We start from the raw sequence: 57,671 nt of genomic DNA, 5'->3' as shown, positions 1-57,671 counted from the left end.
AACGCCGGCAGCAGTTGATCGGCGTCGCCCTCGAACTGTTCAGCCGCCGCTCGCCCGACGAGGTCTCCATCGATGAGATCGCGTCGGCCGCGGGCATCTCGCGCCCACTGGTCTACCACTACTTCCCCGGCAAACTCAGCTTGTACGAGGCCGCGTTGAAGCGGGCGTCGGACGACCTGGCAGGCCGGTTCACGGAGCCGCACGAGGGTCCGCTGGGGTCGCGGCTGCTGCGTGTGATGCGCCGGTTCTTCGACTTCGTCGACGAACACGGGCCCGGCTTCGCGGCGTTGATGCGCGGTGGTCCGGCGGTGTCCGCGGACGAGGTGCGTTCGAGCAGCGCCTCGACGACGAACGCGCTCATCGACGCCGTACGACAGGTCGCGTACGTCCAGATCCTGTCGCATCTGGAACTGAGCGTCGAAGAGGCGCCCGCCCGGCTGGAGTTGGTCATCCGGACATGGATATCGCTCGTCGAGTCGACCGCGTTGATCTGGCTGGACGGGCGGCGGGTGCCGCGCGGTGAGCTGGAGGCGCAGCTCGTGCACGACTTCGCGGCGCTGGCCGCCGTGAGCGCCGCCTATGACGAGGAGATGGCCGCGCTGCTGCGCCGGATACTCAAACAGGAGCCCACCGACGGCCCGTTCAGCGACCTGGTCGCACGACTCATCTCGCTCGCGTCCTGATCGGCAACCGGCTCAGTTGTCGAACTTGCGGTAGGAGTCGTCGAGTTCGCGGACCTCGACCGAGGCGTGCAGGGCGAGTCCCTCGACGGGCTTCACATGGGCGCGTACCAACTCCAGTACGGCTTCCGTCAGTTGGGCCTTCGTCGCCACCGTGCGCCCGGTGAGCATGCCGATCCAGACATGCACGATCGCGTGGCCGTCGCTGTCCGCGCCGACCGTGGCGTCCTCGGTGCGGCGGAACTGCGTCTTGCACGCCTCGGGCTTCGCCTTCGCCGTGGCGACGACCTCCTCGTGCAGCGCGAGCGCGAACGCGCGCCGGTCGAAGGCCTCGGTCAGCGAACCCGAGTAGTCGACGGTGATCTGCGGCATGGGTCAAACCCCTGTTCTACGACGGCACGGCCATCACACCCTAGCCGTTGGCTCCGATCGTCAGCCCTGACCGTCGGCCCTAGTCAGCGAGCCGCAGCGCCAGCATCGCGATGTCGTCCTCCCGGTCGTGGCCGAAGGAGACCAGCAGTGTGTCGCAGAGGGCGTCCAGGCCGGGCAGCGCGCCGGAGGCCGCCGCGCGCAGGTGCTCCATGGAGTCCGCGAGGTCGGTGCCCCGGGTCTCGATCAGACCGTCGGTGATCATGAGGAGCCGGTCGGTGGGTTCGAGGAACAGTTCGGTGGGCGGCGGATGGGCGAGGCCCACACCGAGCAGCGGGCCCGCGGCCTTGGCGTAGTCGGCACTGCCGGTGTCGCGGATGATCAGCGGCGGGATGTGGCCCGCGTTGGCGATACGGGTGCGCCCGGTGCCCGGGTCGACGTGGACCAGGCAGACGGTGGCCGTGACCTCGGGGTGGTAGCGCTGGAGCATCCGGTCGAGGCGTTCGGCGAGCACGGCCGGGTCGCTCTCGTCGACGCAGTAGGCGCGCAGCGCGTGCCGGATCTCGACCATGACGGTGGCCGCGTCCAGCGAGTGCCCGACGACGTCACCGACCGCGGTGAGCATGCCGTCGTCGGTGCGCAGGGCGGCGTAGAAGTCGCCGCCGATCTCGGCGTCCCGGGACGCGGGCACGTACCGGACCACGACGTCGATGCCCGGCAGGTCGGGCAGCCGGTCGGGGCGGGGCAGGAAGCTGTGCTGGAGGGTGAGGGCGACATGCCGCTCGACCTGGTACATGAGCAGCGGCTCGGCGGCGAGCACGGTGGCCTGGGCGAGCCGGGCGACCAGGGACTCGTTCTCGGGGCTCACCCTGCGCGTCCCGCGGGTGGGCGTGGCCAGGCACACCGAGGCCCTGCCGTCCTCGGTGGGGATCAGCACCAGGCGGGCGTCGTGCTCCATGCCCGGCCGGAAGAACCCGGCGGGCCACAGCGGCGAGGGCACCGTGGTGATCTGCACCCCGCTCTGCCCGCGGGTGAGACGCCGCAGCAGACCCGCGACGAGGCGGTGGGCGTTCTCGTCCGGCATGGCGAGCGTGGTGCGGTCGCGCGAGGTGGCGCGGTACAGCTCGTCGTCCGGGCCGAGGAAGAACACGGCGGCGGGTGAGCCGGTGAGCCGCGCGGTGCCCTCGGCGGCGGCGTCGGCGAGTTCCTGCAGGGAGCGCGCCGACTGGATGGTGAAGATCGTCTCCGACAGCCGGGTCAGCCGCCGTGCCAGTGCCTGGTCGTCGGCCCGCAGCCGCGAGGCGCGTACCGCGGCCCGCAGCACCGCGTCGATCTCCCCGGGCTCGGCGGGCACCGTCAGATACGCCTCCCCGCCCGCCTCCAGCCCGTCGCGACGCTCGCCCGGGGACATGGCGGAGGCCGAGAAGTGGACGACGGGCAGGCCTGCCATGTGCGGCCTGGTCTTGATCCGGCGGCACAGTTCGACCCCGCTCACGCCAGGCAGGTTCACGTTGATGAGGGCCACGTCGGGCAGGATGCCCTTGCGCAGCCGTACGTCGAGTTCGGCGAGCGCCTCGTGAGCGCCGGCGACCGGGACGACCTGGTAACCGGCGCGGCGGAGCAGGGCACTCATCGCGTAGCGGCCGGCCGCTGTGCCGTCCACGACGAGCACGGTGGTGTCGGTCCGCTTGCCGTTGCCGTCCATCTGACCGCCCTTGGACACACCGGTGGGGCAGACCGAGGTCCATGGTCTGCCCCACCAGGGTAATCCCCTTGTCAGGAGGTGCGCGAGAACACCGCGACGGTTCTTGCCGGAACGGCGAACGTGCCCGAACCCCGGTCGTACGTGGCCGACTTGACGACGGGGTCCGCTCCCGCCCGCTGTACGGGATGCAGCGCGTACGAGGTCCCGGCGAGCGGGCCGACCCGCTGCTCACCGCGCTGGGGCGTCGCGTTGAACACGATGACGAGATCGCCGAGTTCCATGGTGATCACGCCGGGCCGACGAACATCGGCGAGAGCGATAACCCGCTTCACAACAAGGCCGCTTGACGGCCTAGTGCAAAGAGTAAGATCAGCCAAAAGGCGACCCCGGGAGCGTTTCTCAGGCCCTCCCGGGGTCGGTTTGGCCAGTCTCGAAGGAACTGACATGACGCAGCTTACCGCTGGTTTCACCATGCCTGGAATCGAGTCCATGGTGAAGCGCGTGGCCCTCTACGCCCGAGTTTCCACCAAGGAGCAAACACTCGGCCACAGCATGGACAGCCAGGAGGAAGACGGCCTCGCGCACATCGACGCGAACCCCTTCCTCACCCTCTTCAAGATCTACCGTGACCCCGGAATCTCCGGCACCAAATTCAGCCGCCCCAGCCTCGACCGTCTACGCGAGGACATCAAAGACGGCTTCGTGGACGTCGTCCTCGTCAAGGCTATCGACCGGATCGGCCGCTCCGAGCGCGTCCTCATCCCCTGGTTCTGGATGCTGGAAGAAGCTGGCGTCGCCGCCATCTCCCTTACCCAGAGCATCGACACCACCACCTCGAACGGCAAGCTCGCCCTCTCCACCTTCATCGCCCAGACCCAGGCAGAGTGGAACGCCGTCCGTGAACGCACCATCGACGGCCTCAACGCCAAGGCAAAGGCTGGTGGTTGGGTATGCGGCGTGCCTCCTTACGGCTACAAAATCGAAGGCCGAGGCCAACGCGGCGGCTCCAAGGCGGTCCCGCACCACAAGGAAGTCGAGGTCCTGAAGAGGGCCGCCCACTGCCTCCTCGAACAGGGATACAGCCTCGACCGCGCGGCAGAAGCCCTCAACGCCGACAACTACCGCACCCGCAGTGGCGTCGCTTGGACCGGCCCCAACCTCCGCCTGCGCCTCCAAGGCCCCATCCTCGACGGATACACCGAATACCGCAGCCTCAAGAACAAGGGCACCAAGACCGCCCTCGGCCCAGACGGTCAGCCGAAGTGGGGCCCGACCGAACGCATCAGCCTCCCGAAGCTTCTCGACGACGGCCTCGTCAAAAAGCTACGCACCTACTTCGATACCCGCTACGTCCCCCGGGGGAGCCGGGAACACCTCTATCACCTCTCCGGCCGCATCACCGGAACATGCGGAGGCTACTTCGTCGGCCGTCGCGTCGCGCAGACAAGGCGACACATGTACTTCTGCTTTGAGCACTCCAAGGACAGGGACGTGCGGGGGTGCAAGTACTACCGCGCGGACCTGATCGAAGAAGCCGTGTGGAAATCCGTCGTCGGCGTTTTCGGTGACCGCCAGTTCCTCGAAAGGGCTGCCGACGACTGGATTGGGGCCCTCCCCGTCACTGGGAACGAATACAGCTCGCGCATCACCGACCTCGATGCGCAGATCGACAAGCTCGAAACCATCCGAACCACGAAGCTCGTCGAATACACCGCCGCAGGTATCGCCCCCCTGGTGGTCAAGGCTGCCCAGGACAAGTTCGAGCAGAACATCAAGGAACTGAAATCCCAGCGCGCCATCGCTCAGACGCTGCTGTCGGAACTCGACGCGGCACTCGACCGCAAGAGCCAGATCCTCTCCCTCTCGGACCTTTCCTCGGAAAATCTACTGGAGGCTCCGCCACACGTTCGGTCTATGGTCGTCGAGATGCTGGACCTGAAGATCGAGTTCGTAAGGGACCCCAAGAACTCTGCGGCCGGCAGCCCCTGCAATGTCCAGGCATTTTTCCGCGAGAACGGGAAGCTGGTCCCGGACACCCTGACTGACGAGCAGTGGGGCATGCTCGTCAGCAAAGTCCCGGCGCTCACTCCGAAGGGCCGGAAGATCTCCTTGCGCACCGTCCTCGAAGCGGGCTTCTACAAAGTCCGCAACGACATCCGGTGGCGGGAGCTTCCGCAGCACTTCGGCAAGGAGGTGAGCTTGCGGGCCATCTGGCGAAAGTGGCTCACGGCAGGTGTCCTGGACGCCATCGTCGAGGCTCTGGGCGACTACGAGGGCACCGAGATCGACGAGTCCCGCTGGCTGCCGGAGATGAGGATTCGCGGTGTCCTGGAAAGTCACGTGGACGCAGGTCCACGACGAGGCTGAGCTCGGAGTTCGCGGTGAGGACGACCGAACAGGGGTCGGTGGCAGACCACACCCCCGTGGTGTCGTCACGCTGCATCTTCGCGAGAGAGCCGTCCATTCCGAGTTCACCGATTGCGCTGTGGAAGCCCGAACGGTCAGCATGGGACGGCCGTTACGGAAGGCCCGACCCGAGGCCGGCGTTCGACGCGGCGGCGTAGAGATCGTCGAGTACGCCGGCGATCTGGACACCCGTCGCCGCCAGCACAGCCCCGTTCGCGGCCCGTTGGGAGGCCACGAGCTGGCCGCGCAGGGCCTCGCGGACCCGGTCGCTGTCGCGCGGGTCGATCGTCCAGGCGGTGTACGAGGCGAGGTGCGGGAACCTGGCCTTCTGGGCGTCGGTGAGGGCCGACTTGGTGAGGCGGAGCCAGCGCTCGTCGGTGCTGGTAAGCGCGCCGTCCTTCGCCGTGATCGAGCCGGTGCGGGAGTACAGCAACTGGGTCGAGGCGGCGGTGTCGTTGCCGTTCCAGGCGACGGTGTTCCGGTCGATCCAGACCGCCTTGGAGGTGGTCGGGTCCAGGGCGGCCGAGCTGCCCGCGGGCTGCGGGAGCAGGTACTTCTCCTGGCCGTTCAGGAGCCAGACCTCGTGGCCGTTGGTCTTGAGGTCGAGGGCCTGGTCGGTCGAGAGGTCCTTCTCGTCACCCTTGTGGAGGATGTAACTGAGGCTGGTGACACCGGCGTTGAGTGGTACTTCGTAGACCGCGCCGTACGCGTCGGTCCGCACCGGCTCCAGGGGCTTCGACCAGTCCGTGGGGTTCGCGGCGCCGGACCAGACGTGCAAGCCCCAGCCGTCGTAGTCGCCGTCGGCGCGGTGGTAGTGGAGGACCGCCTTGGACGTGTCCTGGTCGGGATAGTCGGCGGTGGGCCTCTCCGTCAGTACGGCTTCCTTGCCCTGCTCGGCCCAGATCTCGCCGGTCTTCGTGACGTCGATCGAGCGGTCGGCGGAGACGTCCTTGGTGCCGTCCTTGTCGATGACCAGGTAACTGACATTGCTGGCACCGGGCTTGAGCTTGACGTAGGCGAAGGCGCCGTACGCGTCCCGCCCGACGAAGTCGTGGCCCGCCGGCCAGGTCGTGCCCTCGCCGTCGGCGATGTCGCCCCAGGCGTACAGACGCCAGCCGGTGTAGTCGCCGTCCGCGCGCTTGTAGTGGACGACCGCGTAGTCGCGCGAGGAGGCCGTGGGGACCTCGGGGGCGGGCGGGGTGCCCGTGGTGGAGGCCGCCATGGCGCTTGCCGTGCGTCCGGTGCTGTCGATCACAACTGCCTTGTAGCGCAGGGGTGTTCCGGGGGCAACGTCCTTGGCGATGGTCTGGGTGACCCGGTAGGGCGCGTGGTCGGCGGAGCCGAGGGTCTGCCACGTGCCGTTGCCTACCTGGGCGGCGAAGACGACGCGGTCGAGCCGGCCGCCGTCGACGTCGGCGGTGATGTTCACGGTGCCGGTGGCGCCGGTGGGCGGGGCTGTGAGGGTGACGGACGGCTTGGTGGCGGGGGTGGGGAGCTTGCCGGCGGCCTTGAGGACGATCGCGGCGCCGGGCGGGACGGAGACGGTGATCTTCCTGTCTGCGCCGCCGCTCGTCACCTTGGCGTCGGTGCCGTAGATCCCCTTGAAGGTCATGTCGGCCGAACCGGTCGCGAAGGTCGCCGTCTTCGCCTCGGCCGCGTTGTTGAAGGCGACGACGTACTCGGTGCCGTCCTTGGCGTCGGTGCGGGAGAAGGCGTAGACGCCGGGGCCGTCAGCCGCGTAACGCTCGGTCTGGACGCCGTCCGTGAGGGCCGGGTTGGCCTTGCGGAGCTTGGCGAGAGCACTGATCTGCCGGTAGAGCGGTGCTCTCGTGTCGTAGGCGTCGCTCGCGTGCGTGCGGTCGGTGCCGAGTTCGTCGTCGTCGAGGTAGTCGGTGACCTTCGAGGCGAACATGGTCTGACGGGCGTCCTTGTCACCGCCCGCGCCGGTGAAGCCCTGCTCGTCGCCGTAGTAGACGACCGGGTTGCCGCGGCCGAGGAACATCAGCTCGTTGGCGAGCCTGTCCTTGGCGAGCAGTTCGGCGTCGGTGGCCCGGGGGTTGTCCTGTCGCAGGAAGGACCCGATGCGGCCCATGTCGTGGTTGCCGAGGAAGGTGACCTGCTCGTACGCGTTGGCCTTGTCGGTCGTGTACTTGTAGTCGTCGCCGAAGACCGAGGCGAGCTTCTGGGCACTGCCGCCCTGGGAGGCGTACGAGCGGGCCGCGTCCTGGAAGGGGAAGTCGAGGGTGGAGTCCAGGCGGCCCTGGGTGACGTACGGGGAGGTCACGGACGTGTCGGCGGAGTAGACCTCGCCGAACATGAAGAAGTCGTCGCGCCCATGCCGGGCCGCGTACGTGTCGAGCGCCGTGGCCCACTGGGTCCAGAACTCCATGTTGACGTGCTTCACGGTGTCGATCCGGAAACCGTCGATCCGGAAGTCCCGTACCCAGCGCTCGTAGACCTTCTCCATCCCGCTGACGACCTCGGGACGCTCGGTCCACAGGTCGTCGAGCCCGACGAAGTCGCCGTACGTGGCGGACTCGCCGGCCCAGGTGGAGTCGCCCCGGTTGTGGTACATCGTCGGGTCGTTGAGCCAGGACGGGACCTTGGCGTTCCTCTTCGCGGCGGGCACTACGGGCGTGCGCGGGAAGGAGTCGGCGTCGACCTTCGGGAAGGCCTCGGTGCCGTCCGCGTAGTCGGCGTCGTCGAAGGGCTCGCCGTCCTTGGTGAGATAGGGGAAGGCACCCTTGGAGAGGTAGTCGTAGGACTTCTGCTCGTAGTCGACGACGTCGGCGGTGTGGTTGGTGATGACGTCGAAGAAGACCTTCAGGCCCTTGGCGTGTGCCTTGGCGATGAGGGTTTCGAGGTCCTGGTTGGTGCCGAAGTGCGGGTCGACCTGGGTGAAGTCGGTGATCCAGTACCCGTGATATCCGGCTGAGGCGTCCGCCCCGGTCCCCTGCACCGGCTCGTTCTTGAAGATCGGGGCCATCCAGATGGCGGTGGTGCCGAGGCCCTTGATGTAGTCGAGCTTGCTCGTGAGGCCCTTGAGGTCGCCGCCCTGGTAGAAGCCCTTGTCGGTGGGGTCGTAGCCGGTGGCGAGGCGTGAACCGGTGAGTCCGCCACGGTCGTTGGCGGTGCTGCCGTTGGCGAAACGGTCTGGCAGGACGAAGTAGAACTGCTCGCGGGTCAGGTCGTTGCGGGCGGCGGTCTTCGCCAGCTTCGCGTCGGAGGGGGGCGGGGGCGGGGTGGCGGCCCCCGCGGACCCGGCAGCCAGGGGCTGGACAAGGGCCGCTATCAGCGCGGTCACGGTGAGCGCGGCGACTCGTCCGGCGTGGGCGGTACGGGTGGTACCGGCGCCACGGGTGGTACTGGCAACGCGGGTGGTACTGGCTGCACGGCGCCTTGTCGGCGACGGCCATCTCGGTATCACGGATGGACTCCTTGCGATCACGGCTCTTCGGGTCCGACCCCGCGCGACCGTACCGCCGCCGAAAGGTTTACAGCAAGGGTCTTGAAAGCAACGGAAAGAACTTTCAGCAGGTGGACTTGCCCGCGTAGATCGCGAGGGCCGCGTTGGAGCCGAGGGTCGCGGTGAACTGACCCGAACCGTTCACGGTGACCGGAGTGTTGCTCTGCACGTTGCAGTACGTACCGGCGGGCAGCGAGGTCTGGTACGTGCGACTCAGGCTGCTCGACTCGTGGTTGATGGCCACGTACCCCTTACCGCCCCGCCCGAAGGCGATGGCGTCGCCCCCGTTGTCCCACCAGTTGGTGACGGACTCGCCGCGCACGGTGTTGCGGAAGGCGACCATGCGCAGGATCTCCGGCCAGGCGTGCTGGCACTTCCAGCCGTCCTGCCAACAGGCGTTGACGGTACCGCCGTTGGGCGGGCCGGCGTCCGTGTCGGAGAACTCGTACCCGGAGTTGATGTCCGGGGCGCCGTACGGGTGGGCGAGCATGAAGACGTTGGCGAGGGTGTAGTTGGCGTTGTCCTTGTAGCTGAGCGTGGAGCCGTTGCGCTCGGTGTCGTGGTTGTCGACGAAGACACCGGCGACCGAGCTGCTCATGTAGCCCCAGCCCTCGCCGTAGTTCTTCAGGTAGGCGAGGTTCTCGTTGTTGAAGACGCGCTTGAGGTCGTACGCGTAACGGAACTCCTGGACGTCGCCGTTGCCCGTGTACTCGGTGGGCTGGACGGCCTCGCCGCTGCCGTAGATGACCTCCTGCTTCCAGTACGCCGACGCGTTGCTCAGCCGGGACTTGATGTTGGCCAGATCGGCCGCCGGAATGTGCTTGGCCGCGTCGATGCGGAAGCCGTCGACACCGTAGCCGAGCAGGGAGTTCAGGTACCCGGCGATGGCCGAACGGACGTACTCCTCACCGGTGTCGAGGTCGGCGAGCTGCACGAGCTCGCAGTTCTGGACGTTGGCGCGGTTGGTGTAGTCGCTGACGGTGGCCGTGCAGTCGTCGAAGTCGTAGGAGGAGTACAGGCCGGGGTAGTTGTACTTCGTGTACGACGAACCGCCGGTGCCGGTGCCGCTGCCCGCGGACATGTGGTTGACGACGGTGTCGACGACGACCTTCACACCTGCGGCATGACACGTGTCGATCATGCTCTTGAAGGCGGTGGCGTCACCGAGGCGGCCCGCGATCCTGTAGCTCACCGGCTGGTACGACGTCCACCACTGCGAGCCCTGTATGTGCTCGGCGGGCGGGGAGACCTGGACGTATCCGTAGCCGGCGGGGCCGAGGGTGTTGGTGCACTCCTTCGCCACCGAGGCGAACTTCCACTCGAAGAGGACGGCGGTGACGTCCTTGGTGCCGGGCGGGGAGGCGTGGGCGGCGCCGGCCGGGACGGCGAGCGCGATCGACGCGCCGGCCACGAGGGCGAGCGCGCCGGAAAGGGTTCTACTGGCCATGTGGGGGTCCTTCTCCATTGAAGGTCCAGGCAAGATCACTTGCCGGTTCTTGCTGCAAGATGACTGAAAACTTTCAACGGACCAGAAGGTACGAGCCCACTTGTGGGACGGTCAACCCTTGGGACGCTCCCTCTTCACCGGACGCGATCCCGCGCGGGTCGCAGGGCTCGGTCGAGGCTGGAGATCTCTGCATCGGGGCGGCCCGGACCGTATCGCGGCAGAGGGCAGGCCGCATGTATCCCCACTGGTATCAAGTCACGCCGGCCGCGCAGGGGCATACCGAAGTGGTTCCTCGCTGCCGTGCGGGAATCGTCATCCGGTTGCCGTGATGACGTTCGGTCATCCAGTCATCCAGTCGTCCAGGTCTGGTTGTCCCTGCCGTTGCATTCCCAGAGGACCGCCCCCGTTCCGCTCGCTCCCCCGAAAATGTCGACGCATTTCTGTGACTGCTCAGCGAGCAGTCCGTACCGGAGAGGTGGAACTGCCGGCTGGCGTCGCCGCTGCATCCGGTCAGTCGGATCTCGGTCCGGTCAGCCGCCGGTCGCGGGAGCAGAACCTGCAGTACCACCCCCGGCCTGGGCTCGACCGGCGGATGTCCTTGACACAGTTGCCGGATTCTTGAGAGAACCTGGGCCTTTTGGAGCTGTGCCCGGTGAATCGGGTACCGGTACAACTGACGGGTGACAGAACCTCTTGGCCCCGGCAGGATCGTCGGCCGCACCGGCCCGAAGCCGGGACAGTGGACCAAGCAGTCGGCGGGCGCGATGTTCGCCGGCGTCGCCGCGTTTGCGATCACTCGCGACATCGCGTTCGAGCGTTTCCGGCATACGCTGCCCGGCCATGCGTACACGGCTACGGTGCTGGTGGGATTCGTTGTCGCCGCCGTCGCCTCCCGCGTTGCTCTGTTGTGGCTCAGGCGACTGCCGTAGCCGGACCCACGGGATCCTGGGTTGCCTCCCTCACGCAGGGCCCGCCACCCCGAACCGGGCGGCGGGCCCTGCGAGTTCGACCTCAGCCGGTCGTCCACCACACCGTCGTGTCCGCCGGCAGCTTCGCCTCGGCCTCCGCCACGGTCACCTCGCCGCTGGCGACCAGGACCTCCCCGTACGCCGGGATCGTGACCGACTCGCCGCTGGCGTTCGCGACGCACACGAACTCGCCGCGCCGGAAGGCGAGGACGCCCTGCGGGGACTTCAGCCACTCGACGGAGTCGCCCGCGCCGAGGCCGGGGTGTTCGCGTCGGGCGCTGAGGGCGGCGCGGTACAGCTCCAGGGTGGAGCCGGGCGTACCCGTCTGCGCCTCGATGCTCAGCTCGGCCCACTCCGCGGGCTGCGGAAGCCAGGAGCCGCCGTCACCGAAGCCGTACGACGAGCCCGCGCGGGTCCACGGGATCGGCACCCGGCAGCCGTCACGGAAGCCGTCCTGGCCCTCGCCCCGGAAGTACGCGGGGTCCTGGCGGACCTCGTCCGTGAGGTCGACGACGTCCGGCAGGCCCAACTCCTCGCCCTGGTAGACATACGCCGAGCCGGGCAGCGCCAGCATGAGGAGGGTGGCCGCGCGGGCCCTGCGCAGGCCCAGCGCGCGGTCTCCAGCCAGGCGGATCTGCGTGCCGAGGCCGGGCTCGTTGGCGAAGCGGGTGGCGTGGCGGGTCACGTCGTGGTTGGACAGGACCCAGGTCGCGGGGGCGCCGACCGGGCGCATCGCGTCCAGGGTGCGGTCGATGACGGCCTTCAGCTCCGCCGCGTCCCAATAGGTGGCCAGGTACTGGAAGTTGAACGCCTGGTGGAGTTCGTCGGGGCGGACGTAGTTCGCCGTGCGCTCGATGGTCGGGGTCCAGGCTTCGGCAACGAAGATGCGCTCGCCCGCGTACTCGTCGAGGACCAGGCGCCATTCGCGGTAGATGGCGTGTACGCCGTCCTGGTCGAAGAACGGCATGACATCGTTGCCCAGCAGCTTGAGCTGGTCGTGGGATCCGAGGTCCGGGAGGCCTTCCGCCTTCACCAGTCCGTGTGCGACGTCGATACGGAAGCCGTCGACTCCCATGTCGAGCCAGAACCGCAGGACGGAGCGGAACTCGTCCCCGACGGCCGGGTGTTCCCAGTTGAAGTCGGGCTGCTCGGGCGCGAAGAGGTGCAGGTACCACTCGCCGGGGGTGCCGTCCGGCTCGGTGATCCTCGTCCAGGCCGGGCCGCCGAAGATGGACTCCCAGTCGTTGGGCGGGAGTTCGCCGTTCTCGCCCTTGCCGGGGCGGAAGTGGTAGCGGTCCCGCAGCGACGAGCCGGGGCCCTCGCGAAGCGCCTGCTTGAACCACTCGTGCTGGTCGGAGGAGTGGTTGGGGACCAGGTCGACGATGATCCGCAGGCCCAGTTCATGGGCGTCGCGGATCAGGGCGTCGGCGTCCAGGAGGTTGCCGAACATCGGGTCCACGGCCCGGTAGTCGGCGACGTCGTAGCCGGCGTCGGCCTGCGGGGAGGCGTAGAAGGGGCTGAGCCAGACCGCGTCGACGCCCAGGTCGCGCAGATACGGCAGCCGGGTGCGTACGCCCTCCAGGTCGCCCATGCCGTCGCCGTTGCTGTCGGCGAAGCTGCGGGGGTAGACCTGGTAGATCACCGCGTCGCGCCACCAGTCGCCGTGGGCGGTGAAGGTGTTCGTGGCGGCGGAGGTCGGGGCCGGAGCGGCGGGGTGCTGGCTCATAACATCCTTGATATGTAACGGAGTTCGGGTCACAGGGCGTTGTGAAGCTGCGGGTTCGGTGTAGCTGGTCGCGCAGTTCCCCGCGCCCCTGAAAGGGGCGCTGCGGACTTGGGCGGCCCGCGGTGACAGCGAGGTCGGATGGACACCGCGGGCCGCCGACCCGTACGACAGAGCCGTACGGGAGTTTTACGCAGGACGGGGCGTCAGCCCTTTGTGCCGCCCGCCGTCAGGCCCGCCACGAGGTTCTTCTGGACCAGGTAGAAGAAGGCCGAGACAGGTATCGCGACCAGTACCGCGGTGGCGGCCATCAGGTTGCGCTGTGCGTCGTGCTCGCTGACGAAGCTCTGCAGGCCGACCGCGAAGGTGTACTTCGTGTCCGACAGCATGAACGTCGAGGCGAAGGCGACCTCGCCGAACGCGGTGATGAAGCTGTAGAACGCGGCGACCGCCAGGCCCGGTTTGGCCAGCGGCAGGATCAGCCGCGCGAAGGTGCCGAAGGGGGTCAGCCCGTCGACGCGTCCCGCCTCGTCGATCTCGAAGGGGATCGTGTCGAAGTATCCCTTGAGCAGCCAGGCGCAGTAGGGCACGGCCGTGGAGCAGTAGACAAGGACCAGGCCGAGGTAGTTGTCGATGAGCTGGAGGTCCGAGAGGATCTGGTACATCGGCACGATGAGTACAGCGATCGGGAACATCTGGGTGACCAGCAGTACCCACATGAACTTGCGGTAGCCGGGGAAGCGCATCCGCGAGACCGCGTACCCGGTGGTCGCCGCGACCATCACCCCGATGACCGTCGTACCGAGCGAGACGATCAGCGAACTCCTCATCCAGTCGAAGAAGTTGGTGTGCTGGAGGACGAACGAGTAGTTGTCGAACGTCATCTTGTCCCAGATGCCTCCGGGGTGGAGGTAGTCGTCCTTGTCCGGGCCGAGGGACAGATAGAGCAGCCAGGCGATCGGGAAGAGCGCGATCAGGCTCGCGACGGTGAGGATGCCGTGGGAGGCGAGGGTGGTGGCGAGGCGGCGTCGGCCGGGTCGCCCGGGCTGCGGGGCGGCGGCCGGGTCCGACTGCGCGGGCTTCTGAACGGTCATGGCACTCATGGGGGTGGGGACTCCTGCCTCAGATCGCGAGCTGCTGGTCATTGCGGTTCAGCCAGCGGCGGTAGAAGGAGGTGAAGACGATCAGGATGGCCAGCAGCAGCATGCCGTAGGCCGCCGACTGCGCGAAGTCGCGCGGCTGTTGGCCGAAGCCGAGGTAGTAGGCCCAGGTGACGAGGATCTGCGCGTCCGGGGCGGTGTTGCCGAACAGCAGGAAGATCACGGCGAACTGGTTGAACGTCCAGATGATGCCGAGGAGTACGACGGTCGAGCTGACGGAGCGCAGGCCCGGCAGGGTGACGTACCGGAACCGCTGCCAGGCGTTCGCGCCGTCCATGTCGGCGGCCTCGTACAGCGTGGAGTCGATGGACTGGAGGCCGCCGAGCAGCGAGACCATCATGAACGGCACACCGCACCAGGTGTTCACCATGATCGCGGCGAACCGCTGCCAGAAGGTGTCCTCCAGCCACAGCGGTGACGGCAGGTGTACCGCGTCGAGCATCGAGTTGATGATGCCGCCGTCCGCGAGCATGAACCGCCAGCCGAACACCGTGACGAAGGTGGGCACGGCCCACGGCAGTACCAGGATCAGCCGGTAGAAGGTGCGCCCGCGCAGCTTCTGGTTGAGCAGCAGGGCCAGGCCGAGGCCGATGCAGTAGTGCAGGGTCACGCAGAGCGCGGTCCAGACGATCGTCCAGATGAAGTGCGACCAGAAGCGGTCGTACGCGGTGTCGCCCCACAGGATGTCGGCGTAGTTGTCGAAGCCGATGAACTTGTAGGTGGCGTCGATGTGGTTGACGCCGATCGTGCGGGCCGAGTTGAGGCTGTTGGCGTCCGTGAGCGTCAGATAGATGCCGCGCACGAGCGGGTAGAGCACGAGTCCGCCGAGCACGACGACCACGGGGGCGATCATCGCGTACGCGTACCAGTACTTCTGGTAGGCGTGCTTGAGACGATCGAGCCGTCCGGGTCGCGGCCCGGGCTCACCGCGGCGCTTGCCGGTCGCGCGGTCGATGGCGACTGTCATGGGTTCGACACCTTCTGGAAGATCAGGAAGTCCAAGGAGACCAGGGGGTACGGCAGCCAGGCCGATGACCGTCGGAACTGTCCCCGGGTCCAACCGGTCAGCTCCGACGGTCATTCGGGGTCATGTGCCGATCACTCGCGGACTACTTGCCGAAGTCCGGGACCAGTTTGGCGATCGCGGTCTCCGCGTTGCCGAGGCCCTTGTCGAGGGACTCCTTGCCGCCCGCGATCTGCGCCAGCTCGGTGTCGAGCGGACCCCACAGGGAGCTGTACTCGGGCAGCGCCGGGCGGGGCTGGGCGGCGGCGAGGACGCCCTGGTAGCCGGCGAGGCCCGGGTCGGCCTTGACCTCGGCGGTGTAGGCGTCGTCGCGGGTGGGCAGCGTCGAGTTCTTCAGGGCGATCTGTGTCTGGGACTTCGCGGACGTCATGAAGTTGACGAACTTCAGTGCCGCCTTCTGGTGCGCGGCGTCCGAGCCCGCGTACACGGAGAGGTTGTGGCCGCCCGTCGGCGCGCCCGCCTTGCCGGTGGAGCCGGCCGGGACGGTGGCGATACCGAGATTGGCCTTGTCCTTGAACGCGGCGCCCGCGTAGAAGTTGGTGATCTCCCACGGCCCCTGGACGATCGCGGCGACCTTGCCGGTGACGAAGGCGTCCTGGATGTGGGCGTAGGCGTCGGCGGTGGTGTCCGCCTTGTGCAGGCCCTTGCCGTCGAAGAGGCCGAGCCAGGTGCCGTAGGCCTTCTTGGCGGCGGCCGAGTTGACGGTGATCTTCTTGGCGGTGGCGTCGACGGTGTCGGTGCCCTCGCCGTAGAGGAACGACTGGGCGTAGTAGGCCTGGGTGGAGCCCCAGTAGCCGTCGACGCCGGTCTTGGCCTTGATGGTGGCGGCGGCCGTCTTCAGGTCGGCCCAGGTCTTCGGGGCCTCGGTGATGCCGGCCTTCGTGAAGAGTTCCTTGTTGTAGACCAGCGCGAGGGTGTCGGTGACCAGCGGTGCGCCGTACGTCTTGCCGTCGTACTTGGCCTGTTCGATCAGGCTGGGCTGGAACTTGGCCTCGTCGGTGAGGGCCTCGGTGCCGTCGAGCGGCAGCAGGAAGCCCTTCTTGGCGAAGGCGGGGGTCCAGCCGACCTCGGAACGCAGCACGTCCGGGGCGCCGGACGCACCGGCGGCGGTGTCGAACTTGTTCTGCGCCTGGTCGAAGGGGACGTTGACGTACTTGACCTTGACGCCCTTGTTGGCGGCCTCGAACTCCTTGACCAGGGCCTGGTACGTCGGCGCCTCGTTGGTGGCGTTGGAGGTGTCCCACCAGGTGATGGTGACCGGACCGTCGGCCTTGTCACTGCCGCTGTCGTCTCCGCCGCAGGCCGTCGCCGCGAGGGCGATGGACGCCACCAGCGCGGTGGCCACTATGCCACGCCGCATGAGTTCTCCTTGAGGGTGAAAGCCCGTGTACTGACGGAAACGGGCCCGTCCGCCGTTTCCGCCGACTTGCCGGCCGCTCCGTTGCCGCCGCCGGGCGACGTGAACGTAACAGCCAGGTAAGCGCGACGAAAGACCTTGCAGCAAAAAAATGCAAGAACCGACGACAGTTACCGCGCCGTGACCCTTGCCGCCTTCACCGGCGGGTTCCTCAGCCCCTGTTCTGCCGCTGCCCAGCGGGATTCGGGACACTTGTGCAAGACTCTGCAAGCTCTTGCCATGTACGCCCCATCAGACCCACGCATGACACACGTGAGACCCACGCCAGACACACGTGCCAGACACGAGGGAGCGCGATGACGCAGCAACCCGCGGCGGCGAGCGGCCGTCCCGGCCGTCCGGTGGGCCGTTCGACGGCCCGTGCCCGGCGGCCGTTCGGTGGGCAAGGCGAGGGCCGGCCGGTACAGTCCAGCCCTGTGACCACACGGCTTGCCGACATCGCCGCCCAGGCGGGGGTGAGCGAAGCGACGGTCAGCCGGGTCCTGAACGGGAAGCCGGGCGTCGCCGCCACCACCCGCCAGACCGTGCTCGCCGCCCTCGACGTACTGGGCTACGAGCGCCCGGTCCGGCTGCGGCAGCGCAGCGAGGGCCTGGTGGGCCTCATCACCCCGGAGCTGGAGAACCCGATCTTCCCCGCGCTGGCGCAGGTCATCGGGCAGGCCCTGACCCGGCAGGGTTACACGCCGGTCCTGGCCACCCAGACGCCCGGCGGCTCGACGGAGGACGAACTGACGGAGATGCTCGTCGACCGGGGCGTGGCCGGCATCATCTTCGTCTCCGGTCTGCACGCGGACACCTCCGCCGACATGCAGCGTTACGATCAACTGCGCGCCCAGGGCGTGCCGTTCGTCCTGGTGGACGGCTTCTCCCCCAAGGTGCAGGCGCCGTTCATCTCGCCCGACGACCGCGCGGCGATGACCCTCGCGGTGACGCACCTCGTCTCCCTCGGCCACACCCGTATCGGACTGGCTCTGGGGCCGAAGCGTTTCGTGCCGGTGCAGCGCAAGATCGAGGGCTTCGTGCGGACGATGCAGGATCTGCTGGGCCTGACGGCACAGGACGTCGAGACGCGGTTCGTCCAGCACTCGCTGTACACCCTGGAGGGCGGCCAGGCGGCGGCCATGGCGCTGATCGACCGTGACTGCACGGCGGTGGTGTGCGCGAGCGACATGATGGCGCTGGGCGCGATACGGGCGGCCAGGCAACGCGGTCTGGAGGTCCCCCGGGACGTCTCGGTCGTGGGCTTCGACGACTCCCCCCTGATCGCCTTCACCGACCCGCCCCTCACCACCGTGCGCAAGCCGGTCCCGGCGATGGGCCAGGCCGCCGTACGCACACTCCTCGAGGAGATCGGCGGTACACCCGCTCCGCACAGCGAGTTCGTGTTCATGCCGGAGCTGGTGGTCCGGGGTTCGACGGCCTCGGCCCCCGGGGACCGCAACCGTTCCCGGTAGCGCTCCCGGACTCCACCCCCAGTGTCGTTCTCAGGGTGGAGAATTCCCCGCTTCGGCCAGTGCCCTGGTAGTACTCCGGGCCGTCTCTCCCCACCGTAGGACGTGCGGGTCGGACAGGACCAGGGGATGATCTGGGAGGGGACCGTATCTGGCAGACTCTGTGTCCATGGGTGAGACGACCGTGACGACTAGGGAAGGCCACGACCGGGCCGCTCCACACTCCGTCACGGACGAAACGGCGGAGGGGAACGACCGCGTGGTCAAGGGACTCCTGCGCCGAGTGCGCGCTCCGCGCCGGCCACGGCTGTGGTTCGAGATCCTTCTGATCGCGATCAGTTACTGGACGTACTCACTGATCCGCAACGCCGTGCCGGAGCAGAAGACCGAGGCGCTGCGCAACGCGGACTGGCTCTGGAAGACCGAGCACACCCTGGGCATCGCCGTCGAGGAGTCGGTCAACCACACGGTCAACTCGGTGACATGGCTGATCGTGGGCATGAACTACTACTACGCGACGCTGCACTTCATCGTCACTCTCGGTGTCCTTGTGTGGCTGTACCGCAGTCACCCGGGGCGTTACGCGGCGACACGCCTGACCCTCTTCGCGACCACGGCGGTGGCCCTGGTCGGTTACTACCTGTATCCGCTCGCCCCGCCCCGGCTGATGAACGGCGGCGACTTCGTCGACACGGTGCTGATCCACCACACCTGGGGTTCGATGGCGTCCGGCGACCTCAAACACGTGTCGAACCAGTACGCGGCGATGCCGTCGATGCACATCGGTTGGTCCACGTGGTGCGGCCTGACGATCTTCGCGCTGGCCAGTGTCCCCTGGGTGCGCGTCCTCGGGCTCCTCTACCCGGTGGCCACCCTGGTGGTGATCGTCGCCACCGCCAACCACTTCTGGCTGGACGCGGTGGGCGGCCTCATGTGCCTGGCCTTCGGCTTCACGGTGGCCCGCCTCTGGTACGGCAGGCTCCCGTACGCCCTGCCGAAACTGGTCCCGGTGCGGGGGCGGGGCGGCCCACTGCTCCCGGTCAAGCCATAGGCCCGGACTTCTCCGTCTACGACGCCCCGTAGAACAGCGTCTCCACGACACCGCGGGCCCGCCGGGTGGTCCGCCGGTACGCGTCGATCATGTCGCCGACATGACCCGGCCCGTACCCCAGGTACCGCCCGACCGCGCCCAGTTCCCGCCCGTCCGAGGGGAAGGTGTCCCCGGCCCGCCCGCGCACCAGCATCACGGCGTTGCGCACCCGGGTGGCCAGCACCCACGCCTCGTCCAGTATCGCCGCGTCCTCCCCGGAGATCAGTTCGGCGGCGCAGGCGGCGGCGAGGGCCTCGCGGGTACGGGTCGTCCGCAGCCCCGGTTCGGCCCGCCCGTGCTGGAGCTGCAGCAACTGGACGGTCCACTCCACATCCGACAAACCGCCCCGCCCGAGCTTGGTGTGCAGGGTCGGATCGGCGCCGCGAGGCATCCGCTCCGACTCCATACGCGCCTTCAGGCGTCGGATCTCACGCACCGCGTCGTCGCCGAGCCCCTTCGCCGGGTAGCGCAGTGGATCGATCAGCTCGATGAAACGGCGCCCCAACTCCAGGTCCCCGGCGACGACTTCGGCCCGTAGCAGCGCCTGCGACTCCCAACCGAGGGACCAGCGGCGGTAGTACGCCTCGTACGACGGCAGGGTCCGGACCATCGGCCCCGACTTGCCCTCGGGGCGCAGATCCGCGTCGATGAGCAACGGCGGGTCGGCGCTGGGTGCTTGGAGGAGGCGCCGCATCTCGGAGACGACGGTGTTCGCGGCCTTGGCGGCCTCGTGCTCGTCGACGCCCTCCCGGGGTTCGTGCACGAACAGGACGTCGGCGTCGGAGCCGTAGCCCATCTCGTGCCCGCCGAAGCGTCCCATGCCGATGATCGCAAACCGGGTGGGCAGAGTGTCCCCCCATCCGTCCCGCACGACCGCCCGCAGGGTCCCGGCCAGGGTCGCCGCCGTGAGGTCGGAGATCGCGCCGCCGACCTGCTCCACCAGGGCGCCCTGGTCGGCCTCGGCGGGCGACTGCTCGGTGCCGTAGGAGCCGACGATGTCGGCGGCGGCCGTACGGAACAGCTCGCGCCGCCGGACACCACGCGCGGCGTACACGCCCTGTTCTCCGGACTCGGAGCGCCCGACGGCGGCCAGTATCTCCTGCTCCAGCTGGTCCCGCTCGCGCGGCTCCAGCCCGCCGGTCCCGTCACCGTCGCCGAGCAGTGCGACGGCCTCCGGGGCGCGCATCAGCAGGTCGGGGGCGAGGCGCCCGGCGGACAGGACGCGGGCCAGGTTCTCGGCGGCGGCCCCCTCGTCCCTCAACAGCCGCAGATACCAGGGGGTTCGGCCCAGCGCGTCCGACACCTTGCGGAAGTTGAGCAGCCCGGCGTCCGGGTTGGCGGAGTCGGCGAACCAGCCCAACAGGACGGGCAGCAGGGTCCGTTGGATGGCCGCCTTCCGGCTCACCCCGCTGGCCAGCGCCTCCAGGTGCCGGAGCGCGGCGGCCGGATCGGCGTACCCGAGCGCGACCAGCCGCTCCCGAGCCGCGACGGTGCTCAACCTGGTCTCGCCGGGGGCGAGTTGGGCGACAGCGTCGAGCAGCGGCCGGTAGAAGAGCTTCTCGTGCAGCCGCCGTACGACGGACGCGTGCCGCTTCCACTCCCGGTTCAGCTCGGCCACCGGATCGGTGCGCAGCCCGAGCGAGCGCCCGATGCGCCGCAGATCGGCCTCGCCCTCGGGCACGAGGTGGGTGCGCCGCAGCCGGAACAGCTGGATCCGGTGCTCCATGGACCGCAGGAACCGGTAGGCGTCGTCGAGCTGCACGGCGTCCGCGCGCCCGACGTACCCGCCGGCGGCGAGCGCGCCCAGCGCGTCCAGGGTGGTCCCGCTGCGCAGGGAGGTGTCGGCGCGCCCGTGCACCAACTGCAGCAGCTGGACGGCGAATTCGACGTCCCGCAAGCCACCCGGCCCGAGCTTCAGCTCCCGCTCCACCTCGGCGATGGGAATGTTCTCGACGACGCGGCGGCGCATCTTCTGCACGTCGACGACGAAGTTCTCTCGCTCGGCGGCATGCCAGACGAGCGGGGCGAGCGCGGCGACGTACGCCTCCCCCAGTTCGGCGTCACCGGCGACCGGGCGGGCCTTCAACAGGGCCTGGAACTCCCAGGTCTTGGCCCAGCGCTGGTAGTAGGCGAGATGGCTGCTGAGTCTGCGCACCAGCGGCCCGTTGCGGCCCTCGGGGCGCAGATTGGCGTCGACGGGCCAGATGCTCCCCTCGATGGTGGTCTCGGAGCAGATCCGCATGAGATGCGAGGCGAGCCGGGTGGCGGCCTGCAGCGCCTTGCCCTCGTCGGCCCCGTCGACGGCCTCGCCGACGAAGATGACATCGACGTCGGACACGTAGTTGAGCTCGTGGCCACCGCACTTGCCCATCGCGACGACCGCGAGCCGGCACTGTGCGGCGTCGTCGGGCGCGGCGGCTCTGGCGATGGCGAGGGCGGCGCGCAGGGTCGCGGTGGCGAGGTCGGCCAGCTCGGCGGCGGTCTCGGCGAGGTCGGTGGTGCCGCACACGTCGCGGGCGGCGATGGACAGCAGGCAGCGCCGGTAGGCGACGCGCAGCGACACGGGGTCGGTAGCCTCGGCGAGCCCCCGCTCGAACTCCTCCACCCCGGGATGGAGATCCCGGGGTTCGTACGTGGTGAGGGCCTGCCAGTCGCGGGGATGCCGGATCAGATGGTCGCCGAGGGCGGCGGAGGCGCCGAGCACCCCGAGCAACCGGTCGCGCAGCGGCTTGGCCGCTATCACCGTGTCCAGCAGCTCGTGCCGGGCGGTCCGCCCGTCCTGTGCCTCGGCGAGCCGTACGAGGCCGAGCAGCGCGAGATCCGGGTCGGCGGTCGCGCCCAGCGCGTCGAGCAGCACCGGGTCGTCCCGCATCGGGGCGAGCTCGACGCTGTCGAGAAGCCGCTCGGCGGCGGAGGGATCGGTGAAGCCGTGCCGCAGCAGCCGAGTGAAGGTACTGCTCCTGCGCCCCGGCGCCATCATCCTGGGCCTTCCCGTCGGACCATCGGATCAAGGTCGTACGCTCACGAGCGTAACCGGAGAGGCCGCGGGAAGCGCCGGCCGGACCAGCGCGATGTTCGCAGGCCGGACCGATGATTTCCGCCGCCGCTGTGCTCTTTTCGGTGGCGCCCCGCACGGATTTCGGCTTCGGTGAGGGGAGCCGTTCCGTAGAGGCGATCTGGAGGACCAGCGATGCAGTACACGCTCGAAGTCATCCCGCTGCCCGTGAGTGACATCGACCGGGCCCGGGACTTCTACCGCGACAAGGCCGGTTTCCACGTCGACATCGACCAGGAGGTCATGCCGGGGATGCGCATCGTCCAGCTCACGCCGCCGGGCTCGGGCTGTTCGATCGCCCTCGGTGACACCATCTGGGAGACGATGGACGGTCCGACGCCCGCACCGGGCTCGTACCAGGGCCTCCAGCTGTGCGTCGCCGACATCAAGGCGGCCCACGCCGAGCTGGTCGAACGCGGCCTGGAGGTGTCGGAGCCGATGCGGTTCTCGCCGGACGACGGCGCCACGTTCATGTACTTCAAGGACCCGGACGGCAACGGCTGGGCGATCCAGGAGTACCGCCAGCGCGCGGCGAAACCGCTGCACGCGCTGCTGACCGAGTCGGCGGCCGGCTCTCACTGACGGCTGTGTCCCGGGGCCGCCGCTGCGGCCCCGGGATTGTCCGGCTACCCGCTTACAGCACCGGCAGGTTCTTCCGCAGCTCGAAGGCGGTCACCTCGGAGCGGTACTCCTCCCACTCCTGGCGCTTGTTGCGCAGGAAGAAGTCGAACACGTGCTCGCCGAGCGTCTCGGCGACCAGTTCGCTGCGCTCCATGAGGGAGAGCGCCTCGCCGAGGTTCTGGGGCAGCGGCTCGATGCCCATCGCGCGGCGCTCCGCGTCCGAGAGGGCCCAGACGTCGTCGTCGGCGCCCGGCGGAAGCTCGTAGCCCTCCTCGATGCCCTTGAGGCCGGCGGCCAGCAGGACGGCGTACGCCAGGTACGGGTTCGCGCCCGAGTCCAGGGAGCGGACCTCCACGCGCGCGGAGCCCGTCTTGCCGGGCTTGTACATCGGGACGCGGACCAGGGCCGAGCGGTTGTTGTGGCCCCAGCAGATGTACGAGGGGGCCTCGCCGCCGGCGCCCGCGGTGCGCTCCGAGCCGCCCCAGATGCGCTTGTACGAGTTCACCCACTGGTTGGTGACCGCCGCGATCTCCGCCGCGTGCTTCAGCAGGCCGGCGATGAACGAGCGGCCCACCTTGGAGAGCTGGTACTCCGAGCCCGACTCGTAGAACGCGTTGCGGTCGCCCTCGAAGAGCGAGAGGTGGGTGTGCATGCCGCTGCCGGGGTGCTCGCTGAACGGCTTCGGCATGAATGTCGCGTTGACGCCCTGCTCCAGCGCCACCTGCTTCATGACCAGGCGGAACGTCATGATGTTGTCCGCCGTGGAGAGCGCGTCCGCGTACCGCAGGTCGATCTCCTGCTGGCCGGGGGCGCCCTCGTGGTGGGAGAACTCGACCGAGATGCCCATGGACTCCAGCATGGTGATCGCCTGGCGGCGGAAGTCCTGGCCGACGTGGGTCGGGGTGTGGTCGAAGTAGCCGGAGTTGTCGGCCGGGGTCGGACGGGTGCCGTCCAGCGGCTTGTCCTTCAGGAGGAAGAACTCGATCTCCGGGTGCGTGTAGAACGTGAAGCCCAGGTCGGAGCCGCGGGTGAGGGCCCGCTTGAGGACGTAGCGCGGGTCCGCGAAGGACGGCGAGCCGTCCGGCATGAGGATGTCGCAGAACATCCGGGCGGTGCCGGGGGCCTCCGCGCGCCACGGGAGGATCTGGAACGTCGACGGGTCGGGCTTGGCGATCATGTCGGACTCGTATACGCGAGCGAATCCCTCGATCGCGGAGCCGTCGAACCCGATGCCCTCGTCGAAGGCCTGCTCGAGCTCGGCCGGGGCCACGGCCACGGACTTGAGGAAGCCCAGCACGTCCGTGAACCACAGCCGGACGAACCGGATGTCACGCTCCTCCAACGTCCGGAGCACGAACTCCTGCTGCTTGTCCATCTTCCGCTTCCCCATCCTTGCTGGTCAGGCCGCCTGTCTCCCGTACCACGGAAGGCGGTCGGGCACCTGAGCATCCCACCACAACAGCATTTCATGCGCATTGCGCACCTTGATCGTCCAGCCGACCTCGGAGTGAACGCCTCGCGTACGGCAGGTGCACCGCTCTGCTCCTCATCTTGCCTGTTCGCGGCCACATCCGTAATGGGTGCCCCTGGACGGGAACCGTTGCGGGCGGTCGCGGATTACGATCAGTGGCCACCGATTACGATCAGGGACCGAACAACCGACCGGCCAACCGACCGCCCCTTTCCCCAGAAGGACCGATCCCATGGGTTCCGCCAAGAAGAGCGCCAAAGACGCCAAAGACAGTGGCAGCGCGGCGCGCAAGGCGCGCATAGAGGAGATGCGGCGCGCCGAGCGCTCGCGTGAGCGCCGGAACCGGATCCTCACGATCGGCGTGAGCGTCGTCATAGTGGCCGGCCTGGTCGTCGGTGCGACGGTCCTGGTGAAGAAGCAGTCCGACGACAGCGACACCGCGGCGACCGACTCCAAGGGCGCCGGCAAGTTCGTCACCGGCGCGGACGGCGTGAAGACCTGGGACAAGAAGCTCACCCAGAACCACGTCACCAAGACCGTGAACTACCCGATGGAGCCCCCGGTCGGCGGTGACCACAATCAGGTCTGGATGAACTGCAACGGCGACGTCTACACCAAGGCGCTCAACAACATGAACGCCGTGCACTCGCTGGAGCACGGGGCCGTATGGGTGACGTACAACAGCAAGGCGTCGAAGACCGACATCGACGCGCTCGCGGCCAAGGTGAAGAAGACGCCGTACACGCTGATGAGCCCGGACGACAAGCAGGCGGACCCGATCATGCTGTCCGCCTGGGGCAAGCAGCGCACGGTGACCAGCGCCAAGGACCCGAACGTGGACAAGTTCTTCGAGGAGTTCGTCCAGGGCAAGCAGACCCCCGAGCCGGGGGCCGCCTGCACGAACGGGCTGTCCCAGTGAGCCGGTCGGTCTGGATCGCCGGTGCCGCCGCGGCGGCGCTCGTCGCGGCCGGCGCGATCACCTACGCGGTCGCCGACGGCGACGACTCCGGGATGAAGGCACCCGCCGCCGACTCGGCGGACGCGGGCTTCGCCCGTGACATGGCCGTCCACCATCAGCAGGCCGTCGAGATGTCCTACGTCGTGCGCGACCGGACGACCGACGAGGAGATCCGGCGGCTCGCGTACGACATCTCGCAGACGCAGGCCAACCAGCGCGGCATGCTGCTGGGCTGGCTCGACCTGTGGGAGCTGCCGAAGGTGTCCTCGGACGCGCCCATGTCCTGGATGGACATGGCGGGCATGGCCGACGGCAAGGACGGCGCGCTGATGCCGGGCATGGCGACCAACACCGAGATGACGAGGCTGGGCAAGCTCAGCGGCAAGCAGGCGGAGGTCTTCTATCTCCAGCTGATGACCAAGCACCACCAGGGCGGTGTCCACATGGCCAACGGGTGTGTGGAGCGGTGCGAGGTGGGGGTGGAGAAGCGGCTCGCGCAGGGCATGGTGAACGCGCAGGAGTCGGAGATCTCCCTGATGGCGGGGATGTTGAAGGAGCGCGGCGCCAAGGCCCTTTCCTAGGGAGGGGGTTCGGCGGAGCGGTCCGGCGGAACGATTGGGACCTTAAACATCAAATCGCTTGCGTATACGTTCTCTTGGGTGCTTCTTGGCACAGCCATTCCCACCTGATTCCCCTGACATGAACGGATCATCGCGAGAGTGGCCAGCGGCGAGTGATCACTCGCCTTGCTCGCGTTGAACCGCATCAGGGGGTTCCATGAGATCCACTCGCGCCGTCAAGCGCGCCGGTGTGAGCCTGGCAGCGACACTGCCTCTGCTCGCCGGCGCGCTGGCGCTCGGCATACCCGCGGCCCATGCCGCGGACGCCCCGGGCCGGGACACGCTCGCCGGCACCAGGCCCGCGTGGGCCACCGCCAAGGCGGACAAGGGAGCCACGCCCGACAGCTCCAAGGTCACCGCCCGGGTCTACTTCGCAGGCCGGGACGCCACCGGTCTGACCGCGTACGCGAAGGCCGTCTCCGACCCGACGTCCGCCTCGTACGGCAAGTACCTCACCGCCGCGCAGGTCCAGCAGCGCTTCGGGGCCTCCCCGGCCCAGGTCGCCGCTGTCAAGGCGTGGCTGAAGGCGTCGGGCCTCACGGTCACCGGCGTCACGGCGCACTACGTCACGGTGACCGGTGACGTGGCCGCGGCCGAGAAGGCCTTCAGTACGCAGCTGCACAACTACGCCAAGGGCAAGAAGACGTACCGGGCGCCCGCGAAGGCGGCCTCCGCGCCTGAGAGCCTGCACGGTGCCGTCCTGACCGTCACGGGTCTGGACAACGCCCCGCACCACGCGACCCACGACGACACCCTGCCGGCGCCGGAGACGGTGTTCCGCAACTCGGGTCCGTTCTCCACGTACTTCGGCTCGAACACCGCCGCCTCGCTGCCGACGGCGTACGGCGCGCAGATCCCGTACGCCGTCCAGGGCTACACGGGCAAGCAGCTGCGGGCCGCGTACGGCGCGGGCAGCTGGACCGGCAAGAAGGTGCGCGTCGCCATCACCGACGCCTACGCCTCGCCGTACATCGCCGCCGACGCCGCCACCTACGCGGACGCCCACGGCGACGCCACCTACCGGAAGGGCCAGCTCAAGCAGGTCCTTCCGGCGGACTACCGGTACACCGAGGAGTGCTCCGCGGCCGGCTGGTACGGCGAGGAGACCCTCGACGTCGAGGCCGTGCACGCGGTCGCGCCGGACGCCGACATCACGTACGTCGGCTCCGCGTCCTGCACCGACGACGATCTGCTCGACTCGCTCGGCAAGATCGTCGACAAGCACCTGGCCGACATCGTCTCCAACTCGTGGGGCGACATCGAGGCCAACCAGACGCCGGACCTGGCCGCCGCCTACGACCAGGTGTTCAAGCTCGGCGCGGTCCAGGGCATCGGCTTCTACTTCTCCTCCGGCGACAACGGCGACGAGGTCGTCAACACCGGCCAGAAGCAGGTCGACACCCCGGCCAACTCGGCGTGGGTGACGGCGGTCGGCGGTACCTCGCTGGCGGTCGGCCGGGGCGACAAGTACCAGTGGGAGACCGGCTGGGGCACCCAGAAGGCCGCGCTGTCGGCCGACGGCAAGAGCTGGACGAACTTCCCGGGCGCCTTCACCTCGGGCGCGGGCGGCGGCACCAGCGCGACCGTGGCGGAGCCCTTCTACCAGAAGGGCCTCGTCCCGGACTACCTGGCCAAGGCCAACAGCTCCAAGGGCAACCGCGTCGTCCCGGACATCGCGGCGATCGCGGACCCGAACACCGGCTTCAAGGTCGGCCAGACCCAGACCCTGCCGGAGGGCGGCACCGCGTACAGCGAGTACCGCATCGGCGGTACGTCCCTGGCGGCACCGGTGATCGCGGCCGTGCAGGCCCTCGCGCAGGAGGCCCGCGGCGGCAAGGCGATCGGCTTCGCCAACCCGGCGATCTACGCGACGTACGCCTCGCACGCGAAGGTCTACCACGACGTGACCGACAACCCCACGGGGTACGGACTCGCCGTGGCACGCCTCGACTTCGCCAACGGCTACGACGCCACGGACGGGATCCTCACCTCCGTCCGCAGCCTCGGCAAGGACAGCTCGCTGCAGGCCGTACGCGGCTATGACGACGTGACCGGCGTGGGTACGCCCTCGAAGGGTTACGTGGAGTCGTACCGCCGCTGACCCGGCGACCTGCTCGACCCAAGCCCGTCCCCGGAGCGTTCACCGTCCGGGGACGGGCGCTTTTCGGGTACCCCGCTCGACCAGGAGGAAGATCACGAAACCCGCGGCGAACAGGAGCACGCCGCCGACCAGGAACGGTAGGGGGGTGTACTCCTCGGTGCACGTCTGCCCGCCCGGCGACGAACCGCAGACGTCCCCCGGGCCGCCCCGGTTCAGGTACGCGAGGTAGAAGAGCGGCAACGCCAGACCCGCGAGACCTCCGGCTACGGCGTTCCGAGGCCCCTTCCGCAGCAGGAGCCCGGCGGCCACGGCGGCCAGGACAAGGAAGACCAGCCCCACGGTCAGGAGGGCGGCGAGCCCGGCAGCCACGCACGCTCCCACCGCGAACCAGGCCAGGAACCATCCCCAGCCCGTTCTGCGGCCTTCACTGTCCACATGTGCCCCGTTGTATGTCATATCCCCTACTGAAGACGCAGCCATGACGTCCGGGCAATGCACTTCAAGATCCCATTGCCCTACCGTCAGGGAGAGATGACCCCAAGCGCCTTACCGTGAGCCCGACTTGCACCGAATAGCCGGTAAGTCGGGATCGGGTCCTCAGCCCGGCGTGGGGCGATCCACACTCCTCCACCCCCCATCGCGTCGTATTGACGATTACACTTGGCGGCGTGCCTCAACTACGCCTCGCCCTGAACCAGATCGACTCGCGCGTCGGCGACATCGCCGGAAACACGGACTCGATCCTCCGCTGGACCCGGCACTCCGCCGAGCAGGGAGCGCACCTCGTGGCGTTCCCGGAGATGATGCTGACCGGGTACCCCGTCGAGGACCTCGCCCTGCGCTCCTCCTTCGTGGAGGCGTCCCGCGCGGCCCTGCGGTCCCTCGCCACGCGCCTCGCCGACGAGGGCTTCGGCGAGCTGCCGGTGGTCCTCGGCTACCTCGACCGCTCCGAGAGCGACCTGCCGAAGTTCGGCCGCCCGGCCGGCTCCCCCCGCAACGCGGGCGCCGTGCTGCACAGGGGCGAGGTGCTCCTGACGTACGCCAAGCACCACCTCCCCAACTACGGCGTCTTCGACGAGTTCCGCTACTTCGTGCCGGGCGACACCATGCCCGTACTGCGCGTGCACGGCGTCGATGTGGCGCTCGCCATCTGCGAGGACCTCTGGCAGGACGGCGGCCGGGTCCCGGCCGCGCGCTCCGCGAAGGCGGGCCTCCTGCTCTCGATCAACGCCTCCCCGTACGAGCGTGACAAGGACGACACCCGTCTGGAGCTGGTCCGCAAGCGCGCCCAGGAGGCGGGCTGCACGACCGCCTACCTGGCGATGGTCGGCGGCCAGGACGAACTGGTATTCGACGGCGACTCGATCGTCGTGGACAGGGACGGCGAGGTGATCGCGAGGGCCCCGCAGTTCACGGAGGGCTGTGTGGTCCTGGACCTGGACCTGCCGGCGGCCCTGACAGACGCCCCGACGGGCGTGGTGGACGACGGTCTGCGTATCGACCGCGTGGTGCTGTCCGAGGAGCCGCTGCCGGCGTACGAGCCCGAGCTGACGGGCGCGTACGCGGAGCGCCTGGACGACGACGAGGAGATGTACTCGGCGCTGGTGGTGGGCCTGCGGGCGTACGTGACGAAGAACGGCTTCAGGTCGGTCCTGATCGGGCTGTCCGGCGGTATCGACTCGGCGCTGGTCGCGGCGCTCGCGTGCGACGCGGTGGGCGCGGAGAACGTGTACTGCGTGGCGATGCCGTCGAAGTACTCGTCGGACCACTCGATCGGCGACGCGGCGGAACTGGCCCGGCGGACGGGCCTCAACTTCCGTACGGTGCCGATCGCGCCGATGTTCGACGCGTACATGGACTCGCTGGGCCTGACGGACCTGGCGGAGGAGAACCTCCAGTCCCGCCTGCGGGGCACGATGCTGATGGCGATCTCCAACCAGGAGGGGCACATCGTGCTGGCGCCGGGCAACAAGAGCGAACTGGCGGTGGGTTACTCGACGCTTTACGGCGACTCGGTGGGTGCGTACGGCCCGATCAAGGACGTGTACAAGACGTCGATCTTCCGTTTGGCCGAGTGGCGCAACCGCGCGGCCGCACAACGGGGCCAGACCCCGCCGATCCCGGAGAACTCGATCACCAAGCCGCCGAGCGCGGAGTTGCGTCCGGGGCAGATCGACACGGATTCCCTGCCCGACTATCCGGTGCTCGACGCGATTCTCGAGCTGTACGTGGACCGGGACTCGGGGGCCGACGCGATCGTGGCGGCCGGGTACGACGCGGAACTGGTGACCCGGGTGCTGCGGATGGTGGACACGGCGGAGTACAAGCGGCGGCAGTATCCGCCGGGGACGAAGATCTCGGCCAAGGGGTTCGGGAAGGACCGGCGGCTGCCCATCACCAACGGGTGGCGGGAGTCGGTCTGAGGGCCCCATAACCCGCGAGGTTACCGGTTCGGAATTTCGAGCAATTCAATTTGGTTCGACATTTCGATCACACCCGTTCGGAATTTCGACCGAATTCCAACGCGACCCTGCCCTGCCTGGGAATTTGACGACTTGTTGGCCGACGCTTGACGAGTTGTTAGCGCTCGCATGCGACTCATGCCGGAAATATTGACGCAACTTCACACCGGAGCCATACTGGCGGCCATCTGACCTCCAGGTTACTCCCTCCGGTCGTTCGAAGTCCCGCACGACAACCTTTCCCACCCCCCTCCGACCCTCCCCTGAGCGCGAAAAATGTTAGCGCTCACATCGTGTACTCGCGAAGAAGTTGCACTGCATTGAGCCCGATCCAGAAAGCGGGCAACGGACAGCGGCACCTTCGGGTATTCGGCATGCCCTACAGAAACGGAGATCAACGGTGATTTCTCTTTCACGTCGTCAGCGCCTCAGAGGGATACTTCTCTCGGTCGGCGCGACCATCGCGGTGGTCGCCGGCCTCCTGGTCGGCGCCGCCGCCCCGTCGCAGGCCGCCACCTCACTCCCCTGCGACATCTACGCCGCGGCCGGAACGCCCTGCGTCGCCGCGCACAGCACCACACGCGCGCTCTACGCCGCGTACAGCGGCTCCCTCTACCAGGTGAAGCGCGCCTCGGACTCCACGACGGCCAACATCGGCACCCTCACCGCGGGCGGCTACGCCAACGCCGCGGCGCAGGACTCCTTCTGTTCCGGCACGACGTGCGTCATCACGAAGATCTACGACCAGAGCGCCAAGCACAACGACCTCACCGTCGAAGGCCCCGGCGGCAACGGCGGCCAGGACGTCGGCGCCATCGCCAACGCGCTGCCGGTGACCGTCGGCGGGCACGCGGCCTACGGGATCTTCGTGTCGGCCGGCGTCGGCTACCGCGACAACAGCACGTCGGGCGTCGCGACCGGGAGCAGCCCCGAGGGTATGTACATGGTGACCAGCGGCCACCACGTGAACAACCGGTGCTGCTTCGACTACGGCAACGCCGAGACGTCCGGCAACGACACCGGCAACGGCCACATGGACGCGCTCAACTTCGGTACGGAGTGCTGGTTCTCGTGTTCGGGTGCCGGATCGGGCCCGTGGGTCGAGGCGGACCTGGAGAACGGGCTCTTCTTCGGAGCGAACGGCTCCTACCCGAGCAACACCGGCAACAGCAGTGAGTTCGTCACGGCCCTGCTCAAGAACAACGGCACGACGACCTATGCCCTCAAGGGCGGCAACGCGCAATCGGGGTCATTGACCACTTGGTACAACGGAGCCCTGCCCAACCTGGGCGGATACACCCCGATGCAGAAAGAGGGCGCCATCGTCCTCGGCACCGGCGGTGACAACAGCAACGGCTCCGACGGCTCCTTCTTCGAAGGCGTCATGACCGCCGGCTACCCGACCGACGCCGCCGACAACGCCGTACAGGCCAACATCACCTCCGTCGGCTACACCACCCCGACCGCCACCTTCCCCGTCGCCGGCACCGCCTACCGGCTGACCAACACCAACTCGGGCAAGGTCCTGGACGCGGTGAACTGCGGTACGGCCAACGGGACCTCGGTCGATCTCTGGTCCTCGCTCGGCAACACCTGCCAGCAGTGGAAGTTCGCCAGTGCGGGCAACGGCCACTACACCATCACCAACGTCAACAGCGGCACGGTCCTGGACGACAAGAACTGCGGCCAGAGCAACGGCACGGCCGTCCAGCTGTGGGCCTCGCTCGGCAACCAGTGCCAGCAGTGGGACGTCACCCACGTCGGCAGCCACTACACGATCAGCAACGTCTACACCGGCATGACCCTGGACGTCACGAACTGCGCAACGGCCAACGGCACCGCGGTCCGCCAGTGGCAGCAGCTCGACAACACCTGCCAGCAGTGGGACATCGCGCCCTAGCCGGCACCCCCACCCCGAAGGCCTGCCGGATGCCCACACCTCCGGCAGGCCTTCGGCCTTGCGCGGGCGGGGAGGGGCCTGAGACGGGCGCCGAGATTCGTTGCTCACTACACTCCCACGATGAACAACATACGGTGCACCCAATGCGGTGCGGTGGGGCTGGAGCCGGGCTTCGTCGAGGACTCGGGACAAGGCGCTCGCGGGTTCGCGCGGTGGATCGCGGGCCCCCTTCAGCGAGGCCCGCTCGGCGGCGCCAAGAGGATGGGCCGACCGCACTGGCAGATCGATGCCTATCGTTGCCCCACCTGCGCGCACCTGGAACTGTTCGCCGCTCAGCGGGACTAGCGGCGTGGTGTGCGAGAGACAGGAACGGCCGGGCCACGGCGTGAAGAGAGCCGTACGGGTTGGGGCGATTGCGACGTCTCCCTTGACCCGTATTGCTCTCTCGCGTCGTATCTGCACCGGCATTTCGAGGCGTCGAATTGGCGGGCTCACCGCCGAGTTGGCGGGCCCATGGATGGCGCGGCTGGGCTCTCGACGGCGTGAACGTCGTGGTCACCGCAGTCCGCCCCTCGGGGCGGGCCGTCAGTGGACGACGTCGAAGACGTTCTTCTGCAGGCCGTTGGCGTACACCTCGGACTCGACGAGCTTCAGCTTCTGGGCGTCCTTGTCCGTGCCGCTGAACAGCCGCTTGCCCGCGCCGAGCAGCAACGGGAAGACCAGCAGGTGGTAGCGGTCGATGAGGCCGGCGTCGGAGAGGTCGCGGGTGAGGGTGGCGCTGCCGTGGATGATGATCGGGCCGCCCTCGGTCTCCTTCAGTGCGGCGACGTCGTCGAGCGAGCGCAGGATCGTGGTCTCGCCCCAGTTCGACACCAGGGCGTCGTCGGTGAGGGTGGTGGAGACGACGTACTTCGGCATCACCTTGTAGTCGGCGAAGTCCTCCATGTCCGGCCAGACCGGGCTGAACGCCTCGTAGCTGACACGGCCCAGCAGCATCGCGGCGGCTTCCTTCTGCTCCCGGCCCTTGATCTCGAACGCCTCCGGCAGGAACTCGACGTCCTTGAAGGTCCATCCGGCGTTCCGGTAACCGGGCTCGCCGCCCGGGGCCTCCACGACGCCGTCGAGCGAGACGAAAGCGGTGCTGATCAGGGTGCGCATCTCGGATCTCCTGGGGGACGTCTCGTGGCTGGTTCTCAGCCTTTTCTACCCTGGCTGACTCCGGTTCGCGGTGAAACTCATCGGCCGTCGTCGAGTTCGAGGGCACCCTGGAAACGCACTGGAAACGGGCGGTCGGGTGGGAAAGCACCCCCTCAGTGGTGCACCTTCTCCGCCCGCACAGGCACATGCGACGCCACCACACGCTCCCGCCCGGCCGACGGAGTCACCCCGCGACGGTCCACCACGTACGCGATCCCCGCGACGCCCAGGCCCAGCAGAGCCAAGCCCGCACCGACCAGCGCCGGAGAGGTCGCCCCGAAGCCCGCCGCCAGGGCCAGGCCGCCGATCCACGCTCCCCCGGCGTTCGCCAGGTTGAAGGCCGCCTGGTTCGCCGAGGACGCCAGCGACGGGGCCGTCGACGCCCGCTCCATCACCATCAGGTTCAGCGGCGAGCCCGTGACGAACGCCGCCACGCCGAGCAGCACGACCGCCAGGGCCGCGCTCCACGCCGTACTCATCAGCAGCGGGAACGCGCCCAGGACCGCGATCAGTGACACCAGGCCGCCGAACAGCGTGCCCCGCATCGAATGGTCCGCGAGCCGGCCGCCCACCAGGTTGCCGATCGTCGCGCCGACGCCGAACAGGGCCAGCAGCAGCGTCACGCTGGAGTCGGCGTACCCGGCGGAGTCCGTGAGCATCGGAGTGATGTAGCTGTACGCCGAGAACAGGGCGCCGAAGCCGGCCACCGTCGTGCCGAGAGCCAGCCAGACCGGCAGCGACCTCAGCGCGGCCAGTTCGCCGCGCAGCCCGGCCACCGGTGCTCCCATCCGGTCGTGCGGGATCAGCAGCGCCAGCGCAGCGATCGCCGCCACGCCGATCACGCTCACGCCGAGGAAGGTCGCCCGCCAGCCGAGCTGCTGGCCCATGGCCGTGGCCACCGGGACGCCGACCACGTTCGCGACCGTCAGGCCCAGGAACATCAGCGAGACCGAGCGGGCCTTGCGCTCCGGGGCCACCATGCTCGTGGCCACCACCGCGCCCACGCCGAAGAAGGCGCCGTGCGGCAGCCCGCTCAGGAAGCGGGCGGCCAGGAGGTAGTCGTAGGTCGGTGCGAACGCCGACAGAGCGTTGCCCGCGATGAACAGCCCCATCAGGCCCATGAGGACCTTGCGGCGCGCCATCCGGGCCGTGACCGCCGCGAGCAGCGGGGCGCCGATGACGACGCCGAGCGCGTACGCCGACACCAGGTGCCCGGCGGACGGGATCGAGACGCCCAGGTCGTCGGCGACGTCGGGCAGCAGGCCCATCATCACGAACTCGGTCGTGCCGATGCCGAAAGCACCCACAGCGAGGGCCAGCAGGGCCAGTGGCGTGGTTCTGCGGGTGGACGAGGTGGTCGGCGGCGTGGTCGGCATGGGCCGGGACATCAGAGCGCGGGGCCTTTCGAAGAGTGCGGCGGGCGTACGTCCGTACAGTTTATGTTCAAGTACGGAACAAAGCCTGTCAGGCCCAGTATTCCCCCGGGTTACGAGCCGGTTGCCGATGCCGGAATCTTCACCCGCGCCGCGATCGGCAGGTGGTCGCTCGCGGTGCGCGGCAGTGACCAGGAGCTGACCGGTTCCACGCCCTGCACCATGATCTGGTCGATCCGCGCCAGCGGGAACGACGCCGGCCAGCTGAACCCGAACCCGCTGCCCGACGCGCCCTGTGTGGAGCGCATCTGGGCGGTGACGGCGTTGAGCGCGCGGTCGTTCATCGTGCCGTTGAGGTCGCCGAGCAGGATCTTGCGCGTCAGCTTCTCGTCGTAGAGCGCCTCGCCCAGCGCGTCCGCGCTCCTGTCGCGCTGGCGGGCCGTGAACCCGGCCTCCAGCTTCACGCGTACCGACGGGAGGTGGGCGACGTACACCGCGACCGGGCCCTCCGGCGTCGCCACGGTGGCGCGCATCGCGCGGGTCCAGCCCAGCTTGATGTCCACCGGCCGGGAGGCACTGAGCGGGTACTTGCTCCACAGGCCGACGGTGCCCTGCACCGAGTGGTACTTGTACGTCGACGCGAGGGCCTTCTCGTACGTCGGGACCGCAGTCTCCGTCAGCTCCTCCAGGGCGAGGACGTCCGCGCCGGAGCCCGCCACCTCGCGGGCGGTGCCGGACGGGTCCGGGTTCTCCGCGTTGACGTTGTGGGTGGCCACCGTCAGGTCGCCGCCGGTGCCCGCGTTGCTGCCGAGCAGCCCGCCGAAGAGGTTGAACCAGACCGCCGTGGGCAGCACGACCGCGATCAGCGCCGTCGCGGAGCGCCGGATGAGCGCGACGACGAGCAGCAGCGGTACGGAGATGACGCCGAACCAGGGCAGGAACGTCTCGCTGAGGCTGCCGAGGTTGCCGATCCGGTTGGGGATCTGCGCGTGCAGCACCATCACCAGGGCGAGCAGGATCGCCAGCGCCGCGGTGATCAGGCCCCGGCGCCAGATTCTCGGATCCCCTCGCCAGCCGGCCGCCAGACGGCTCATCAGGCGCCGAAGCCGGGGTCCCCGGCGCTCGGGTCCCGAGCCTCCGTTGTCCGTCTCCGTCATGTACGCCTGCTGGGCCATACCGTCGCCTCACAACCTGCCGTGCATCCCGTCCGTCCCCCGCGCCTAAGACCCTAGGGGATGAACGGCTCCGATCTCGCCGTCTCATGACGGCCGTACGGGGACGATGACGAACAAGTCGGCACGACCAGTTCCGGTTGCCGCCACAAGATGGTCCTCTGTGACGAAACGCGCACAGTCGAGCGTCGGCCGGCCCGACAGGCGTACGAATTCCCGATTACGGGGCGGCCGGCCGCAGACCTTCCAGCAGCGTGTCCACGATCAGCTCGGCGAGACCCTCCGGCAGGTCCCCTTCGGGGCGCAGTACGGCGCGCAGGAGCATGGGGCCGAGAAAGAGGTCGTACAGGATCGCGGCGTCGACGTCCGGGCGCACCTCGCCGTTCCGCTGGCCGCGGCGCAGGAGTTCGGCGCCGAGCAGGCGGCGCGGTTCGATGACGGTGGCGTGGTACGCGGCCCAGAGTTTGGGGCTGCTCTTCATCTGCGCCTGGACGTTGTGCAGGAACGCCGAGGACCGGTTGGCCAGTCCGCGCCGGCGCAGCACCTCCAGCAGGAGGACCAGGTCGTCGCGCGTCGATGTGCCGGGCAGTTCCGGGTCGGCGGGCTCCATGACACGCATGACGTCGACGAAGAGCTCCTCCTTGCCCGGCCAGCGGCGGTAGATGGTGGCCTTGCCGACACCGGCGGTACGGGCCACCCGCTCGATGGAGATGTCCGCGAGCGGCACGCCTTCCTCCAGGAGCTGCATCACGCCCTCGATGATGGAGCGCTCCACGGCTTCGCTCCGAGGGCGGCCACGGGTGCCGCTCCGGCCGGCCAGGCCGTCCGCGAGATTCACGCGACCTGCTCCTTTCCTCGTCCTTCTGTCGTGCGTCCTGCGTTGATTCTCCCCCGCTGCTCAGGCTGCTCAGTGGTCCGCCGACGCCAACTGGGGCTTCTCCTCGCCCTCTTGGGGGGCGGCAGGGCGGCCCGGCAGGCACAGGGCGACGACCAGGGCGCCCAGGAGGGCGACGCCCGCGCCGCACAGCGCGGTGAGGTGCATCGCGTGCAGGAACGCGTCGTTGGCGGGGGCGATCAGGGCGTCGCCCTTGGGGCCGAGCTTGGCGGCGACGCCGAGGGTGGCCTCGATGGACTCGCCCGCGGTGTGCCGTACGTCGGCGGGCAGCGCGCCGAGCTTGTCCTCGATGTCACTGCGGTAGGCCGCGGAGAGGACCGAGCCGAGTACGGCGATGCCGAGAGCGCCGCCGACCTGGCGGAAGGTGTTGCTGAGCGCGGAGGCGGAGCCGGCCTTCTCGCGGGGCAGGGCCTGCATGATGACGACGCTGGTCGGGGTCATGATGTGCGCCATACCGGTGCCCATGAGGAAGAAGACGACCTCCAGCACCCAGATCGGTGTGTCGGTCTCGAACGTCGCGAACGCGGCCAGGGTCGCGGCGATCAGGAGCATCGCGGCGGTGGTCGTGGCCCGGTTGCCGAAGCGGTCGACGGCCAGCCGGGCGCGCGGCGCGAAGAGCAGCTGGGCGGCGGCCAGCGGCAGCATCAGCAGACCGGTCTGGAGGGGCGAGTAGCCGCGCACGCTCTGGGTGTAGAAGACCGAGAAGAAGGTCACACCCATCAGCGCGAAGAAGACGAGCGCGATGACGGACATCGCCGCCGAGAAGGTCTTGTTGCGGAAGTACGTCACGTCGATGGACGGGTGGTCGCTGCGCTTCTCGAACAGCACGAAGCCGACGAGTACGGCGAGACCGGCACCGATGGTCGCCAGCACCTGCGGGTCGGTGAAGTCGGCGAGCTGGCCGCCCTTGATGATGCCGTAGACGAGCAGCACCAGCCCGACGACGGACAGCACCACCCCGACGGGGTCGACACGGCCGGGCTTCGGGTCGCGGGAGTCGGGCACCAGGACCGTCATCAGGACCAGGGCGATGAGCACGATCGGCACGTTGATGAGGAAGACGGAGCCCCACCAGAAGTGGTCGAGGAGGATGCCTCCGGTGATCGGCCCGATGGCGATGGCGAGCCCGACACCGCCGGCCCAGATGCCGATGGCCTTGGGCTGCTCCTCGCGCTCGAAGACGTTCATCAGGACGGCGAGGGTGGCGGGCATCACGAAGGCGGCGCCGAGGCCCATCACGGCCCGGAACACGATGAGCTCGGTGGGCGAGCCCGCGAAGGCGGCGAAGGCGGAGCCGAGGCCGAACACCGCGAGACCGCCGAGCAGCACCTTCTTGCGGCCGAGCCGGTCGCCGAGGATCCCGGCGGTGAACAGCAGTCCGGCGAAGACGAGGGTGTAGGCGTTGATCGCCCACTCCAGCTCGCTCTGGGTGGCACCCAGGCCGGTCGGGGCGGGGGTGGAGATGGTCTTGATGGCGACGTTGAGGATGGAGTTGTCGAGCACCACGATCAGCAGGCTGAGCATGAGCACGCCGAGAATCACCCAGCGTCGCCGGTGCACGGCCTCGGGGATCCGGGGGCCGAGGGTGGATGGGCCGGCGGGAGTAGTCATGGCGGCAAGCCTAGGGCTATTTCGATACGGGACCGTCTCGTATCGAAATACTTTACCGAGACCTTACGCATGGCCGCCACTCTTCTCGCGCCGTCTCACGTCCTCTCGCGCGCGAGACGTTCAGCACACAGGCCCCACTCCACGGGCGACCACTAGCCGTTCCCGGACGGGAGGTGCCACCATGGGGGGTGATCCGGGGACGCCGTCAGGGCGCCTCGAGATGATGAAGGAGCCGTTGCCATGACGCAGCTTCAGCCTGCCCACCAGGCCTCCGCCGGCAGCACCCACGCGACGAACGCGCTGTACGGAGGCAAGGGCACACGCCGCATCACGGTCCGGGACATCACCGCCGCCAAGGAACGCGGCGAGAAGTGGCCCATGCTCACCGCGTACGACGCGATGACCGCGTCCGTCTTCGACGAGGCCGGTATCCCGGTCATGCTGGTCGGCGACTCGGCGGGCAACTGTCACCTGGGGTACGAGTCGACGGTACCCGTGACCCTCGACGAGATGACGATGCTGTCGGCGGCGGTCGTCCGGGGTACGAGCCGGGCGCTGATCGTCGGCGACCTCCCCTTCGGTTCCTACCAGGAGGGCCCGGTGCAGGCGCTGCGGTCGGCGACGCGGCTGGTGAAGGAGGCGGGGGTGGGTGCCGTCAAGCTGGAGGGCGGCGAGCGCTCGCACCGCCAGATCGAGCTGCTGGTCGAGTCCGGCATCCCCGTGATGGCCCACATCGGCCTGACCCCGCAGTCCGTGAACTCCATGGGGTACCGGGTCCAGGGGCGCGGCGAGGAGGCCGCCCAGCAGTTGCTGCGGGACGCGAAGTCCGTGCAGGACGCGGGGGCGTTCGCGGTGGTCCTGGAGCTGGTGCCGGCGGAGCTGGCCGCGGAGGTCACGCGGACGCTGCACATCCCCACGGTGGGGATCGGGGCGGGGGCGGAGACGGACGCGCAGGTGCTGGTGTGGACGGACATGCTGGGGCTGACCGGGGGGCGGATGCCGAAGTTCGTCAAGCAGTACGCGAATCTGCGTGAGGTCATGGGGAGCGCGGCGAAGGCGTTCGCGGAGGACGTGACCGGCGGGACGTTCCCGGCGGAGGAGCACTCCGTGCACTGACCGTCCGGCCGACCGACCACGGGGTTCACGGATCCCACAGAGCCACTGCGGTACGAAAGCAGCCCGCCGACTTCCCCCATCGGCGGGCTGCGGCTTTTGTTCCTCACCCTCACCCTCCCCCTCACCCTCGCCCCTACCCGTGACGCAGTCGCTCGGCTCCGGCGGTATATCGGTCAAAGCCCGAACGGGCCGCCGACGACACGGCCGGGAAACACGGCGAGGACGCCCGGCCGGGGTTCTGGCGGGGTTCTGGCACAGATCTTGGGGAGCGGTCGCGGAGCGTCACTGAAGCAGGATCATCTTGCGGAGCAGGTCGAATCCGGCACGACCGTACAGCTGTCTCTTGATCTTCTTGATGCGGTTCACAGCACCTTCGGCACCGCCGGAACTCCAGAAGGACGTCCGCCGGAGCGGACGCCCTTCTGGCTGCGCGGCGGCACCGAGGCTGACTCAGGATGAGCTGACCGGCACCTCACCCGTTTTGTCCGCGACGCCAATTCCCAGGAGTGCGCTCTTGGTTGTTCCAAGGTAGACGAGACTCGACGAGTCGAAGACCCAGGCGTAGCCCTTTGAGGAGCCCTGGAACGTAAGGCCGACGCCCTCCCGCCCCGCGGCGTCCTTGACATGACTCACGACGCGCACGTCGGGGAGCTTGGCCATGGCACGGTAGATCGCGGCGCTGAGGTCGGGCAGCAGAGTGGCGTCGTCGATGATGGCCCCGAGGTTCTCGACGACCACTTCCGTGAGGCGGCTCGCTTCCACATTCTTCGCATCGCCGGAGAGCTTCTTCAGCAGCGCGTCGGGATCGGTGGGCAGAGCCTGAAGCTGCCGGAAGGTCAGGTATCCGACGCCGCTCATGTCCATGACCATCTTCTTGGACGGGTCGTTGAGCGCGACGCCCTTCCTCAAACCGTCCCGCTTGCCGTCTACCGAATCCCATTGCTCTCGTCGGACGGACCCCTTGTACTCCTCCACCTTGAAGGTCCCCTTGCGCTTCGCGAGCTCTTCGAAATCGCGGAAGTCAACGCCCAACTCACCTGCCGACCCTTGGGACTTGGTGTAGATGTACTGGTCGCCGCGTACCGTGACCGCCGGGCGGTCGGCCGCCGCCAGGGCGATCCGGTCCAGCAACTGCGTGGCTTTCCGGTGGTCGTCCGCGGTGACACCTGCGGCAGCTGTGTCGCGCCGGCCGTCCTGTGCGCCGTCGACCGCCACTACGCCCAGGCTCACGGCGGCGGCCAGTGCCAGCGGGGCCGCGACGAGAACGAGGCGCCGCCCGGGGCGTCGGCGTGCGGGGGGCCCAGGTGATGCGCTCGGTGATGGGTTCGTCGCACCCGACTGCTCGTGGGTGGTCTCGTGAGTGATCTGCTCCATCAGGTGTTCCCTCAGTACGCGGTGGCGGTCCTGCGCGAGCACCGGACGGCCCGGCGCGGGCAGCAACTCGGCCAGATCCTGGTAGTCGACCGGCTGATCGCGTCGTCGCGGGTTGGTGTTCATCGCTTCTTCTCCTGCGTGGACCGAGCCGCCTGATGGCGGCTAACCGGTAACTGTCCGACCGTGGCGGGCCGTTGCACTCGGCTCTGCCCGGTGGCGTCTTCCGCGCCGTAATTGCCGCCTGTGCCGCCGTCGAGTTCGAGCTCAGTGAGCTTGCGCAGGCGTTTCCTCGCGCGCGAGAGCCGGGCCCGTACGGTGCCGACGGCCACGCCCAGGGCCTCGGCCGCTGTGGCGGCGTCCAGGCCCTCCCACACGCAGAGCGTGAACACCTCGCGCTCCCCGCGGCGCATCGTGCTCAATGCCTTCTGCGCGGCGGCCAGTTCCTCGGTGTCGGCCAGGCGCTGTGTCACCTCGTCGGCGAAGTCCGGCACGGGTTCGGGGGGCGGGACTCTGATGAGCGCGGCCTGGTGTCTTCGCGCCGCCCGCGCGGTGTTGCGTGTGACGTTGGTTGCGATCCCCAGCAGCCACGGGCGCAGGCTGTCGTCACCCGGAAGCACCCGCTCACGCAGCCGCCATGCCTCCAGGAAGGTCAGCGACACGATGTCGTCGGCCATGACCCAGTTGCCGGTCATCCGGACGGCGTGCCGGTGGACCACCGAAGCGTGCTCGTCGAAGAGTTGCCTGAACGCATCCGGATCCCCGGCTCGCACGCGGGCCCGCAGTGAAATCTCCACACTCCTTCCTGTCCGCCGCGAGGACCGCGCTGCGGTGATCCGCGTCACACCATGGCCGGACCAACCCCGCAGTGCACATCACCGGACCGCTGCAACCATTCCGGCTTCTCGGACCATTCGCCAGTGACGAGCCTGGGGCCCTTGCCGGGCAGACTCCGCCACGTCACTGAGGGCACGGCCGCCCTCGCCCCGGGCTGTCGACGGATGGAGGCCATGCCTGGGGGCTTGCGGTCGGAGCATGGACATGCCCTGTGGGATGAGGCTGCGATGGCGCCACATCCTGGGGAGCGGTCGCGGAAGGTCACTGAAGCAGGATCATCTTGCGGAGCAGGTCGAATCCGGCACGACCGTACAGCTGTCTCTTGATCTTCTTGATGCGGTTCACAGCACCTTCGGTGCCCCCGGAGCTCCAGTGCACGGTCAGCCCGGCGATCACGGCTTCGAGGTCGGCGATCAGTCCGCGGGCGAAGCCGGTGATCCCGGGCAGTCGCGCGTCGCGGGCGGAGCTGATCCGGTCCGGCAGGTCAGCACCCGTACGCTGGGCGAGTACCTGCGCGAAGTCGCGCACGAGTTCGTGAGTTCGCTCCAGCTCTGGGCAGGCGTCGAGCACCGCCTTGAGCTGCTTGCCTTCGTCCTCGGTGAGCGTGTCGGGGTGACGGGTGATCCAGCCGACGACGGTGCGGACGGACGGCGCCGCGGCAGCCGGCGTGGGTGCATCAGGCCACTGAAGGCGGCTGCGGGCCCAGTCGCGCAGGCTGCCGCAGGGCACCGGATGGCCGCGGTCGGCGAGCTCCTTGCGCAACTCGATGATGCTGATCTTGCCGTTCGTCTCATCGATGCGCCGTTGCAGGAAGAGCCGGTGCAGGTCGAGGCGGCTGGTGCGGGTGCGGCGTCCGGTGACCATGTCCGGCCAGCGGGCGGCGCGAGCCATGCGGCCAAGGGCGCCGCTTTGCGTCCGGGCAGGACCTCGATGGGCCGGTGGCGTTCACCGTCCGTGATCACGGTGGCGTACGAGTGCCCGCGCCGGGTGGCGAAATCGTCCGCCCCGAGCACGCGAGGCGTGGTGACCTGCGGGTCCGGCAGCGCCATGATCCGGCGCAGTAGTGTCATTCGCCCGGCGCCGAGACATAGTTGGGCAGCCAGTCGGGCGCCGGCCCGTCCGGCCAGTGCGAGCCCGATGCGCTCCAGCGTGTGGTTGAGCCTGGTAGTGAACCGCGCGTATGGGGTGGTCAGCTGCGGGAACGACTCAGCGAAGGTCCGGCGCGGACAGGTCGCGGCGTCGCAGATGAAGCGCCGGACCCACAACAGGATCACAACGCCCTGCCCACCGATCGGGAGATCCTTCAACCTGCGCTGGTAGGAGTCGTGCACCAGGTCGGAGGAGTGACCGCGGTCCGGACACCCCGCGCCGGCCGCCCGGCCTCTCGCCACGATGTCGACCGTGCCGAAGGCGGCGGACGCCGCCTCGATGTCCACGTCGTCGATCCCGTCGAACACCAGCGAGTCCCAGAACGATGAGTCGGTCTGCATGACCAGCACCGTCCCTGGTCACAGTCGACAACCACGGAGGTATGCAGAGACCTGATGGAGCGTCACTACAGACTGTCCGGCGGCGAGGCGGACGCGGTCTCACATGAGAGCGGCCCCTTGCAATCGAACACCGTGGTGACGCTCCGCGACCGCTCCCCAAGTTCTGTGCCAGAACCTCTGGCGGGGCGTCCTCGTGGTGGGTGGTGCGGGGGTCACATCCGGGAATAGCTCCGGGCGGTGATCGTGTCGAAGGGGAGCCAGAGCACGGGGGTCGCGGCCGGCGGGTTGGCAGGTGTCTGGAGGGCGGCCAGGTCCGTGGCGCCGAGAGCCTGCCGGTAGACGCGGACCTCGTCGAGAGAGCCGGTCAGGAGCTGGGTGCCGTCAGGCTTGCTGCCCAGGCGGAACCCGTCGACCGCGAAGGTGTCGGCGGCGGTCAGGGCGCCGTCGCCGAGGTCGGCTGTGACGGCCCGGGAGGCCACGTTGTCCACCGTGAGTGTCAGGGAGTCGCCGGAGCGGACCAGGGTCACGTGGTGCCACGCGTTGTCCCCGAAGGCGATCCGGGTCGGATAGGCGTCGTCCAGGGCCAGGAGGCGGGCTCCGGAGGCACCGGTTTCGACGTCGGCGTAGATGCCGTGGTTCACCGGGCTGGCGCGGAGCCAGACCTGACGCTCCGCGCTGCCGGCGCCGTAGGCCCACAAGAGCACTTGATCCGACACGGCGGTGGACGTCGCGGAGTACTTGAACCACAGCGAGAGGGTGAAGTCGGAGGTCTCGCCCTGCCTGCTCGGTTGCGTCGAGGGTGCCACCGCCTCGGGTGCCAGCGCCAGGCTGGGGCTGTACGGCACCAGGGCGGCGGTTCCGGTTGAACCGTCCAGACGCAGCCCGGTGCCGAGCGTGCCGGCGGTGTCGATGCTCCCGCCGTTCAGCACGTACGCGTTGTTGCACCAGCCGGAGTGATCGGGGGTGGCACGGGTGGACTCGGGGGCGGCCCGGTTTGCCGGGATCGAGTACATGTACTTGTTGTCGAAGCTCCAGCGCACCGACATGCCGGATGTCGGGGAATTCGCTCCGTTCGTGGCGACAGCGCCGCGTTCATCGGCGCTGAGGGCGTGGTCGTAGAGGCGGAACTCGTCGAGGTCACCGTCGAGGATCTTGGTTCCGTCGGGCTTGGACCCCACCCTGACGCCGGTGACACCGCTTGCCTTGGTGCCGGTGAGAGAACCGCTCAAAGCGGCGGAGGCGGTCACCGACGCCTGGAGGACGGGCGGGTCCCCGCCCCAGACGTCGAGCTGAACGGCACCGCCGTGACGTTGCAGCATGAACAGGTGCCACTGTCCGTCGCCGAAGTCCTGCCCGTTGGCATCGGTCTCCACGGTCACGGCGGGGCCCGTGTCCGGCTGGACCGCGGCCAGCAGCGTCGTTTTCCCGTTGGCCTTGTACATCGCCTGGACCCAGAGTTGTGCCGATCTCGTCCCGTTGGGCCCGTAGGCCCACAGAAGGGCGCGCTGGCTGGTGCCCGAGGCGGAGCCGGAGAACCTGAACCACATCGCGTACGTGAAATCACGATCGGCGACGTCCAGCGCCGGCGTGAGCTCCGAGGTGACGCCGGGAAGTGCGGAACTCACCGGCAGCGCATCGGTGAACCTGCCACTCGTTACGGCTCTGGTGCCCAGGAGGGTGCCGTCGGTGCAGTTGCCGGACTCGTCGTCGGTACCCGCGATGTTCGTGGTGCTCACCGCGGTGGTCTGGTCCAGGGCCTGGAAGGGCAGGCGCACCACGAGGTTGGCGTTGGCGGCGGCGTCCGCCGCCGGGTCGGTGGACCCGCTCACCTTGTCGCGGCTGGTGTCGGGGGTGGCCAGCGAGGCCCGCTGGGCGGAGGTCAGCGCACCGCGGTACAGGCGGAACTCGTCGATCTTCCCGACGAAGGAACTGGAGGCGTCTACGGGCCTGGCGCCGATCCGGATACCGAGGGGGCCGCCGGTGGGGGCGCTGGAGACGTCACCGGTGACGGCACCGGCCGGTGTCCCGACGTCACGGCTGTCTACCTGGACGTTGACCTGGCTTCCGGTCCGGGTGACCGTGACGAAGTGCCATTTGTCGTCGCCGAAGGCACAGCCGCATTCCTTGTCCTCGAGAGTCGCGCTGGCCTGGTCTGCGGTGCCGCTGCTCTGTGCCCAGGCGTACAGACGGTTGCTCTTGCGCTGGGTTCTGAGCCAGACCTGCGGTACCGCGGTTCCGGTGGCGTTGGACCAGAACAGGATGTGGTCGGGCTCGGTGGCGGGATCCTGCGCCAGGTACTTGAACCACATCGAGTAGGTGAAGTCACCTGTCCCCGTGCGCAGCGACCGGGCGTACGGAACCTCGGCGTAGCCGCCCGCGGTGAGGGCGAGGTTGTTGTTGGTCCGGGTGGTGTCATTCTCACGAAGCGGGTCGGTGCTGCTCAGGGTCGCCCCGGTGGAGCCGAGGTAGCCGTCGTTCGCCTGCGGCGAGGCGTCCGGAGTGGTGGGGGCGAGGGCGGGGACCGCCTGCGCCGACGTACTCGGGGGCGGTGACGCGTTGCAACCGGTGGCGAGTTGCACCTGGGAGAAACGGGTGAAGCGGATCTCGTTGGCGGAGTAGTTCGCCCCGCCCTCGTAGAGCAGGCCGATCTCGTTGTCCGCCATCAGGGCCAGGTCGGAGTAGCCCGCCCGGTCGGGGGCGGGGCTGACCACCTTCGCGGTGGGGCTCCAGGTGCCTGCGCAGCGCGACCAGATGGTCATCGCGGTCTTCGCGGGCAGGTTGGCCGGGGCGGACAGCAGGACTTCCTCCTTCAAGTTCTTGGAGGCGTCCGCCTGCTGCACCGTCAGGACCGAGCCCTGGATGTCGCCGGGCGACGGCACGGGACCGTCGGTGAAGTCGACCTTCGGGACATCGTCGCCCGGGGGCATTCCCTGAGTGGTGTAACTGAGCCTGTGCTCACCGGCGACGCCTTCGTTGCGAGCCGCCAGAAAGACCTCGCCGCCTGCCACCTCGGTCACGCTCACCTCAGAGGGCTTCACACCGGCCGCGGTCGAGGGCTCGGCCGGCGCGGCTTTCCACGCCGGAGTCCCGGGACCCGGGTCGAGGTAGAGGTAGCCGGCGTAGACGCTGCCCCCGGACTCCTGGTGGGCACCTACGACGAGCCGGTTCTTGTGCGCCCCTTGGGTGAGCTGCACACCGTGGCCGGGGCCGGTCGCGAACCAGTGCGGCACGATGGGAGAGGGGGCGAGGCTGACGTTCAGCGCGGTGGGAGCGCTCCAGGTGAGCCCGTCGTCGATGCTTTCCTGCACCCAAGGGATCCGGGGATAGCTGAAGTTGACCGGGTTGGAGGTGGAGAGCAGGTAGACGCGGTGGTTGACCGCGTCGACCACCGGCGCGGGATTGGTCCGGGTGACCGGCGATCCGGCCTCGACTCCGGCCGGGACCGCGCCGGTTCCGTAGGCTCCGCGCGCGGTGGCGCCGCTGGCGACCACCTTGATCGGCCCCCAGGTGCGGCCGTCGTTGGTGGACCTCCGCACGACGATGTCGTTGTCGCCGCGGTCGCCGCAGGACTGCGTCTTGCGGCCCTCGGCGAAGGCGAGGAGCGAGCCGTCTCCCGTACGGACCAGCGCGGGTATTCGGTAGCAGCCGTAGCCGCCCGTTCCGGCCTGGAAGAGGATCTGCTGCGGCATGCTGCCGATGGAGGAGACGGCCGAGGAGTTGGCGACGCCGGCCGCCACTGCCTGGGGCGCCGCACCGAGACCTCCCGCCAGGCCCAGAGCGAGGCCGAAGGAGAGAAGAGTGGAGCGCCACCGTGGCCGGCCCCGGCGTGGGGCGGCCGGAGCAGGACGGGCGGCCGGATCCGCTGAGCTTCCTGAGATCGTTTTCACCGCGCAAGCGTACGGATCAACTTGCCTTTATCGCTCATGAGTTCTTTTTCGCCTGCCGACGGGACAACACCGGTTCGGTGGTGGGATCCCGACCCGATATCGGCTGTCGGTGGTCTGTCGGTGGTTTGTCGGTGGGGGGTGACAGGTTCGGTTCATGACGCGAATCGACAACCGCCCCGCCGACGGGGTCACACATGCCGTTTCCGTGCGGGGGCTGGTCAAGCACTACGGCGAGACCAAGGCGCTGGACGGCGTCGACCTGGACGTCCGGGAAGGCACCGTACTCGGTGTGCTCGGACCCAACGGCGCCGGCAAGACCACCCTCGTACGCATCCTCTCCACCCTGCTGCGGCCCGACTCGGGGCACGCGACCGTCGCCGGGTACGACGTCCTGCGCCAGCCCCGGCAGCTGCGGCGGGTGATCGGTCTCACCGGGCAGTACGCCTCCGTGGACGAGAAGCTCCCGGGGTGGGAGAACCTGTACATGATCGGGCGGCTCCTCGACCTGCCCCGCAAGGACGCCCGCGCCCGGGCCGACGAACTGCTGGAGCGGTTCTCGCTCACCGACGCGGCCAAGCGGCCGGCGAGCACGTACTCCGGCGGTATGCGGCGGCGGCTGGACCTGGCCGCGTCGATGATCGGCCGGCCCCAGGTCCTCTTCCTCGACGAGCCCACCACCGGCCTCGACCCCCGTACCCGCAAGGAGGTGTGGACCGAGGTCAAGCGGATGGTCGGCGACGGGGTGACCGTGCTGCTGACCACCCAGTACATGGAGGAGGCCGAACACCTCGCCTCCGAGCTGGCCGTCATCGACCGGGGGAAGGTCGTCGCCGGCGGTGCCATCGACGCGCTGAAGGCGAAGGTCGGCGGCCGTACCCTGCGGATCCGGCCGGCCGACCCCCTGCAACTGCGCCCGCTCGCCCGCGACCTCGACGACCTCGGCATCACCGGGCTCGCCACCACGACCGTGGACACCGAGACCGGCAGCGTCCTGGTGCCGATCCTGAGCGACGAGCAACTCACCGCCGTGACCGGCGCGGTCGTCGCGCGCGGTATCACCATCGCCTCGATCTCCACCGAACTGCCCAGCCTGGACGAGGTGTTCCTGTCCCTCACCGGTCATCGTGCCGGTGCCCCGCAGGACGACGCCGGCACCCCCGCCGACATCCGAGAGGAGGTCGCCGTATGAGCACCGCGACCACAACCGTGAACGACATCCAGGGCGACGGCCGTATTCCGCTGCGCGGCCATCTGCGCCACACCGGCGCCCTCGTCCGCCGCAACCTGCTGTGGATCCGGCAGGACCCGGAGTCGATGGCCGACGCGCTGCTGATGCCGATCATCTTCACCCTGCTGTTCGTGTTCGTCTTCGGCGGCTCGATCGGGCAGGCCCTGGGCGGCGGGCAGGACGGGTACGTGCAGTACGTCATCCCCGGCATGATCGCGATGATGAGCATGACCCTGTCCCAGGGCGTCGGCACCGGGTTCAGCCAGGACTTCAACTCCGGTGTCATGGACCGCTTCCGGTCCCTGCCGATCGGGCGCGGCTCGGTGCTGTTCGCGAAGATCTCGGTCGAGCTGATCCGGATGCTGTTCGCGACCACCGTGCTGATGATCGTCGCCGTTCTGGTCGGCTTCGACATCGACCACTGGGTGGGACTGTTCGCGGCCGTGGGCCTGTCCACCCTGTTCGCCTCGTCGATCATGTGGGTGTTCCTCACCCTGGGCGTGATCATGAAGAGCGCGCAGTCCGTGCAGGCGATGGGCTTCCTGGTGCTGTTCCCGCTCCAGTTCGGTTCGTCGATCTTCGCCCCGACGCAGTCGATGCCGGGCTGGCTGCAGGCGTTCACGGACTACAACCCGTTGTCCACGCTCGCGGACGCGGCGCGCGGACTGATGGTGGGCGGCCCGGTCGCGCACGACCTGTGGGTGACCATCGGCTGGTCGGTGGCCATCACGGCGGTGATGGCGCCGGTCGCCATCCACAAGTTCCGCACGAAGAGCTGAGAACCGGGCATCAGATACATCAGGTGCATTAAATACATCAGATGGATCAGGTGCATCAGGTGTCAGATGAGGGCGGTCGCCTCCCCCGCGGAGAGTCGGCCGCCCTCCGCGTACGCGGCCTCGTACGCCTCGTCGCCGAGCACGTCACGGACCGCGCGGACGGAGCGGGCGCGGACCTCGCGCTCCATGTGTCCGCGGACATGGCCGGGCGGCAGCAGGGCGTCGGCGGCGCCCAGGCAGCGGGCGGCGTCGTGGGCGCGGCCGGGGTCGAGGCCGACGAGGGCGGCGGCGCCGGTGGTCAGGAAGGTGGAGCGCAGATGGGGGGCGATGGCGCGGGACAGCTCGTCGTCGGCGCGGGTCACCGCCTGTCGCGCCTTGACGAGGGCCTGCTCGTAGCGTCCTTCCACGACGTCCAGCCAGGACTCCCCACCGAGGATGAACGCGTCGAAGACGACGAACGAGGAGGCTCTGAACTCCGCTCGCAGCAGCCGTAGTTGCTCGCGTGCCTCCGGGACCCGGTCGGTGATGCCGAGCCAGGCCGCGAGGAAGAGCCGGGCGGCGGGCATGGCCTCGTTGACCATCCCGTCCGACTGCTCGATCACCTCGCGCAGCAGCTGTTCGCCCTCTTCGTTCCGGCCCGCCTCCAGAAACACGTTGCCGAGGCGGGCGGCGAGCACGGTCTTCTGGGAGCGGGCGCCGAGTTGTTCGGCCAGTTCTATCGCGTCCTGGAAGTCGGTGGCGGCGGCGGCGTACTCGGCCTTGCGTTCATGGGCCTCGCCGCGTGCGGAGAGCGCCTCGGCGGCGCCCCAGGAGTCGCCGAGGCGCAGGAAGATCTCCAGCGACTCGTCGGCGTCGCGGGTCGCGTCCCCGGCCCAGTCGCTGCGGTTGGCGAGGATGTTGGCGCGCAGCTGCAGACAGGCGGCGAGTTCCCACTCGTAGCCGGGGGCAGCGTCGCGGCAGGTGCGCACGGACTCGCCGGCGATGACGCTGAGCCGCTCCATGTCGCGGGTGAGCATGACGGCGAAGAACCAGAGGAGGCCGGGGTAGCGGCAGGTCTGCGGGGCGCCGGGTTCGTAGACCTGGGTGATGGCGCGCAGTTTCTGTCGGGCCTCCGGCGTCTGCCAGGCCTCCAACTCCATGTCCATGGAGGCGAGATGGATGAGGTGGACGCCGCGCCGGGCCTCTTCGAGGAGTTCGCCGCGCCAGGGGGGCGCGGTGTTCGTGCAGCGCTCCCACACGGGCTGGGCCGGGCGGATCGGAAGGGCGAAGGGGTCGGGGCCGAGGTTCATGACCTCACGGGACCAGTTGCGGCCGGCGAGACGCAGATCGCGCATCTGGCAGTACCAGGAGATCGACAGGACGAGGCAGAGCGCCTCCTGTTCGTCGCGCGCGGTGACGGCGTGGCGGAGGGCGGCGCGGATGTTCTCGCTCTCCCGCTGGAACACGTCGAGCGCGGCGAGCTGGCCGGATCCGCGCAGCAACGGGTCGGTGGTGCGGGCGAGTTCGCGGAAGTACGTGAGGTGCGCGCGCTCCGCTTCGGGGCGGACACCCGCCTCGTCGAGGCGCTCACCGGCGTACTCGGCGACGGTCTCCAGGAGCCGGTAGCGCATCGCGCCCACACCGTTCTCGTCCGAAGGGGCGGCCACGACAAGGGACTTGTCGACCAGCGAGCCGAGTGCCTCGAGTGCGACGGGGCCGCACACCGCCTCGGCGGCGGGGAGGTCGCAGCCGCCCGCGAAGACGGACAGCCGCCGCAGGACGTCCCGTTCGTCCGTGTCGAGCAGGTCCCAGGACCAGTCGACGACAGCTCGCAGGGTCTGCTGGCGGGGCAGGACGGTACGGCTGCCGGAGGTGAGCAGCCGGAAACGGTTGTCGAGCCGGTCGGCGATCTGCCGCAGCGACAGCATCCGCAGCCGGGCGGCGGCCAGTTCGATGGCGAGGGGCAGTCCGTCGAGCCGCCGGCAGATCTCGGCGGCGGCCTCCGGATCGTCCTCGACCCGGAACCCGGGCCGGGCGGCTGCCCCACGGTCGGCGAGCAGCCGGAGCGCGACGGGCTCGGGCAGCGGTTCGACCGGACGCACCAACTCCCCCGGTACGCCCAGGGGTTCACGGCTGGTGGCGAGGACGGTGACGCCCGGGCAGCGCGCCAGCAGCTCCGCGACGAGCTGCGCGGCGGCGTCGACGACGTGCTCGCAGTTGTCGAGGAGGATCAGCATCCGCCGGTTCGCGCAGTGCTCGGTGAGGCGTACGAGGGGGTCGTCGTGGCGTTCGGCGGAGGCGGCGCGCAGTTCCTCGGCGCCGGCTCCGCGCAGCACGGTCTCGCGGGCGCCGACGGCGGTGAGTACGGCTTCGGGTACGGCGTCCGGGTCGACGACGGGCGCGAGTTCGGCCAGCCACACCCCGTCCGGCGCGACGTCCCGCGTCCGGTCCCGGGTACCGCCCCACGTCCGGTCTCCTGTGCCGTCCCGCACGGCTTCGGCGGCCTCCTGCGACAGTCGTGTCTTACCGGCCCCGCCGGGCCCGAGCAACGTCACCAGCCGGGCCGTCGCGATGTCCCCCCGGATGGCCTCGATGTCCGCCTCCCGGCCCACGAAGGAGGTGAGGCGGGCGCGCAGATTGCCCGGAGGCGGGGGTGGGGGCGAAGCCTGGTGCGGGGTGCGGAAAGCGACAGGCCGGGGCGAACGGAGGGTCGGGCCGCCCCCTGCGGGAGCCGCGCCCGCAGGGTTCGTGGCGGCGCCGCCGAAGGCAGGGGCAGTCGGGCCCCGTGCGCCTTCGAGTGTGCCGTCCGGATTCAGCAACTCCGTGTGCAGCAGCCGTAGTTCGGGGCCCGGGTCGGCGCCGAGCCGGTCCGCCAGCAGCCGGCGTACCTCCTCGTACGCGGCCAGCGCCTGGGCCGGGCGGCCGGCGTCGCGCAGGGCGCGCAGGCGGAGGGCCTGGAGGGGCTCGTCCAGGGGGTGGCTGTCGCACAGGGCGGTGAGTTCGGGCAGCGACTGTTCCGCGCCGCCCAGGGCCAGCGCGGCGCTGAGGCGGGCGCGACGTGTGTCCAGGCGCCGGGTCTCCCAGCGGGCCGCCTCGGCGGTGCGGTCGGGGAGGTCGGCGAGGGCCGGGCCGTGCCACAGGGCGAGGGCGTCGTCGAGGACGACGGCGGCCTTGGCGGGGTCGCCGTCGGCCAGCGCGCGCGTGCCCTCGTCGGCGAGCCGCCCGAAACGGTGCAGGTCGACGTCGTCCGGCGCGGCGCACAGCCGGTAGCCGCCCTCGGCCGAGGCGATGGTGTCCGGGCCGAGCGCACGGCGCAGCCGGCCGACCAGCGCCTGCAGCGCGGCCGGCGCGTCGGCGGGCGCGTCCCCGTTCCACACCTCCCCCACCAGGACGCCCGCGGGGACGGTCCGGCCGGGCCGCAGGGCGAACACGGTCAGCAGGGCGCGCAGCCGCGCACCGCCGACCGGGACGAAGGTGCCGTCGGGACGGAATGCCTGGGTGGTGCCGAGGATGCGATAGCGCACGGGCCCATTCTCTCCGGGGACAGCTCCGCGGCGCGCATGGGTTTAGGCGCGCGTGAACAGGGAGGCGAACAGGGAGAAGTCCAGGATCTCCGGGAACCTCCAGGAACCTCCGACCCTGGGTGAGGCGTTCTTCACAGAGCACGGGTACCGTCGACCCGCCCGCACCAGCCGCGTACGGCGTTTCCCGCCGAGTCCCCTCAGGAGTCCCGCCCCATGACCACCGCCACCACCCGCACCAGCGACCGGCGGATCAGCCCCGTCTTCCTCGGGATTCTGGCCGTCACGGCGGTCACGGGCTGGGCCACCTGGACCGGGTTCGCCGAACAGCCCGGTGTCGCCGTGTTCCTGTTCGTGACGGCCGCGTGGATCGTGTCCCTGTGTCTGCACGAGTACGCGCACGCGCGCACCGCGTTGCACGGGGGCGACATCACCGTGGGGGCCAAGGGGTATCTGAGCCTCAACCCGCTCGCCTACACGCACGCCCTGCTCAGCATCGTGCTGCCGGTGATCTTCGTGATCATGGGCGGGATCGGGCTGCCGGGCGGCGCCGTCTTCATCGAGCGGAACCGTATCCACGGCCGCTGGAAGCACAGTCTGGTCTCGGCCGCCGGTCCGCTGACGAACGTCCTGTTCGCGGCGGTGTGCGCGGCGCCGTTCTGGCTGGGCGCGCTGGACGGCGTGCCCACGGAGTTCCGGTTCGCGCTCGCCTTCCTGGCCCTGCTCCAGGTCACGGCGGCCATCCTGAACTCCCTGCCGGTGCCCGGCCTTGACGGCTACGGGGTCATCGAGCCCTGGCTGTCGTACAAGATCAAGCGCCAGGTGGAGCCGTTCGCGCCGTTCGGCCTGCTGTTCGTGTTCGCGGTGCTGTGGATCCCGTCCGTGAACGGCGCGTTCTTCGACGTGATCGACACGGTGCTGCGCGGTCTGGGGATCGGCGAGTTCGAGACGTACTGCGGTCAGTCGCTGTACCGCTTCTGGCAGGGGACGAGCGAGTTCTGCTCGGTCAACTGACGGAGCGGGGGCCTGCGGACCGGGGGTCGGCGGACCGGGCGCGCCGGGCGTAGTACCAGCACATGTTGGACGACAGCCCGGCCAGCAGTACCCACACGATCCCCAGCAGGTTGCTCTGGACGAAGGACACGACGGCGGCTGCCACGGCCAGCAGGCAGACGATCAGGGCGTAGAGGGCGAGGCGGGGCATGGGGTGGGCTCCTGTCGGGGACGCCGGTCGGGGGACACCGGTTCACGGCGTCCAGTGTCCCCCATCCGCTCAGATGTCGGTGACGCGCAGGCCCGCGTGGGCCTTGTAGCGGCGGTTGACGGAGATCAGGTTGGCGACCAGCGACTCGACCTGGTGGGCGTTGCGGAGCCGGCCGGAGAAGACTCCGCGCATGCCGGGGATGCGGCCGGCGAGGGCCTGCACGATCTCCACGTCCGCCCGCTCCTCGCCGAGGACCATCACGTCCGTGTCGATCTCCTCGATCGCCGGGTCCTGGAGCAGTACGGCCGACAGGTGGTGGAAGGCGGCCGTGACCCGGGAGTCCGGCAGCAGGGCGGCGGCCTGTTCGGCGGCGCTGCCCTCCTCCGGCTTCAGCGCGTAGGCGCCCTTCTTGTCGAAGCCGAGCGGGTTGACGCAGTCGACGACGAGCTTGCCGGCCAGTTCCTCGCGCAGGGATTCGAGGGTCTTGCCGTGTCCGTCCCAGGGCACGGCGACGATCACGATGTCGCTGCGGCGCGCGGTCTCGGCGTTGTCGGCGCCCTCGACACCGTGGCCGAGTTCGTCGGCGGCGGCCTGGGCGCGGTCGGCGGCGCGCGACCCGATGATCACCTTCTGTCCGGCCCTGGCGAGCCGGTAGGCGAGGCCCTTGCCCTGCGGCCCGGTCCCGCCGAGCACGCCGACGACGAGCCCGGAGACGTCGGGAAGGTCCCAGGGGTCCTTCGCGGGAACCTTCGCGGGGGTCGCGGCCGGGGTCTGTGCACTGTCGGTAGAGGTCATGGGCCGACTTTACGTCTGTACCTGGGGACCATGGGCTCAGGTGAGCTGGGTCACGGGGACCCGGCGGAAGGAGATCCTTTCGTACGGGCCGAAGTCGCCGGTCTCGAAGAGCAGTCCGACGGTGTCGGCGTCGACGCGAACGAGGTCGGAGTAGGCGGCGGGCAGGCCGTTCACCGTGTCCACCGGGCGCCAGGTGGTGCCGGCGTCGGTGGAGGCGCGGATGGTCATCAGGGCGCGGGCGGCGGGATCGGCGGGACCGGAGAAGAGGAGCAGGTCGGGGTCGCGGATCTGCAGCACGCTGCCCTGGCAGATGGGGGCGGACAGGCCGGCCTGCGGGCGGAAGGGTTTGACGAGGGTCCGGCCGCCGTCCGTGGAGTGGGCGTCGGCGCGGTTGCCGGGGGACGGCGAGTCGTTGCGGGTGTTGAAGTAGACGCGGCCGTCGGGGAGTTCGGCGGCGGTGGTCTCGTTGACGTTGATGTAGCCGTTGGTGTTCTCGTCGAGGTACCCGATGCGCCAGGTCTCGCCGCGGTCGTCGCTGAGCAGGCAGTGGCCGCTGTTGTAGCGGGCCTCGTTGCCCAGGTCCGCGCCGGTGGGCGGGATCGTGTGGTTGGCGGCGACGACGATCCGGCCGGTGCTGAGCTGGATGGCGTGGCCGGGGGTGGTGGCGTACCAGCGCCACTCCGGGTTCTTCACCTGGGCGGTGATCTCCACCGAGGAGGACCAGGTGACGCCGTCGTCGTCGCTGTGGCGCACCCAGACGCGGCGCCCTTCGGCGGCCGACACGTTGCCGAGCAGGATGTCCTTCTCGGTCACCGTGCCCGAAGCACGGACGTACACGAGCAGGATGCGGCCGGTGTCGAGGACGACGGGGGCCGGGTTGCCGGCGAGGTTGCCGCCGTTGGTGGCGGCGGTGCTGAGCGGGCCCCAGGTGCGCCCGCCGTCCGTGGACCGCTTCAGGACGATATCGATGTCACCGTGGTCCGAGGCGGAGTCGACCCGGCCCTCGCAGAAGGCGAGCACGGTGCCTGCGTGGGTGACGACGACAGCCGGAATGCGGTAGCTGGCGTAGCCCTCCTGGCCGGACCAGAAGGGGATGCTTGTCTCCACTGTCATGTGCGGCTCCTCGCTGTGAGTGGTGACGGTGGCTCTGGCTGTGACTGTCCGTACGGGCAGTGGTCCGGGTTCTTACCCATGTTGGGCGAAAACATGGTGAAGAGAGCGCCCTGGGTTGCCTGTTGCGGCAGGATGCGCGGTCATGGACGCCGTACGGGTCGCGTTGCTGCGCGAAGTGCTCGCTGGAACCGAGTGGTTGGGGGCCACCCGGAGGTTCGCGGGAACTTTACGGGGGTCCGTGGTGTCGTACGGAGGCGGCCTGCTGTTGGTGGGGACGCCGGCGTACGAGCCGTGGCACCTGGCGGCGCATCTGGTGGACGAGGCGACGTGGTCGGGGACGCCCGAGCTGGCCCCGACGCTCGTACGGCATGACCCGCGGGCGTCCGGTCCCGGGCGGCTGTCGGTCGGGCTCGGGCGGATCGAGGCGGCGCGCCGGGGTGAGACGTTGCTGGTGGTGGCGCCGGAGGGGGTGGGCGGCGCTCTGCTGGAGCGGGTTCATGCCGCTCGGCGGGGTGGGGCGAAGGTGCTGGTGCTGGGGTCGGGCGAGGGGGAGTTGGTGTCGATGGCTCATGAGGCGCTGGCGGTGCCTGATGGGTTGGAGCTGGACCTCGACACCGTGCAGCACCTGGTGAGCGCGGCGGCCGGGGAGAACGCGGTGCCTGTCGGCCGGGGACGGCGGGGTTTCCGTGACCGTCTGGCCCGGCTGGCGGACGTCCTGACGGCACCGCCGCCATCCCGCTGGTAACAGCAGCCGACCGCCGGGGCCAGTCACCAGCTTCGGGTTCCCATAGACGGAAGTCGGCCAGGGGCCGCCCGACCTGCGGACCCCTGACCGGCCGGATCCCTCAGTCCTCGTCCTCGCCGCGCGCATGCGCATCGTGCCACTTGGGGTCGTTCTCCCACTGGAGGTTGCGCTCGCGGGCCGTCTCCATCGCGTGTTCGGCCTCCACTCGGGTGGCGTACGGCCCGAAGCGGTCCTTGCCCGGGCAGTCCGGGCCCTCCTCGACCTTCTTGTGCTCCAGGCAGTAGTACCACTCGCCCGGTTTGCCGACCGTGCGCTTCTTGAACAGGGCCATGGTTCGGACTCCTTTCACCAGGGTCATCGTCCCCCACCAGGGCTCGTTAAACTCGCTGGTATGTCTGGCCAGTCACTGCTCGTACCAGGGGAGCTCTCTCCCATCCGTTCCGTGCCCGGGAACATCCGTCGCCCCGAGTACGTCGGCAAGCCCGCGCCGACCCCGTACACCGGGGCGGAGGTGCAGACGCCCGAGACGATCGAGGCGATGCGGATCGCCGGGCGGATCGCCGCGCGGGCGATGGCGGAGGCCGCGAAGCTCATCGCGCCCGGCGTGACCACCGACGAGCTGGACCGGGTGGCACACGACTACATGTGCGACCACGGCGCCTATCCGTCCACCCTCGGCTACCGCGGCTTCCCCAAGTCGCTGTGCACGTCCGTCAACGAGGTCATCTGCCACGGCATCCCGGACTCCACCGTGCTGCGGGACGGCGACATCGTCAACCTCGACGTGACGGCGTACATCGGCGGGGTGCACGGCGACAACAACGCGACGTACCTGGTCGGGGACGTCGACGAGGAGTCCCGGCTGCTGGTGGAGCGCACCCGTGAGTCCCTGGACCGGGCGATCAAGGCGGTCAGGCCCGGACGCCAGATCAACATCATCGGCCGGGTCATCGAGTCGTACGCCAAGCGCTTCGGATACGGCGTCGTCCGGGACTTCACCGGGCACGGGATCAACTCGTCGTTCCACTCCGGGCTGATCGTCCCGCACTACGACAGTCCGCACGCCACGACGCTCATCCAGCCCGGCATGACCTTCACCATCGAGCCGATGCTGACGCTGGGCTCGTACGACTACGACATGTGGGACGACGGGTGGACGGTCGTCACGAAGGACCGCAAGCGCACCGCCCAGTTCGAGCACACGCTCGTGGTGACGGACTCGGGCGCGGAGATCCTGACACTGCCGTAGCCCACCCAGCCTGCC

42 protein-coding genes and 3 pseudogenes (1 of these 45 cut by a window edge) are annotated in these 57,671 nt (G+C 69.2%); 18 read left to right on the top strand and 27 right to left on the bottom strand.

The features are described from left to right. A protein-coding gene (locus tag ACW4TU_RS33395; protein WP_457419314.1) for a TetR/AcrR family transcriptional regulator crosses the window boundary here: on the top strand, positions 1-683 show its 3' portion. Its footprint begins 37 nt before the window's first position; the window shows 683 of its 720 coding nt (coding positions 38-720); its start codon lies beyond the left edge, outside the window; it ends in the stop codon at positions 681-683. Between the two features lie 12 nt (positions 684-695). Here the strand turns inward: ACW4TU_RS33395 and ACW4TU_RS33390 are convergent, their stop codons facing one another. The 3 genes and pseudogenes from ACW4TU_RS33390 to ACW4TU_RS33380 all read right to left on the bottom strand — a co-directional run. Next, entirely contained in the window at positions 696-1,052 is a 357-nt protein-coding gene (locus tag ACW4TU_RS33390; RefSeq protein ID WP_457419312.1) for a 5-carboxymethyl-2-hydroxymuconate Delta-isomerase, read from the bottom strand. 79 nt (positions 1,053-1,131) lie between these two features. Next, positions 1,132-2,754 carry a SpoIIE family protein phosphatase gene (locus tag ACW4TU_RS33385; RefSeq protein WP_457419310.1) on the bottom strand — a complete coding sequence of 541 codons (1,623 nt, stop codon included), beginning with the start codon at positions 2,752-2,754 and terminating at the stop codon, positions 1,132-1,134. A gap of 71 nt (positions 2,755-2,825) precedes the next feature. Further along, positions 2,826-3,050, bottom strand: a pseudogene (locus tag ACW4TU_RS33380) (alpha-1,6-glucosidase domain-containing protein); the annotation flags it as partial. On the opposite strand from ACW4TU_RS33380, the gene ACW4TU_RS33375 reads away from it, so the two are divergent. Further along, positions 3,013-5,121: a recombinase family protein gene (locus ACW4TU_RS33375; protein WP_457419308.1), complete on the top strand. Its 2,109-nt coding sequence runs from the start codon at positions 3,013-3,015 to the stop codon at positions 5,119-5,121. The pseudogene ACW4TU_RS33380 and the gene ACW4TU_RS33375 sit on opposite strands and share 38 nt — an antisense overlap. Here ACW4TU_RS33375 and ACW4TU_RS33370 read toward each other — a convergent pair. Together ACW4TU_RS33370 and ACW4TU_RS33365 are read right to left on the bottom strand one after the other, a co-directional pair. Then, positions 5,093-8,587, bottom strand: a pseudogene (locus tag ACW4TU_RS33370) (alpha-amylase family glycosyl hydrolase); the annotation flags it as partial. The gene ACW4TU_RS33375 and the pseudogene ACW4TU_RS33370 overlap by 29 nt on opposite strands. A gap of 103 nt (positions 8,588-8,690) precedes the next feature. After that, complete coding sequence (locus ACW4TU_RS33365) at positions 8,691-10,073, bottom strand: alpha-amylase (protein WP_457419306.1); 1,383 nt, start codon at positions 10,071-10,073, stop codon at positions 8,691-8,693. A gap of 680 nt (positions 10,074-10,753) precedes the next feature. Here ACW4TU_RS33365 and ACW4TU_RS33360 point away from each other — a divergent pair. Further along, entirely contained in the window at positions 10,754-11,002 is a 249-nt protein-coding gene (locus ACW4TU_RS33360; RefSeq protein ID WP_457419304.1) for a hypothetical protein, read from the top strand. Positions 11,003-11,084: 82 nt separating this feature from the next. On the opposite strand, the gene ACW4TU_RS33355 is transcribed toward ACW4TU_RS33360, so the two are convergent. The 4 genes from ACW4TU_RS33355 to ACW4TU_RS33340 form a co-directional block, all read right to left on the bottom strand. Continuing rightward, positions 11,085-12,767, bottom strand: coding sequence for a glycoside hydrolase family 13 protein (locus tag ACW4TU_RS33355; protein ID WP_457419302.1), 1,683 nt, complete (start codon positions 12,765-12,767; stop codon positions 11,085-11,087). A gap of 203 nt (positions 12,768-12,970) precedes the next feature. Then, complete coding sequence (locus tag ACW4TU_RS33350) at positions 12,971-13,867, bottom strand: sugar ABC transporter permease (protein ID WP_457419300.1); 897 nt, start codon at positions 13,865-13,867, stop codon at positions 12,971-12,973. A gap of 19 nt (positions 13,868-13,886) precedes the next feature. Continuing rightward, on the bottom strand, positions 13,887-14,891 hold the full coding sequence (locus tag ACW4TU_RS33345; protein ID WP_457419298.1) for a carbohydrate ABC transporter permease: 1,005 nt from the start codon (positions 14,889-14,891) through the stop codon (positions 13,887-13,889). 142 nt (positions 14,892-15,033) lie between these two features. Further along, positions 15,034-16,308, bottom strand: a complete 1,275-nt coding sequence (locus tag ACW4TU_RS33340; protein ID WP_457419296.1) for an extracellular solute-binding protein — start codon at positions 16,306-16,308, stop codon at positions 15,034-15,036. 473 nt (positions 16,309-16,781) lie between these two features. On the opposite strand from ACW4TU_RS33340, the gene ACW4TU_RS33335 reads away from it, so the two are divergent. Together ACW4TU_RS33335 and ACW4TU_RS33330 are read left to right on the top strand one after the other, a co-directional pair. After that, a complete protein-coding gene (locus ACW4TU_RS33335; RefSeq protein ID WP_457419294.1) occupies positions 16,782-17,819 on the top strand; it encodes a LacI family DNA-binding transcriptional regulator in 1,038 nt (345 codons plus the stop codon). 166 nt (positions 17,820-17,985) lie between these two features. Next, entirely contained in the window at positions 17,986-18,867 is an 882-nt protein-coding gene (locus tag ACW4TU_RS33330) for a phosphatase PAP2 family protein (RefSeq protein WP_457419292.1), read from the top strand. A gap of 16 nt (positions 18,868-18,883) precedes the next feature. On the opposite strand, the gene ACW4TU_RS33325 is transcribed toward ACW4TU_RS33330, so the two are convergent. Beyond that, positions 18,884-21,886 carry a bifunctional [glutamine synthetase] adenylyltransferase/[glutamine synthetase]-adenylyl-L-tyrosine phosphorylase gene (locus tag ACW4TU_RS33325; RefSeq protein ID WP_457419290.1) on the bottom strand — a complete coding sequence of 1,001 codons (3,003 nt, stop codon included), beginning with the start codon at positions 21,884-21,886 and terminating at the stop codon, positions 18,884-18,886. A 210-nt stretch (positions 21,887-22,096) separates the two neighbouring features. On the opposite strand from ACW4TU_RS33325, the gene ACW4TU_RS33320 reads away from it, so the two are divergent. Beyond that, positions 22,097-22,543, top strand: a complete 447-nt coding sequence (locus ACW4TU_RS33320) for a VOC family protein (RefSeq protein ID WP_457419288.1) — start codon at positions 22,097-22,099, stop codon at positions 22,541-22,543. A gap of 52 nt (positions 22,544-22,595) precedes the next feature. Here ACW4TU_RS33320 and ACW4TU_RS33315 read toward each other — a convergent pair whose 3' ends face one another. Further along, positions 22,596-23,957, bottom strand: coding sequence for a glutamine synthetase family protein (locus tag ACW4TU_RS33315; protein WP_457419286.1), 1,362 nt, complete (start codon positions 23,955-23,957; stop codon positions 22,596-22,598). A gap of 328 nt (positions 23,958-24,285) precedes the next feature. On the opposite strand from ACW4TU_RS33315, the gene ACW4TU_RS33310 reads away from it, so the two are divergent. From ACW4TU_RS33310 to ACW4TU_RS33300, 3 genes are all read left to right on the top strand, one after another. Continuing rightward, the gene (locus ACW4TU_RS33310) at positions 24,286-24,972 is read left to right on the top strand and encodes a DUF3105 domain-containing protein (RefSeq protein WP_457419284.1); all 687 of its coding nucleotides are present in this window, start codon (positions 24,286-24,288) and stop codon (positions 24,970-24,972) included. Beyond that, positions 24,969-25,592 carry a DUF305 domain-containing protein gene (locus tag ACW4TU_RS33305; RefSeq protein ID WP_457419283.1) on the top strand — a complete coding sequence of 208 codons (624 nt, stop codon included), beginning with the start codon at positions 24,969-24,971 and terminating at the stop codon, positions 25,590-25,592. The genes ACW4TU_RS33310 and ACW4TU_RS33305 overlap by 4 nt, the downstream gene beginning before the upstream one ends. Positions 25,593-25,788: 196 nt before the next feature. Further along, a complete protein-coding gene (locus tag ACW4TU_RS33300) occupies positions 25,789-27,732 on the top strand; it encodes a S53 family peptidase (RefSeq protein WP_457419281.1) in 1,944 nt (647 codons plus the stop codon). A gap of 39 nt (positions 27,733-27,771) precedes the next feature. Here the strand turns inward: ACW4TU_RS33300 and ACW4TU_RS33295 are convergent, their stop codons facing one another. Continuing rightward, positions 27,772-28,188, bottom strand: a complete 417-nt coding sequence (locus ACW4TU_RS33295) for a hypothetical protein (protein ID WP_457419279.1) — start codon at positions 28,186-28,188, stop codon at positions 27,772-27,774. Positions 28,189-28,400: 212 nt separating this feature from the next. On the opposite strand from ACW4TU_RS33295, the gene ACW4TU_RS33290 reads away from it, so the two are divergent. The 3 genes from ACW4TU_RS33290 (at position 28,401) to ACW4TU_RS33280 (ending at position 32,439) form a co-directional block, all read left to right on the top strand. Further along, the gene (locus tag ACW4TU_RS33290) at positions 28,401-30,155 is read left to right on the top strand and encodes an NAD+ synthase (RefSeq protein WP_457419277.1); all 1,755 of its coding nucleotides are present in this window, start codon (positions 28,401-28,403) and stop codon (positions 30,153-30,155) included. A gap of 439 nt (positions 30,156-30,594) precedes the next feature. Then, positions 30,595-32,094, top strand: coding sequence for an arabinofuranosidase catalytic domain-containing protein (locus ACW4TU_RS33285; protein WP_457419275.1), 1,500 nt, complete (start codon positions 30,595-30,597; stop codon positions 32,092-32,094). Positions 32,095-32,247: 153 nt separating this feature from the next. Next, positions 32,248-32,439, top strand: a complete 192-nt coding sequence (locus ACW4TU_RS33280; RefSeq protein WP_082417165.1) for a hypothetical protein — start codon at positions 32,248-32,250, stop codon at positions 32,437-32,439. A gap of 240 nt (positions 32,440-32,679) precedes the next feature. Here ACW4TU_RS33280 and ACW4TU_RS33275 read toward each other — a convergent pair whose 3' ends face one another. The 5 genes from ACW4TU_RS33275 to ACW4TU_RS33255 all read right to left on the bottom strand — a co-directional run bounded on the left by ACW4TU_RS33275 (position 32,680) and on the right by ACW4TU_RS33255 (position 38,342). Then, complete coding sequence (locus tag ACW4TU_RS33275) at positions 32,680-33,252, bottom strand: dihydrofolate reductase family protein (protein ID WP_457419273.1); 573 nt, start codon at positions 33,250-33,252, stop codon at positions 32,680-32,682. A gap of 152 nt (positions 33,253-33,404) precedes the next feature. Continuing rightward, entirely contained in the window at positions 33,405-34,667 is a 1,263-nt protein-coding gene (locus ACW4TU_RS33270; protein ID WP_457419271.1) for an MFS transporter, read from the bottom strand. 110 nt (positions 34,668-34,777) lie between these two features. Then, entirely contained in the window at positions 34,778-35,758 is a 981-nt protein-coding gene (locus ACW4TU_RS33265) for an endonuclease/exonuclease/phosphatase family protein (RefSeq protein ID WP_457430447.1), read from the bottom strand. 298 nt (positions 35,759-36,056) lie between these two features. Continuing rightward, complete coding sequence (locus tag ACW4TU_RS33260) at positions 36,057-36,674, bottom strand: TetR/AcrR family transcriptional regulator (RefSeq protein WP_457419269.1); 618 nt, start codon at positions 36,672-36,674, stop codon at positions 36,057-36,059. A 69-nt stretch (positions 36,675-36,743) separates the two neighbouring features. Beyond that, positions 36,744-38,342 (bottom strand): MFS transporter, encoded by a 1,599-nt coding sequence (locus ACW4TU_RS33255; RefSeq protein ID WP_457419267.1) that lies wholly within the window; start codon positions 38,340-38,342, stop codon positions 36,744-36,746. 240 nt (positions 38,343-38,582) lie between these two features. On the opposite strand from ACW4TU_RS33255, the gene panB reads away from it, so the two are divergent. Next, positions 38,583-39,458: a 3-methyl-2-oxobutanoate hydroxymethyltransferase gene (panB, locus tag ACW4TU_RS33250; RefSeq protein ID WP_457419265.1), complete on the top strand. Its 876-nt coding sequence runs from the start codon at positions 38,583-38,585 to the stop codon at positions 39,456-39,458. Between the two features lie 450 nt (positions 39,459-39,908). Here panB and ACW4TU_RS33245 read toward each other — a convergent pair whose 3' ends face one another. From ACW4TU_RS33245 to ACW4TU_RS33225, 5 genes and pseudogenes are all read right to left on the bottom strand, one after another. Beyond that, positions 39,909-40,955 carry a CU044_5270 family protein gene (locus ACW4TU_RS33245; protein WP_457419263.1) on the bottom strand — a complete coding sequence of 349 codons (1,047 nt, stop codon included), beginning with the start codon at positions 40,953-40,955 and terminating at the stop codon, positions 39,909-39,911. Continuing rightward, on the bottom strand, positions 40,952-41,626 hold the full coding sequence (locus ACW4TU_RS33240; RefSeq protein ID WP_457419261.1) for an RNA polymerase sigma factor: 675 nt from the start codon (positions 41,624-41,626) through the stop codon (positions 40,952-40,954). Before ACW4TU_RS33240 ends, ACW4TU_RS33245 begins: the two co-directional genes overlap by 4 nt. 301 nt (positions 41,627-41,927) lie before the next feature. Beyond that, positions 41,928-42,557 carry an ISL3 family transposase gene (locus ACW4TU_RS33235; protein ID WP_457419259.1) on the bottom strand — a complete coding sequence of 210 codons (630 nt, stop codon included), beginning with the start codon at positions 42,555-42,557 and terminating at the stop codon, positions 41,928-41,930. Positions 42,558-42,961: 404 nt separating this feature from the next. Continuing rightward, positions 42,962-43,156, bottom strand: a pseudogene (locus tag ACW4TU_RS33230) (ISL3 family transposase); the annotation flags it as partial. A 212-nt stretch (positions 43,157-43,368) separates the two neighbouring features. Beyond that, positions 43,369-47,043: a LamG-like jellyroll fold domain-containing protein gene (locus ACW4TU_RS33225; protein WP_457419257.1), complete on the bottom strand. Its 3,675-nt coding sequence runs from the start codon at positions 47,041-47,043 to the stop codon at positions 43,369-43,371. 154 nt (positions 47,044-47,197) lie between these two features. Between ACW4TU_RS33225 and ACW4TU_RS33220 the strand changes: the two genes are divergently transcribed. Both ACW4TU_RS33220 and ACW4TU_RS33215 read left to right on the top strand, forming a co-directional pair. After that, positions 47,198-48,232, top strand: a complete 1,035-nt coding sequence (locus tag ACW4TU_RS33220; RefSeq protein WP_457419255.1) for an ATP-binding cassette domain-containing protein — start codon at positions 47,198-47,200, stop codon at positions 48,230-48,232. Continuing rightward, positions 48,229-49,050, top strand: a complete 822-nt coding sequence (locus tag ACW4TU_RS33215; protein ID WP_457419253.1) for an ABC transporter permease — start codon at positions 48,229-48,231, stop codon at positions 49,048-49,050. Before ACW4TU_RS33220 ends, ACW4TU_RS33215 begins: the two co-directional genes overlap by 4 nt. A 62-nt stretch (positions 49,051-49,112) precedes the next feature. Here ACW4TU_RS33215 and ACW4TU_RS33210 read toward each other — a convergent pair whose 3' ends face one another. Next, on the bottom strand, positions 49,113-52,553 hold the full coding sequence (locus ACW4TU_RS33210; protein ID WP_457419251.1) for an AfsR/SARP family transcriptional regulator: 3,441 nt from the start codon (positions 52,551-52,553) through the stop codon (positions 49,113-49,115). 213 nt (positions 52,554-52,766) lie between these two features. Between ACW4TU_RS33210 and ACW4TU_RS33205 the strand changes: the two genes are divergently transcribed. Then, positions 52,767-53,564 (top strand): site-2 protease family protein, encoded by a 798-nt coding sequence (locus ACW4TU_RS33205; protein ID WP_457419249.1) that lies wholly within the window; start codon positions 52,767-52,769, stop codon positions 53,562-53,564. Here the strand turns inward: ACW4TU_RS33205 and ACW4TU_RS33200 are convergent. The 3 genes from ACW4TU_RS33200 to ACW4TU_RS33190 form a co-directional block, all read right to left on the bottom strand. Next, complete coding sequence (locus ACW4TU_RS33200; protein ID WP_457419247.1) at positions 53,557-53,754, bottom strand: hypothetical protein; 198 nt, start codon at positions 53,752-53,754, stop codon at positions 53,557-53,559. The genes ACW4TU_RS33205 and ACW4TU_RS33200 overlap by 8 nt on opposite strands. A gap of 69 nt (positions 53,755-53,823) precedes the next feature. After that, positions 53,824-54,549 (bottom strand): NADPH-dependent F420 reductase, encoded by a 726-nt coding sequence (gene npdG / locus ACW4TU_RS33195; protein WP_457419245.1) that lies wholly within the window; start codon positions 54,547-54,549, stop codon positions 53,824-53,826. Positions 54,550-54,585: 36 nt separating this feature from the next. Then, a complete protein-coding gene (locus ACW4TU_RS33190) occupies positions 54,586-55,662 on the bottom strand; it encodes a sialidase family protein (protein WP_457419243.1) in 1,077 nt (358 codons plus the stop codon). Positions 55,663-55,804: 142 nt separating this feature from the next. On the opposite strand from ACW4TU_RS33190, the gene ACW4TU_RS33185 reads away from it, so the two are divergent. Continuing rightward, positions 55,805-56,407, top strand: a complete 603-nt coding sequence (locus ACW4TU_RS33185; protein ID WP_457419241.1) for a hypothetical protein — start codon at positions 55,805-55,807, stop codon at positions 56,405-56,407. 100 nt (positions 56,408-56,507) lie between these two features. Here ACW4TU_RS33185 and ACW4TU_RS33180 read toward each other — a convergent pair whose 3' ends face one another. Continuing rightward, complete coding sequence (locus ACW4TU_RS33180; protein ID WP_457419239.1) at positions 56,508-56,738, bottom strand: hypothetical protein; 231 nt, start codon at positions 56,736-56,738, stop codon at positions 56,508-56,510. A 60-nt stretch (positions 56,739-56,798) separates the two neighbouring features. Here ACW4TU_RS33180 and map point away from each other — a divergent pair, with 60 nt between their 5' ends. Beyond that, complete coding sequence (gene map / locus ACW4TU_RS33175) at positions 56,799-57,656, top strand: type I methionyl aminopeptidase (RefSeq protein WP_457419237.1); 858 nt, start codon at positions 56,799-56,801, stop codon at positions 57,654-57,656. Positions 57,657-57,671 lie beyond the last annotated feature (15 nt).

It is taken from the genome of Streptomyces kryoterrae (genome assembly GCF_054072135.1).
The sequence above is the reverse complement of the archived record's forward strand: the minus strand, read 5'-3'. Positions and strand labels throughout refer to the sequence as shown.

Coding starts and splice junctions, on each gene's coding strand:
- ACW4TU_RS33235 (WP_457419259.1), bottom strand. CDS start 42,557: ATGGCTCGCGCCGCCCGCTGGCCGGACATGGTCACCGGACGCCGCACC.
- ACW4TU_RS33205 (WP_457419249.1), top strand. CDS start 52,767: ATGACCACCGCCACCACCCGCACCAGCGACCGGCGGATCAGCCCCGTC.
- ACW4TU_RS33185 (WP_457419241.1), top strand. CDS start 55,805: ATGGACGCCGTACGGGTCGCGTTGCTGCGCGAAGTGCTCGCTGGAACC.
- ACW4TU_RS33340 (WP_457419296.1), bottom strand. CDS start 16,308: ATGCGGCGTGGCATAGTGGCCACCGCGCTGGTGGCGTCCATCGCCCTC.
- ACW4TU_RS33270 (WP_457419271.1), bottom strand. CDS start 34,667: ATGCCGACCACGCCGCCGACCACCTCGTCCACCCGCAGAACCACGCCA.
- ACW4TU_RS33330 (WP_457419292.1), top strand. CDS start 17,986: ATGGGTGAGACGACCGTGACGACTAGGGAAGGCCACGACCGGGCCGCT.
- ACW4TU_RS33345 (WP_457419298.1), bottom strand. CDS start 14,891: ATGACAGTCGCCATCGACCGCGCGACCGGCAAGCGCCGCGGTGAGCCC.
- ACW4TU_RS33300 (WP_457419281.1), top strand. CDS start 25,789: ATGAGATCCACTCGCGCCGTCAAGCGCGCCGGTGTGAGCCTGGCAGCG.
- ACW4TU_RS33215 (WP_457419253.1), top strand. CDS start 48,229: ATGAGCACCGCGACCACAACCGTGAACGACATCCAGGGCGACGGCCGT.
- ACW4TU_RS33265 (WP_457430447.1), bottom strand. CDS start 35,758: ATGAGCCGTCTGGCGGCCGGCTGGCGAGGGGATCCGAGAATCTGGCGC.
- ACW4TU_RS33350 (WP_457419300.1), bottom strand. CDS start 13,867: ATGAGTGCCATGACCGTTCAGAAGCCCGCGCAGTCGGACCCGGCCGCC.
- ACW4TU_RS33255 (WP_457419267.1), bottom strand. CDS start 38,342: ATGACTACTCCCGCCGGCCCATCCACCCTCGGCCCCCGGATCCCCGAG.
- ACW4TU_RS33385 (WP_457419310.1), bottom strand. CDS start 2,754: ATGGACGGCAACGGCAAGCGGACCGACACCACCGTGCTCGTCGTGGAC.
- ACW4TU_RS33315 (WP_457419286.1), bottom strand. CDS start 23,957: ATGGACAAGCAGCAGGAGTTCGTGCTCCGGACGTTGGAGGAGCGTGAC.
- ACW4TU_RS33320 (WP_457419288.1), top strand. CDS start 22,097: ATGCAGTACACGCTCGAAGTCATCCCGCTGCCCGTGAGTGACATCGAC.
- ACW4TU_RS33275 (WP_457419273.1), bottom strand. CDS start 33,252: ATGCGCACCCTGATCAGCACCGCTTTCGTCTCGCTCGACGGCGTCGTG.
- ACW4TU_RS33375 (WP_457419308.1), top strand. CDS start 3,013: ATGACGAGATCGCCGAGTTCCATGGTGATCACGCCGGGCCGACGAACA.
- ACW4TU_RS33365 (WP_457419306.1), bottom strand. CDS start 10,073: ATGGCCAGTAGAACCCTTTCCGGCGCGCTCGCCCTCGTGGCCGGCGCG.
- ACW4TU_RS33355 (WP_457419302.1), bottom strand. CDS start 12,767: ATGAGCCAGCACCCCGCCGCTCCGGCCCCGACCTCCGCCGCCACGAAC.
- ACW4TU_RS33220 (WP_457419255.1), top strand. CDS start 47,198: ATGACGCGAATCGACAACCGCCCCGCCGACGGGGTCACACATGCCGTT.
- ACW4TU_RS33310 (WP_457419284.1), top strand. CDS start 24,286: ATGGGTTCCGCCAAGAAGAGCGCCAAAGACGCCAAAGACAGTGGCAGC.
- ACW4TU_RS33180 (WP_457419239.1), bottom strand. CDS start 56,738: ATGGCCCTGTTCAAGAAGCGCACGGTCGGCAAACCGGGCGAGTGGTAC.
- map (WP_457419237.1), top strand. CDS start 56,799: ATGTCTGGCCAGTCACTGCTCGTACCAGGGGAGCTCTCTCCCATCCGT.
- npdG (WP_457419245.1), bottom strand. CDS start 54,549: ATGACCTCTACCGACAGTGCACAGACCCCGGCCGCGACCCCCGCGAAG.
- panB (WP_457419265.1), top strand. CDS start 38,583: ATGACGCAGCTTCAGCCTGCCCACCAGGCCTCCGCCGGCAGCACCCAC.
- ACW4TU_RS33190 (WP_457419243.1), bottom strand. CDS start 55,662: ATGACAGTGGAGACAAGCATCCCCTTCTGGTCCGGCCAGGAGGGCTAC.
- ACW4TU_RS33295 (WP_457419279.1), bottom strand. CDS start 28,188: ATGACATACAACGGGGCACATGTGGACAGTGAAGGCCGCAGAACGGGC.
- ACW4TU_RS33245 (WP_457419263.1), bottom strand. CDS start 40,955: ATGAACACCAACCCGCGACGACGCGATCAGCCGGTCGACTACCAGGAT.
- ACW4TU_RS33325 (WP_457419290.1), bottom strand. CDS start 21,886: ATGATGGCGCCGGGGCGCAGGAGCAGTACCTTCACTCGGCTGCTGCGG.
- ACW4TU_RS33200 (WP_457419247.1), bottom strand. CDS start 53,754: ATGCCCCGCCTCGCCCTCTACGCCCTGATCGTCTGCCTGCTGGCCGTG.
- ACW4TU_RS33390 (WP_457419312.1), bottom strand. CDS start 1,052: ATGCCGCAGATCACCGTCGACTACTCGGGTTCGCTGACCGAGGCCTTC.